This is a genomic window from Microbispora sp. CSR-4, assembly GCF_008033685.1.
Classification (GTDB): Bacteria; Actinomycetota; Actinomycetes; order Streptosporangiales; family Streptosporangiaceae; genus Microbispora.
Genome location: NZ_VJVX01000061.1, coordinates 1 through 48,658 on the forward strand (window position 1 = coordinate 1; position 48,658 = coordinate 48,658).

41 protein-coding genes and 1 rRNA gene are annotated in these 48,658 nt (G+C 71.8%); 10 read left to right on the top strand and 32 right to left on the bottom strand.

What is annotated here, in order from left to right:
- Positions 1-626: 626 nt before the first annotated feature.
- Complete coding sequence (locus tag FLV34_RS32790) at positions 627-1,511, bottom strand: hypothetical protein (RefSeq protein WP_147944940.1); 885 nt, start codon at positions 1,509-1,511, stop codon at positions 627-629.
- A gap of 47 nt (positions 1,512-1,558) precedes the next feature.
- On the opposite strand from FLV34_RS32790, the gene FLV34_RS32795 reads away from it, so the two are divergent.
- The gene (locus FLV34_RS32795) at positions 1,559-2,107 is read left to right on the top strand and encodes a YciI family protein (protein WP_142651817.1); all 549 of its coding nucleotides are present in this window, start codon (positions 1,559-1,561) and stop codon (positions 2,105-2,107) included.
- 68 nt (positions 2,108-2,175) lie between these two features.
- Here the strand turns inward: FLV34_RS32795 and FLV34_RS32800 are convergent, their stop codons facing one another.
- Positions 2,176-3,252, bottom strand: coding sequence for a GNAT family N-acetyltransferase (locus FLV34_RS32800; RefSeq protein WP_147944941.1), 1,077 nt, complete (start codon positions 3,250-3,252; stop codon positions 2,176-2,178).
- 197 nt (positions 3,253-3,449) lie between these two features.
- Between FLV34_RS32800 and FLV34_RS32805 the strand changes: the two genes are divergently transcribed.
- Both FLV34_RS32805 and FLV34_RS32810 read left to right on the top strand, forming a co-directional pair.
- Positions 3,450-4,847: an FAD-binding oxidoreductase gene (locus tag FLV34_RS32805; RefSeq protein ID WP_147944942.1), complete on the top strand. Its 1,398-nt coding sequence runs from the start codon at positions 3,450-3,452 to the stop codon at positions 4,845-4,847.
- A gap of 11 nt (positions 4,848-4,858) precedes the next feature.
- On the top strand, positions 4,859-6,466 hold the full coding sequence (locus FLV34_RS32810; protein ID WP_147944943.1) for an amidohydrolase: 1,608 nt from the start codon (positions 4,859-4,861) through the stop codon (positions 6,464-6,466).
- A gap of 183 nt (positions 6,467-6,649) precedes the next feature.
- Here the strand turns inward: FLV34_RS32810 and FLV34_RS32815 are convergent, their stop codons facing one another.
- From FLV34_RS32815 to FLV34_RS32860, 10 genes are all read right to left on the bottom strand, one after another.
- Positions 6,650-6,997: an RNA polymerase-binding protein RbpA gene (locus tag FLV34_RS32815; RefSeq protein ID WP_079319880.1), complete on the bottom strand. Its 348-nt coding sequence runs from the start codon at positions 6,995-6,997 to the stop codon at positions 6,650-6,652.
- Between the two features lie 75 nt (positions 6,998-7,072).
- Positions 7,073-7,303, bottom strand: a complete 231-nt coding sequence (gene secG, locus FLV34_RS32820) for a preprotein translocase subunit SecG (protein ID WP_076441471.1) — start codon at positions 7,301-7,303, stop codon at positions 7,073-7,075.
- Between the two features lie 149 nt (positions 7,304-7,452).
- Positions 7,453-8,232, bottom strand: coding sequence for a triose-phosphate isomerase (gene tpiA, locus FLV34_RS32825; protein WP_142651813.1), 780 nt, complete (start codon positions 8,230-8,232; stop codon positions 7,453-7,455).
- Complete coding sequence (pgk, locus tag FLV34_RS32830; RefSeq protein WP_142651812.1) at positions 8,233-9,420, bottom strand: phosphoglycerate kinase; 1,188 nt, start codon at positions 9,418-9,420, stop codon at positions 8,233-8,235.
- Positions 9,420-10,424: a type I glyceraldehyde-3-phosphate dehydrogenase gene (gap, locus tag FLV34_RS32835; RefSeq protein ID WP_142651811.1), complete on the bottom strand. Its 1,005-nt coding sequence runs from the start codon at positions 10,422-10,424 to the stop codon at positions 9,420-9,422. The genes pgk and gap overlap by 1 nt, the downstream gene beginning before the upstream one ends.
- Before the next feature lie 367 nt (positions 10,425-10,791).
- The gene (whiA, locus tag FLV34_RS32840; RefSeq protein ID WP_079319876.1) at positions 10,792-11,772 is read right to left on the bottom strand and encodes a DNA-binding protein WhiA; all 981 of its coding nucleotides are present in this window, start codon (positions 11,770-11,772) and stop codon (positions 10,792-10,794) included.
- A 63-nt stretch (positions 11,773-11,835) separates the two neighbouring features.
- The gene (gene yvcK / locus FLV34_RS32845) at positions 11,836-12,768 is read right to left on the bottom strand and encodes a uridine diphosphate-N-acetylglucosamine-binding protein YvcK (RefSeq protein WP_260617529.1); all 933 of its coding nucleotides are present in this window, start codon (positions 12,766-12,768) and stop codon (positions 11,836-11,838) included.
- Between the two features lie 273 nt (positions 12,769-13,041).
- Complete coding sequence (rapZ, locus tag FLV34_RS32850; protein WP_142651810.1) at positions 13,042-13,911, bottom strand: RNase adapter RapZ; 870 nt, start codon at positions 13,909-13,911, stop codon at positions 13,042-13,044.
- A gap of 429 nt (positions 13,912-14,340) precedes the next feature.
- Positions 14,341-16,479 (bottom strand): excinuclease ABC subunit UvrC, encoded by a 2,139-nt coding sequence (gene uvrC, locus FLV34_RS32855; RefSeq protein ID WP_147944944.1) that lies wholly within the window; start codon positions 16,477-16,479, stop codon positions 14,341-14,343.
- 166 nt (positions 16,480-16,645) lie between these two features.
- Positions 16,646-17,794 carry an NAD(P)/FAD-dependent oxidoreductase gene (locus FLV34_RS32860; protein ID WP_147944945.1) on the bottom strand — a complete coding sequence of 383 codons (1,149 nt, stop codon included), beginning with the start codon at positions 17,792-17,794 and terminating at the stop codon, positions 16,646-16,648.
- Between the two features lie 53 nt (positions 17,795-17,847).
- Between FLV34_RS32860 and FLV34_RS32865 the strand changes: the two genes are divergently transcribed.
- Positions 17,848-18,561: a TetR/AcrR family transcriptional regulator gene (locus FLV34_RS32865; RefSeq protein WP_142651807.1), complete on the top strand. Its 714-nt coding sequence runs from the start codon at positions 17,848-17,850 to the stop codon at positions 18,559-18,561.
- A gap of 249 nt (positions 18,562-18,810) precedes the next feature.
- On the opposite strand, the gene FLV34_RS32870 is transcribed toward FLV34_RS32865, so the two are convergent.
- A complete protein-coding gene (locus FLV34_RS32870) occupies positions 18,811-19,248 on the bottom strand; it encodes a Rieske (2Fe-2S) protein (protein WP_142651806.1) in 438 nt (145 codons plus the stop codon).
- Positions 19,249-19,413: 165 nt separating this feature from the next.
- Positions 19,414-22,254: an excinuclease ABC subunit UvrA gene (uvrA, locus tag FLV34_RS32875; protein ID WP_142651805.1), complete on the bottom strand. Its 2,841-nt coding sequence runs from the start codon at positions 22,252-22,254 to the stop codon at positions 19,414-19,416.
- A 272-nt stretch (positions 22,255-22,526) separates the two neighbouring features.
- Here uvrA and FLV34_RS32880 point away from each other — a divergent pair, with 272 nt between their 5' ends.
- The 3 genes from FLV34_RS32880 to menC all read left to right on the top strand — a co-directional run bounded on the left by FLV34_RS32880 (position 22,527) and on the right by menC (position 25,515).
- On the top strand, positions 22,527-23,441 hold the full coding sequence (locus FLV34_RS32880) for a maleylpyruvate isomerase family mycothiol-dependent enzyme (protein WP_147944946.1): 915 nt from the start codon (positions 22,527-22,529) through the stop codon (positions 23,439-23,441).
- A 12-nt stretch (positions 23,442-23,453) separates the two neighbouring features.
- Positions 23,454-24,098 (top strand): MBL fold metallo-hydrolase, encoded by a 645-nt coding sequence (locus FLV34_RS32885; protein WP_142651803.1) that lies wholly within the window; start codon positions 23,454-23,456, stop codon positions 24,096-24,098.
- 316 nt (positions 24,099-24,414) lie between these two features.
- Entirely contained in the window at positions 24,415-25,515 is a 1,101-nt protein-coding gene (menC, locus tag FLV34_RS32890; RefSeq protein WP_142651802.1) for an o-succinylbenzoate synthase, read from the top strand.
- A 131-nt stretch (positions 25,516-25,646) separates the two neighbouring features.
- On the opposite strand, the gene FLV34_RS32895 is transcribed toward menC, so the two are convergent.
- From FLV34_RS32895 to FLV34_RS32955, 13 genes are all read right to left on the bottom strand, one after another.
- On the bottom strand, positions 25,647-25,943 hold the full coding sequence (locus FLV34_RS32895) for a hypothetical protein (RefSeq protein ID WP_142621711.1): 297 nt from the start codon (positions 25,941-25,943) through the stop codon (positions 25,647-25,649).
- A gap of 101 nt (positions 25,944-26,044) precedes the next feature.
- The gene (pssA, locus tag FLV34_RS32900; RefSeq protein ID WP_142651801.1) at positions 26,045-26,884 is read right to left on the bottom strand and encodes a CDP-diacylglycerol--serine O-phosphatidyltransferase; all 840 of its coding nucleotides are present in this window, start codon (positions 26,882-26,884) and stop codon (positions 26,045-26,047) included.
- A complete protein-coding gene (locus FLV34_RS32905; RefSeq protein ID WP_142651824.1) occupies positions 26,871-27,530 on the bottom strand; it encodes a phosphatidylserine decarboxylase in 660 nt (219 codons plus the stop codon). Before FLV34_RS32905 ends, pssA begins: the two co-directional genes overlap by 14 nt.
- Positions 27,531-27,668: 138 nt before the next feature.
- The gene (locus FLV34_RS32910; protein ID WP_205831140.1) at positions 27,669-28,676 is read right to left on the bottom strand and encodes a TerC/Alx family metal homeostasis membrane protein; all 1,008 of its coding nucleotides are present in this window, start codon (positions 28,674-28,676) and stop codon (positions 27,669-27,671) included.
- Between the two features lie 357 nt (positions 28,677-29,033).
- A complete protein-coding gene (locus FLV34_RS32915; RefSeq protein ID WP_142651800.1) occupies positions 29,034-30,146 on the bottom strand; it encodes a glycosyltransferase family 4 protein in 1,113 nt (370 codons plus the stop codon).
- A gap of 25 nt (positions 30,147-30,171) precedes the next feature.
- On the bottom strand, positions 30,172-31,836 hold the full coding sequence (gene murJ / locus FLV34_RS32920; RefSeq protein WP_147944947.1) for a murein biosynthesis integral membrane protein MurJ: 1,665 nt from the start codon (positions 31,834-31,836) through the stop codon (positions 30,172-30,174).
- Between the two features lie 93 nt (positions 31,837-31,929).
- The gene (locus FLV34_RS32925) at positions 31,930-32,883 is read right to left on the bottom strand and encodes a hypothetical protein (protein ID WP_260617528.1); all 954 of its coding nucleotides are present in this window, start codon (positions 32,881-32,883) and stop codon (positions 31,930-31,932) included.
- A 52-nt stretch (positions 32,884-32,935) separates the two neighbouring features.
- Positions 32,936-33,913: a copper transporter gene (locus FLV34_RS32930; protein WP_142651798.1), complete on the bottom strand. Its 978-nt coding sequence runs from the start codon at positions 33,911-33,913 to the stop codon at positions 32,936-32,938.
- Positions 33,910-35,106: a putative cytokinetic ring protein SteA gene (gene steA, locus FLV34_RS32935; RefSeq protein ID WP_168066539.1), complete on the bottom strand. Its 1,197-nt coding sequence runs from the start codon at positions 35,104-35,106 to the stop codon at positions 33,910-33,912. Before steA ends, FLV34_RS32930 begins: the two co-directional genes overlap by 4 nt.
- Positions 35,107-35,667: 561 nt before the next feature.
- Positions 35,668-37,434: a DNA repair protein RecN gene (recN, locus tag FLV34_RS32940; protein ID WP_142651797.1), complete on the bottom strand. Its 1,767-nt coding sequence runs from the start codon at positions 37,432-37,434 to the stop codon at positions 35,668-35,670.
- 202 nt (positions 37,435-37,636) lie between these two features.
- A complete protein-coding gene (locus FLV34_RS32945; RefSeq protein ID WP_142651796.1) occupies positions 37,637-38,581 on the bottom strand; it encodes an NAD kinase in 945 nt (314 codons plus the stop codon).
- 25 nt (positions 38,582-38,606) lie between these two features.
- Entirely contained in the window at positions 38,607-39,416 is an 810-nt protein-coding gene (locus tag FLV34_RS32950) for a TlyA family RNA methyltransferase (RefSeq protein ID WP_147944948.1), read from the bottom strand.
- A 115-nt stretch (positions 39,417-39,531) separates the two neighbouring features.
- On the bottom strand, positions 39,532-39,753 hold the full coding sequence (locus FLV34_RS32955) for a hypothetical protein (protein ID WP_142651794.1): 222 nt from the start codon (positions 39,751-39,753) through the stop codon (positions 39,532-39,534).
- A 529-nt stretch (positions 39,754-40,282) separates the two neighbouring features.
- Between FLV34_RS32955 and FLV34_RS32960 the strand changes: the two genes are divergently transcribed.
- On the top strand, positions 40,283-40,630 hold the full coding sequence (locus FLV34_RS32960) for an SCP2 sterol-binding domain-containing protein (RefSeq protein WP_147944949.1): 348 nt from the start codon (positions 40,283-40,285) through the stop codon (positions 40,628-40,630).
- Positions 40,631-41,026: 396 nt separating this feature from the next.
- Here the strand turns inward: FLV34_RS32960 and FLV34_RS32965 are convergent, their stop codons facing one another.
- Complete coding sequence (locus FLV34_RS32965) at positions 41,027-42,031, bottom strand: HAD-IIA family hydrolase (RefSeq protein ID WP_147944950.1); 1,005 nt, start codon at positions 42,029-42,031, stop codon at positions 41,027-41,029.
- Between the two features lie 20 nt (positions 42,032-42,051).
- Positions 42,052-42,483 carry a M48 family metallopeptidase gene (locus tag FLV34_RS32970; protein WP_142651791.1) on the bottom strand — a complete coding sequence of 144 codons (432 nt, stop codon included), beginning with the start codon at positions 42,481-42,483 and terminating at the stop codon, positions 42,052-42,054.
- An 87-nt stretch (positions 42,484-42,570) separates the two neighbouring features.
- On the opposite strand from FLV34_RS32970, the gene FLV34_RS32975 reads away from it, so the two are divergent.
- Positions 42,571-43,797, top strand: a complete 1,227-nt coding sequence (locus FLV34_RS32975; protein WP_261985988.1) for a DUF1015 domain-containing protein — start codon at positions 42,571-42,573, stop codon at positions 43,795-43,797.
- Here FLV34_RS32975 and FLV34_RS32980 read toward each other — a convergent pair.
- Complete coding sequence (locus FLV34_RS32980) at positions 43,772-44,479, bottom strand: single-stranded DNA-binding protein (RefSeq protein ID WP_147944952.1); 708 nt, start codon at positions 44,477-44,479, stop codon at positions 43,772-43,774. The two genes, FLV34_RS32975 and FLV34_RS32980, sit on opposite strands and share 26 nt — an antisense overlap.
- A gap of 104 nt (positions 44,480-44,583) precedes the next feature.
- Here FLV34_RS32980 and FLV34_RS32985 point away from each other — a divergent pair, with 104 nt between their 5' ends.
- The gene (locus FLV34_RS32985; RefSeq protein WP_260617527.1) at positions 44,584-45,510 is read left to right on the top strand and encodes an MBL fold metallo-hydrolase; all 927 of its coding nucleotides are present in this window, start codon (positions 44,584-44,586) and stop codon (positions 45,508-45,510) included.
- A 91-nt stretch (positions 45,511-45,601) separates the two neighbouring features.
- On the opposite strand, the gene FLV34_RS42835 is transcribed toward FLV34_RS32985, so the two are convergent.
- Together FLV34_RS42835 and rrf are read right to left on the bottom strand one after the other, a co-directional pair.
- The gene (locus tag FLV34_RS42835) at positions 45,602-48,196 is read right to left on the bottom strand and encodes a hypothetical protein (protein WP_261985989.1); all 2,595 of its coding nucleotides are present in this window, start codon (positions 48,194-48,196) and stop codon (positions 45,602-45,604) included.
- A gap of 353 nt (positions 48,197-48,549) precedes the next feature.
- Positions 48,550-48,658, bottom strand: a 5S ribosomal RNA gene (gene rrf / locus FLV34_RS32995); the annotation flags it as partial.

The window sequence follows — 48,658 nt, forward strand, 5'->3', positions numbered from 1 at the left end:
GCCAGTTCCACAACCGCGACCGCTACCAGCACCCCGACCGCTACACCCGCCGCAACGTAGGCGAAGACCGCTGGGCCTTCACCTACCACCGCCTCGGACAAGCCCGACGACTACATGAATGAGGCCGGAGGTGCGGGGGTGAGCGCCGCGAACGACTGGGACGCGGCGGAGCTGTGGCGTGGGCCCGGTGGTGTGGCGGCGCGGTGGTGCGGCGGCGCGGTGGTGCGGCGGCGCGGCCGGTCACACCGTCTGCCGACGCCAGACGTAGCGTTGCGCTTGGCGAAACTCGGGAGCGTGGCCGGTCGCGTGCCGGTGATCCTAGTCGACGCGGCGCGGCGCGGGGCGGGGCGGGCGCGGCGCGGCGCGGCGCCGGGCGGGGCGAGCGCGGCGCGGCGCCGGGCGGGGCGCGGTGGTGCGGTGCGGCGCCGCCCGGCGGACACCGGCCCGTTCAACAGCCTCGCCCTGAGAGCGCAGCCTCGCCTTGAGGACACAGCACAAGAAAGCATCAGTAACCGCACCTCACATCGCACCAGCGGGAGAAGAGAGGCAGGGACGGATGTGTCGCTTGTGGACCAAAGCAGGGGCAGGTGTGGACAGATGGGCGACAAGAGGGCAGGGAGAACCCCCTACGGGGGGCCTGATCGGGCCTCGTCGAGGGCGGCACGGGCCTGGTCGGCGCGCTGGCGGGCGGACCGGGCGGCGCGTTCGGCCTTCGTCTCCTCGCGGCGGACGACTTCCAGCCGGTGTTCTGCCGACTTCAGCTTCTCCTTGGCCTTGGCCAGCTTGTCCGTGAGCGCCTCGACCTTGGCCGTACGCCGCTCGTGCTCGCGCTCGGCCTCCGTCCGTTCGGCCGCCCAGTCGGCGCGGCCCCGCTCCGCCTCCCGGGCGGCCCGCTCGGCCTCGGCGAGGGCGTCTTCCAGCTCCTTCACGCGGCGCTCGTGCTCGGCTTCCCGCCGTTCCCGCTCCGCTTCGTCGCCTCCGGCCTTAGGCGCCGCCTGCCTGCGCGCCGCCGGTTCGGGGGCGGGTCGCACGACAGGGGCGGGAGTGAAGCCGCTGTAGCTCAGAGGGCGGGTCAGCCGGCCCAGGCGCACCTGCTCGGCCGCGTCCTCGTCCACCACCGCGGCGTCGAGGGTCTGCTCGATCTCCAGGTCGGCCGCCGGAGCCAGCGGATGCCCGGCCGCCTCCGCCTCCTCTCGTACGGACCGGACGAGACGGGCGACGAGTGGGGTCCGTTCGCGACCGGCCTCGGCCAGGGCCTCGGCGTCCTGGGCGCGCCAGGCGTCCCGCAGCCGCCGTCCGAGGTCGAGCAGCCGCCCGAGCTCCCGGCTCCGTTCGCGGGCGGTCCGGTTGACGGCCCAGGCGACCACGGTGGGCTTGCGCAACGCCTTGATCCGCTTGGCCAGCGCGGCGTCCCCCGCCGCCTTCGCTTCCTTGGCCAGCGCGTCACGCGCCGAGGTGAACTCCTCGGGCACCATGCCGTAGAGCCGGTCGGCCGCCTCGTCGAAGTCCACAGACCACGTGTACCCCCTGACGTTCCCCTGTGATAGGCACTCGTCGCGTGGAGTTCTTCTGTTATCACCGTGATCGGCCCGGCTCGGACCCGCTGCGCGAGGAGCTGGTGGAGGCCCACTGGTCCTACATGGACCGGTTCGACGCGGAGTTGATCGCCCGTGGCCCGACTCTGGACCGCGCCGCGGGCATCGCCACCGGCAGCGTGCACATCGTCGACCTGCCCGATCCCGCCGCCGCGCGTGCGTTCGCCTTCGACGAGCCCAACTATCAGGCCGGGGTGTATCGGGACGTGATGATACGGCGGTGGCGCAACGCGCTCGGACGCACCATGTGGGACTTTCCCGGCGGCCGGGACGGCGGCAACCGATATCTGGTGCTGGGTCTGGGCTCCGGGGAGGCCGCCGACCTCGTTCCGCCGACCGATCGGGACGAACTGATCGCGTACGGGCCGCTGCTGTCCGACGACGGCGCCGCCTGGCTGGGTACGGCGGCGCTGGTCCGGGCACCGGACGCGGACGCGGCACGCGCCGTCCTGACCCGGGACCGGTACGCCGCCATCGAGGTGCACGACTGGGAGTTCGGCGGGCGGCGGTAGACCGGGGCGATCCGTCCTGGTCCGGCGCCCTGAGCTACGCCGGACCAGGAGGACCACCCGTGAGGGCGTCAGCTCGGGGACGCTGTCGCCATCACGCCCACGGCGATCCGCGTCTCCATCACACCAGGGTCCTCGGTGTGGGTGAGCGTCGCGCCGAGGGAGCTCAAGAGCCTGCGCATGCGCGTGTTGTCGTACAGGAGGGTCGCCCGCACTTCGGCGAAGCCGAGGTCCCTGGCCTGGGCGAGGAGCATGCGGGCCAGGCGGCCGCCGAGCCCGCGGCCCTGCCAGCGGTCCTCCACGAGGAAGGCGATCTCCGCGATGCCCGGGTCCGCGGTGAACATCAGCGACGCGAGCGCCACGACCTGGCCGTCGTGCCCCGCGACGAGCGACTGGCCGCGGGACCGGTCGCACAGCCGGTCGAACGTGCGGGGCGGAAGGGTGGGGTTGGCGGTGAAGTAGCGGAACCTGCGCGTCTCGGGCGAGCATCGCTCGTGCAGGTCGCGCAGCGCCTCGCGGTAGAGCGAGGTCAGCGGCTTGACCTGCACCTCCGCGCCGTCGGCGAGCCGCACCGGCCCCTCGGCCGCGGACGGTTCGGCCGGCGGCTGCGCCAGCCTCACCATCGCGGCGGCACGGGCCGCCTCGGTCAGGGTGAACGGGAGCCCGGAGCGGCGCAGCCGGATCGACCGCCGGGGCGCCACGGGCACCACGAGCAGGCCCGGGTCGGGCAGTTCGACAGCCTCCCCCTCGTCGCCGTCGCCGTCCTCGCTGCGCGCGAGCGCGGCGCTCGCGCCGTACACCCAGCGGGCGTCGTCGGCGCGCAGCAGCTCGCCCAGGATCTCCGGCAGGCGCCAGGGGGCCGTGCGCAGCCGGGCGGCGAGCAGCAGTGTGCGCGTCGGCTCGTCGGTCAGTTCGTGCGCGGTGGCGGGCACGATCCGCACCCGCCGCCCGCCCGCGGCCTCCAGCGCCTCGCGTACGGCCTCGGGGGAGGCGGGGATGTCCGTGACGAACTCGTCGACCGTGCCGTCCGTGTCGGGCTGCACCGAGAGGCCGAGGATGTTGCCGCCCTTGTCGGCCAGGGCGGTCGCCAGCGACGCCAGCCGCCCGGGCCGCTCGTCCACGGTCGTACGGATCCGGAAGAACCCCATCGCTACCCGCTCCCCTCCGTTGTGCTGGTCTTCAGGGTGCAGGAGCGCTGTTACACCTTTGCTACACGGCGGTGAGCCGGTCGTTTCCTGTCGGTGTGCCACGTTACAGCTACGGTTATCCGCATGTGTTCCGCTGGATCTCCACGGCATCCGTCGCCGAATAGCGAGATCAGCACGGATATAGCAGGATGTGCACCATGACAGCTCCCCTGTCCCCCGGCTTCGTCAACGGCGAGGTGTCCTTCTGGTATCGGTCGCCGGGAGTGCCCACCCCCGGAGAGCCCCTGGGCGGCGACCTGCAGGCCGACGTGGCCGTGATCGGCGCGGGCTACACGGGGCTGTGGACCGCCTACTACCTGAAGAAGGCCGACCCGTCGCTGCGGATCGTCGTGCTCGAGAAGGAGTTCGCCGGGTTCGGCGCGTCGGGACGCAACGGCGGCTGGCTGACCGGCGCGCTGGCCGGCTCCCCCGAGCGGTACGCGAAGACCCACGGACGGGACGGCGCCCGGCGGCTGCAGCGCGCGATGTTCGAGGCCATCGACGAGGTCATCCGTGTCGCCCGCGAGGAGGGCATCGACGCCGACATCGTCAAGGGCGGCCTGCTCACCGTCGCGCGCGGCCCGGCGCAGGACCTGCGGCTGCGCGAGGAGCTGACGAGCCAGCGCGCCTGGGGCTGGGACGCCGGCGACGTCCGGCTGCTGACCAGCGACGAGATGAACGACCGGCTGCGCATCGCGGGAGCCACCGGGGCCACCTGGAGCCCGCACTGCGCCAGGATCCAGCCGGCCAAGCTCGTCCGCGGCCTGGCGCGGGCCGTACGCGACCTGGGCGTCGAGATCTACGAACGGACCCCCGTCACCGAGATCGCGCCGGGCCGGGCGGTCACGCCGTACGGCACGGTGCGGGCGGACCACGTGCTGCGCTGCACCGAGGGGTTCACCGCCACCATCGCCGGTCATCGCCGCGACTGGCTGCCCATGAACAGCTCCATGATCGTCACCGAGCCGCTGCCCGAGGAGGTCTGGGCGGAGCTCGGCTGGCAGGGCCGCGAGCTGCTCGGCGACATGGCGCACTACTACATGTACGCCCAGCGGACGGCCGACGGCCGCATCGCCTTCGGCGGGCGCGGCAGGCCCTACCTGTACGGATCGAGGGTCGACGAGCGGGGGCACACGCACGACTGGACCGTGGACGCCCTGTGGGACCTGCTGGTCTCCTTCTTCCCGGCCGTCGCCGGGTCACGGGTGGAGCACGCCTGGTCGGGCGTGCTCGGCGTGCCGCGTGACTGGTGCTCGGCCGTGCACGTGGACCCGGCCACCGGCCTCGGCTGGGCGGGCGGCTACACGGGTCACGGCGTGACCACCACCAACCTCGCCGGGCGCACGCTGTGCGACCTGGTGCTGCGCCGCGACACCGACCTGACCCGGATGCCGTGGGTGGACCGGCGGGTGCGCGCCTGGGAGCCCGAGCCCCTGCGCTGGCTCGGCGTCCATTCGATGTACCGTCTCTACCGCCTGGCCGACGCCCGCGAACGCAGGGGCATGACCAGGACGTCCGTACTGGCCAGGATCGCCGACAAGATCACCGGGCACTGAAAGGCTGATTTGTGAGCTCCTCCCTCCTGTTCCGCGGCGGCCGTGTCTTCGTCCCCGGCGGTTTCGCCGAGGCGGTCCTCGTCCGCGACGGCGTCATCGCCGCCGTCGGCGCCGAGTCCGACCTCGTACGGCTCGCGCCGGACGCCGAGCCGGTGGACCTCGGCGGCGGCCTGCTGACGCCGGGGTTCACCGACGCTCACATCCACCCCGTGCAGGCCGGGCTCGAGCGGGCCAAGTGCGACCTGGCCGAGGTGTACGGACTCGACGCCTACACCGCGAAGATCGCCGACTATGCCACGAGAAATCCGGAGAAGGCGTGGATCGACGGCGGCGGCTGGGACATGTCGGCCTTCCCCGGCGGCCTCCCCCACCGGTCGCAGCTCGACTTCCTCGACCGCCCGGCGTACTTCGTGCAGCGCGACCACCACGCCGCCTGGGTCAACACGCGGGCCCTGGAGCTCGCCGGCATCACGAAGGACACCCCCGACCCCGCGGACGGCCGCATCGAGCGCGACCCGGACGGCACGCCGAGCGGCGTGCTGCACGAGGGCGCCATGGACCTCGTCGGCCTGCTCACGCCCCGCCCCACGCCGGCCGACGTCGACGCCGCCCTGATGGACGCGCAGGCCCACCTGTTCTCGCTGGGCATCACCGGCTGGCAGGACGCCATCGTCGGGTCGTACGCCGGGTCGGACGACCAGCTGCCCACCTACATCTCCGCGGCCTCCTCCGGGCGGCTGAAGGCGCGCGTGGTCGGCGCCCTGTGGTGGGACCGCGCGCAGGGCGCCGAGCAGATCCCGAGCCTGGTGGAGCGGCGCGCGTCCGCCGCGGGCCTGGACCGGTTCCGCGCGACCTCGGTCAAGATCATGCAGGACGGCATCCCGGAGAACTTCACCGCCGCCGTCATCGAGCCCTACTGCCGCTGCGGCGGCACCGGCCTGTCGTACATCGACCCGGCGCTGCTCGGCGGGTACGTCAAGGAGCTCGACTCCCTGGGCTTCCAGGTGCACTTCCACGCCATCGGTGAGCGGGCCGTACGCGAGGCGCTCGACGCGCTGACCGGCACCGACCCCGCCAACCGGCACCACGTCGCACACGTGCAGATCATCACGCCGCAGGACATGCCGCGCTTCGCCGAGCTCGGGGTGACGGCCAACCTCCAGGCGCTGTGGGCCACCCACCACCTGCAGATGGACGAGCTGTGCATCCCCTTCCTCGGCGAGGAGCGGTCCTCCTGGCAGTATCCCTTCGCCGACCTCGTACGGCACGGCACCCGGTTCGCCGGGGGCTCGGACTGGCCGGTCTCCTCGGCGAACCCCCTGGAGGCCATGCACGTGGCGGTCAACCGCACCGAGCCGGGCGGTTCCGTCCACGCGACCTACCCCACCGCCCAGACCCCGTTCCTCCCCGAGCAGAGCCTCGACCTGCGGACCATCATGACGGCCTATACCGAGGGATCGGCCTGGATCAACCGCTCGCCCGCCGGGGTGATCGAGGAGGGCCGCCCGGCCGACCTCGTCGTGCTCGACCGCGACCCGTTCGCCCTCGACCCGAAGGACATCTGGACCACCAAGGTCGTCATGACGTTCCTCGACGGCGAGCCCGTGCACGGCGGATGACCGGAACGAGCGGGCCGGCCTGGAACCACCGGCGACGCCGGCCCGCTCGACCACTCGTTCGCCCACATCCGCCCACATCCGCCCACATCGCCACGGCCGCTTACCGCGCCGCCGAGCGGGAGCCCGCGGACATGTGAAAGGCCCTCCCCGCCTGAGCGGAAAGGGCCTACACGGGTGTCCGGATCAGTAGATCGGGCGGGAGGAGGAGCGCAGCCGCTCCAGCGCCTCGGCGAGGATCTGCGCGCCGTCCTTGTCGCTGCGGCGCTCCTTCACGTACGCGAGGTGCGTCTTGTACGGCTCGTTCTTCGGCGGAGCAGGCGGGTTCGACTGGTCCTGCCCGGCCGGCAGGCCGCACCGCGGGCAGTCCCAGAACTCGGGAACGGCCGCGTCGCTGGCGAAGCTCGGGCGCGTCTCGTGCATGTTCGCGCACCAGAACGAGACCCGCACACGGGGGGCGGCCTCGCCGCGTTCGGCCTCTCCCATGGGGCCGGCGCCGACTCGGCTGCCACGGATCGCGTTGCCACTACCCACCGATGAACTCCTTGCTCGATCGCCCCGCGGACGGGGGGAGGTGAATCTCTGTCACGCGTGGCCGGAGGCCGTCCGCTACGGCTTGAGCAGCAGGCCCAGCGCGATGATGCAGACGAACCAGACGATGCCGGTGATGATGGTGAGACGGTCCAGGTTACGCTCCACCACCGACGAACCGCCGAAGGAGGACGAGAACCCGCCTCCGAACAGGTCGGACAGGCCGCCGCCCTTGCCCTTGTGGAGCAGGACGAGCAGCACCATCAGAGCGCTCGACAGGATGAGGGCGATGGAGATTCCGATTGTCACCGTAGACCTGTTCCTATGTCCGGGCGTGCACGACGCGTGTGCACGATGTCACCGACGTGCGGATGCACGATGTGCCATCGGCGTGACGATTCAATTGTGTTCTTCGAGGGTACGTCCTGATGTCAAGTCGCACCCCCCAAACGGCTCAGCTAACCGGCGGACTCGCCAAATCGGCAGATCTTGGCGAATTCTCCCGCGTCGAGGCTGGCCCCTCCCACGAGGGCGCCGTCGATGTCGGTCTCCGCCATGATGCCGGCGACGTTGTCCGACTTCACCGAGCCACCGTAAAGGATACGGACAACAGAGGCCACATCGTCACCGTAAAGCTCGGCGAGTCGCGTCCTGATGGCGCCGCACACCTCCTGGGCGTCCTTCGGCGTGGCGACCTCGCCGGTGCCGATCGCCCAGACCGGCTCATAGGCGATCACGATGGACTTCACCTGCTCGGCGGGCACGCCCTCCAGCGCACCGTCGAGCTGCGCCAGCGTGTGCTCGACGTGCCGGCCCTCCTGGCGCACCGGCAGCCCCTCGCCCACACACAGGATGGGCGTCAGCGAGTGCCGGTAGGCGGCCTTGACCTTGGCGTTGCACAGCGCCTCGTCCTCGCCGTGGTACTGCCGCCGCTCCGAGTGCCCCACAAGCACGTACGTGCAGCCGAGCTTGGCCAGCATGGCCCCGGAGATCTCCCCGGTGTACGCGCCGGAGTCGTGCGCCGACAGGTCCTGGGCGCCGTAGGCGATGCGGAGCTTGTCGGCGTCCACGAGCGTCTGCACGCTGCGCAGGGCGGTGAACGGCGGGATGACCGCGACGTCCGCCTTGTCGTAGTCGCGGTCGGTGAGCGTGAACGCCAGCTTCTGCACCAGGTTGATGGCCTCAAGGTGGTTGAGGTTCATCTTCCAGTTGCCGGCGAACAGCGGCTTGCGGGCCATCTACTCCTCCAGCGCCGCGAGTCCGGGCAGCGTCTTGCCTTCGAGATACTCGAGGCTCGCGCCGCCACCGGTGGAAATGTGCGAGAAGCCGTCCTCGGGCAGGCCGAGCCTGCGCACGGCCGCCGCCGAGTCGCCGCCGCCGACCACGGTGAACGCCTTGGAGTTCACCAGCGCCTCGGCCACCGCGCGGGTGCCGCCGGAGAACGCGTCGAACTCGAACACGCCCATCGGGCCGTTCCAGAACACGGTCTGCGCGTCGGCCAGTTTGGAGGCGAACAGCTCACGGGTGCGGGGGCCGATGTCCAGGCCCTCGCGGTCGGCCGGGATCGCGGTGGCGTCCACGACCTCGTACGGCGCGTCGGGGCCGAACTCCGTGGCGGCCAGCACGTCCACCGGCAGCACCAGCTCGACCCCGCGCGAGGCCGCCTCTTCGAGGAAGCCCTTGACCTGGTCGATCTGGTCCTCCTGCAGCAGCGACTTGCCCACCTCGTGTCCCTGGGACTTCAGGAACGTGTAGGCCATGCCGCCGCCGATGAGCAGGCGGTCGACCTTGGACAGCAGGTTCGCGATGACGCCGAGCTTGTCGGAGACCTTCGCGCCGCCCAGCACGACGACGTACGGCCTGGCCGGGTCCTCGGTGAGCTTGCGCAGCACCTCGACCTCGGCGAGGATCAGGTCGCCCGCCGCGTGCGGCAGCCGCTTGGGCAGGTCGTAGACGCTGGCGTGCTTGCGGTGCACCGCGCCGAAGCCGTCGCCGACGTACAGCTCGGCGAGGGCGGCCAGCTTGTCGGCGAACTCGCCCCTGACCGCGTCGTCCTTGGACTCCTCACCCGGCTCGAAGCGCAGGTTCTCCAGGAGGGCGACCTGCCCGTCCTGCAGACCCGCCACCACGCTCTGCGCGGACTCGCCGACCACGTCGGTGGCGAACGCCACGTCCTGGCCGAGCAGCTCGGCCAGCCGCCGGGAGACCGGGGCGAGCGAGTACTTCGGCGTGACGGAGCCCTTGGGGCGGCCGAGGTGGGCGGCGACGATGACCTTCGCGCCGCGCTCGACCAGCTTCTTGATCGTCGGCACCGACGCCCGGATGCGACCGTCGTCGGTGATCGTCTCCCCGTCGAGGGGGACGTTGAGGTCGGCGCGCACGAACACGCGCCGGCCCTTCACGTCGAGCTCGTCGATTCCGATCATCAGAGGGAGGCGCCCACGTACTCGATGAGGTCCACGAGGCGGTTGGAGTAGCCCCACTCGTTGTCGTACCAGCCGACGACCTTGACCTGGTTGCCGATGACCTTGGTGAGGCCGGCGTCGAAGATGCAGGACGACGGGTCGGTGACGATGTCGCTGGAGACGATCTCGTCCTCGGTGTAGCTGAGGTAGCCCTTGAGCGAGCCCTCGGCGGCGGCCTTGAGCGCGGCGTTGACCTCCTCGACGGTGGTCTCGCGGCCGACCTCGACCGTGAGGTCGGTGGCCGAGCCCGTCGGGATCGGCACGCGCAGCGCGTAACCGTCGAGCTTGCCCTTCAGCTCCGGCAGGACCAGGCCGATGGCCTTGGCGGCGCCGGTGGAGGTCGGGACGATGTTCAGCGCGGCGGCGCGGGCGCGGCGCAGGTCCTTGTGCGGGCCGTCCTGCAGGTTCTGGTCCTGCGTGTAGGCGTGGATGGTGGTCATCAGACCCTTCTCGATGCCGAAGGTGTCGTTGATGACCTTGGCCATCGGGGCCAGGCAGTTGGTGGTGCAGGAGGCGTTGGAGATGATCGTGTGAGCGGCCGCGTCGTACTTCTCGTGGTTGACGCCCATGACGATCGTCACGTCTTCGTTCTTCGCCGGAGCGGAGATGATGACCTTCTTCGCGCCGTTGTCGGCGTGCACCTTGGCCTTGGTGGCGTCGGTGAACAGACCGGTCGACTCGACGACGACGTCCACGCCCAGGTCGCCCCAGGGCAGCTTGGCAGGGTCGCGCTCGGCGAACGCCTTGATCGCCTTGCCGTCAACGGTGATCTCGTCCGCCGAGGCCTTCACCTCGTACGGCAGGCGGCCCAGGATGCTGTCGTACTTCAGCAGGTGGGCCAGCGTGGCGTTGTCGGTGAGGTCGTTGACGGCGACGACCTCGATGTCCTTGCCGCTGGCCGCCACAGCGCGCCAGAAGTTACGGCCGATACGGCCGAAGCCGTTGACGCCTACGCGGATGCTCACGGATCCGATCTCCTCGTACGTCGTGCGCCGGCGTACCGGCGCCAGGGCTGTGTTAAACCTCAATGACAGACCTTATCGGACCCAAATTGGTGTAGACCACCGGGCCGCTCTTTGACGGCGTGTCAGGCAGGACGAGCCGGTGAACGGGCCCTTCCCGCGCCGCGGCGGCCCCGCCACACCCCCTCGGCGCCCCCTCCCCGGGGCCCATGAGCGGGCACACGAACAGGGCACACGAACGGGGCACACGAACAGGGCACACGAACAGGGCACGCGAACAGGGCTCACAACCAGGCGTGGGGCGGTGCGACGGGAAGGGCGGGACGGCGCACCGGCCCGGCCGCCCGGGCCTGCTCACGCCCTCCGCGGGCTACTGCGCCAGCATGTCGGCGGTGAGGTTCGCCTCGGTGTTGGCGATGCCGAGGTCCTGGGCTCGCTTGTCGGCCATCGCGAGCAGCCGCCGGATGCGCCCGGCGATGGCGTCCTTGGTCAGCGGCGGGTCGGCGATCTGGCCGAGCTCCTCCAGCGACGCCTGCTTGTGCTCCACCCGCAGCCGCCCGGCGATCACCAGGTGCTCGGGGGCGTCGTCGCCGAGGATCTCCAGCGCCCGCTGCACCCTCGCGCCGGCGGCGACGGCCGCCCTGGCCGACCTGCGCAGGTTGGCGTCGTCGAAGTTGGCCAGGCGGTTGGCGGTGGCCCGCACCTCGCGGCGCATCCGCCGCTCCTCCCAGGCCAGCACGCTGTCGTGGGCGCCGAGCCGGGTCAGCAGCGCGCTGATCGCGTCGCCGTCGCGCACGACCACGCGGTCGACGCCGCGCACCTCGCGGGCCTTGGCGTGGATCTTCAGCCGCCGGGCCGAGCCGACCAGGGCCAGCGCCGCCTCCGGCCCGGGGCAGGTCACCTCCAGCGACATCGACCGGCCGGGCTCGGTCAGCGAGCCGTGCGCGAGGAACGCGCCCCGCCACGCCGCCTCCGCGTCGCAGGTGGCCCCGGACACGACCTGCCGGGGCAGACCGCGTACGGGCCGGCCGTGGTTGTCGATGAGGCCGGTCTGCCGGGCCAGCGCCTCGCCGTCCTTGTAGACGCGCACGACGTAGCGCGAGCCCTTGCGGAGACCGGCGGGGGCCAGGACCAGCACCTCGGCCTTGTGCCCGAAGACCTCGCCGATGTCCTTGATCAGCCTGCGGGCGGTGGCGTTGGTGTCGAGCTCGGCCTCGATCACGATGCGCCCGCCCACCAGGTGCAGCCCGCTGGCGAACCGCAGCAGGGTCGAAACCTCCGCCTTGCGGCAGCAGGGCTTGAGCACCGGAAGGCGGCTCAGCTCGTCTTTCACCACACCCGTCATGGCCATCAGCTCGTGTCCTCCCCCAGACAGACTCTGCCCGTCAGTCTCTCGCACCTGACGAGCACGCAATCACCGCTTCTCACGGAAAATCTCATCCAGGACAGCGGCAAGACGTGGTCCGTCGTGCCGCGCAGATCCGTCATGGGCGGCCACATCGGCCAAAACGACACGCCCGCCCATCGACCCCGCCGCCTTCTCCAGCGCGCCCGGGTCGGCGACCACATCGTCGTCGGCGATCACCGCGTCGACCACCAGTGCGGGGGCGTGCTCCCTGAGCACCTCCAGGTGCCGTTCCGGAGAGAAGCCGTCGGTCTCCCCCGCCTGCGGCGCGAGGTTGAGGATCACCAGCCGCCTGGCGCTCGTCTCGTGCAGCGCCCGGGCGAGCTCGGGCACCTTCAGGTGCGGCAGCACGCTGGTGAACCATGAGCCCGGCCCGAACACCACCCAGTCGGCCGCCTCGATCGCCTCGATCGCCTGGGGGCAGGCGGGCGGGTCGGACGGCAGCAGCGAGATCGAGCGCACCCGCCCGGGCGTCAGCGCGCAGGCGACCTGCCCGCGCACCGTCGTGATCGTGCCGTCCAGCTCGACCTCCGCCTGGATGTCGAGCGGCACGGACGCCATGGGCAGCACCCGGCCGTGCGCGCCGAGCAGCCGGCCCACCCATTCCAGGCCCACGACAGGGTCTTCGAGCAGCTCCCAGAGCGCGACGATGAGGAGGTTGCCGACGGCGTGCCCGTGCAGCTCCCCCTCGCTCCTGAAACGGTGCTGGACGACCTCGCTCCAGGTCTGGCCCCACTCGTCGTCGCCGCACAGGGCCGCGAGCGCCATCCGCAGGTCACCGGGCGGCAGGACCCCCAGCTCGCGCCGGAGACGGCCGCTGGAGCCGCCGTCGTCGGCGACCGTCACCACCGCCGTCAGGTCGTCCGTGACGGTCCTGAGGGCCGACAGGGAGGCGTACAGGCCATGGCCGCCGCCGAGCGCGACGACTTTGGGGCCCCTCACGGCGGTTGCGGGGTTCGGGGGAAACATCGGCCTGCCGGGGGTGGGGATGGATGTGGGGGATTTCCCTGGCTGATCGGGGACGGAGGGGTCCGCGGGTTCTTCCGGGGCGGAATCCTTCATCGTCCTCCTCGCCTCGCCACGAGCACCGCCCTGCGGAGCCGTGGCGCTCATGTCGTGCTGATCGGCCCGGCCCCGGCGCCGGCCGGAGCTTGCCGTACGCGGTCGCGCCCCCGGACCGGCGGAAGGCCCGGCCGGCGGCCCGGGCGGGGGCCGTCACTCGCGGCCCGTGTCCCGGTGGCTGACCTGGACGTCCATGCCGCGCTCACGCAGACGGGCGCCGAGCTGCTCGGCCATCGCGACGCTGCGGTGCTTGCCTCCGGTGCAGCCCACCGCGAGAGTGGCGTACCCCTTGCCCTCACGCGCATACCCGGCGGCGACGATGCCGAAGACCTCCTCGTATCCGTCGAGGAACTCCTTGGCCCCGGGCTGACCGAGCACATAATCGCGCACGGGGGCGTCGAGCCCGGTCATGTGCCGCAGTTCCGGCACCCAGTGGGGATTGGGCAGGAACCGGCAGTCCACGACGAGATCGGCGTCGACCGGCAGGCCGTACTTGTAGCCGAAGGACACCACGTTCACCTTCAGCCCCGGGCGGTCCTCGCCGCCGAAGAACGACACGATCTTCTTGCGGAGCTCGTGGACGTTCAGCAGGGACGTGTCGATGACGAGGTCGGCGTTGGCGCGGACCTCGCGCAGGATGCCGCGCTCGCGGTCGATGCCGTCGACCAGCCGCCCGTCGCCCTGGAGGGGGTGGGGACGCCGCACGTTCTCGAACCTGCGGACCAGCTCCTCGTCGCTGGCCTCGAGGAACACCACGCGGACGCCGACACCGCGCCCGTCGAGCTCCTCGATCGCCGCGTTCAGGTCGGTGGTGAAGGCGAGGCTGCGCACGTCGACCACGGCGGCGACGCGGTCGGTCGCCATGTTCACCCGGCCCGCCTCCTCGGCGAGCGAGGACAGCAGCCCCGGCGGCAGGTTGTCGATCACGAACCAGCCGAGGTCCTCCAGGGCCTTCGCAGCGGTGCTGCGCCCCGCCCCCGACATTCCGGTGATCACCACGAATGCCGGCTCAGTCGTGCTCATCGCCCGCTCACCGCCTTGCCGCCCATGTCAGCCCACTCATGTCAGCCCGCCCAACGTCAGCCCCGTCCGCCGCCCGGCCGGCCCCGTCCGTCGTCCGCCGCCCACGCCGGAATGGCCGGCCCGTACGCCGGGGACCGGGCCCGCTCCCCGGGGGAGGGACCTCTGGTGCCGGAGCATGACACCTCTTCACCTGATCGCGCCACCGCCACGCCGGGCGACTCCGACGCGCCCTGCCTGCCGCATCCCGCCCTCTGCCCGGCCTGGCCCGCTGCGCCCTGCCATCTTCCCGGGCCTGCCGGCCCTGCCGTCTGCCCCGGCCTGGCCCGGCCTGGCCCGGCCTGCCGCGCCTCCTGCATTCCGCCCCGGCTTTCCGCCGTGGCCTTCTGCTCAGGCTTGCGCGGGACACGCCGGGGTGCTCGCGCGAGCACCTCAGGACCCCTGCCCCGCGGGGGACGGGCTCTCACCGCGCAGCGCCGCGACGATGGCCTCGGCGGTCGCACGGCCGATGCCGGGGACCTCGCGAATCTCCTCCGCGCTCGCCTCCCGCAGCCGCTTCACCGAGCCGAAGTGCCGCAACAGTGCCTGACGGCGTGCCGGGCCGAGACCCGGCACGTGGTCGAGCGCGCTCTCCTTGAGCGATTTCGACCTCTTCGTCCGATGGTAGGTGATAGCGAACCTGTGTGCTTCGTCACGGACGCGTTGTAACAGGTAAAGACCCTCGCTGCTGCGCGGAAGGATCACCGGCTGGTCGTCACCGGGCAGCCAGACCTCCTCCAGCCGCTTGGCCAGCCCGCACACGGCGATGTCGTCGATCCCGAGCTCGTCCAGAGCACGCTGGGCCGCCGCCGCCTGCGCGGGGCCGCCGTCCACCACAACGAGGTTGGGCGGGTAGGCGAACTTGCGGGGCCGGCCGGTCTCCGGGTCGATCGGCGTCGCCGCGCCACCGCGCCCGGCCGATCCGTATCCGTTCGCGTCGGGCTCGCCCGCGTCGTCCTCGTCCTCGCCGCCCCCTGCTTCATCGCGCGCTGCCGCGGCGGGCCCTGCTCCATCGCGCGCCGCCGCGGCGGGCCCTGCTCCATCGCGCACCGCGCCATTCGCGGCCACGCCGTTCACCGCCGCGCCGGGCCGTGCCACGTCGCGCCCTGCCTCGTCGTCCGTCTCGGCGTCCAGCTCGCCGGTCGCCGCCCGCTCCTCCAGGTAGCGCTTGAAGCGCCGGCAGATGACCTCGTAGATCGAGGCCACATCGCCTTCCGTGCTCCTGATGGAGAAGCGGCGGTATTCGCTCTTGCGGGCCAGGCCGTCCTCGAAGACCACCATCGAGGCCACGACGTTCTCGCCCTGGATGTGCGACACGTCGTAACACTCGATGCGCAGCGGCGCCTGGTCGAGGTCGAGGGCGTCGGCGATCTCCTGCAGGGCCCGGCTGCGCGTGGTCAGGTCGCTCGCGCGGCGCAGCTTGTGCTGGGCGAGTGACTCCTTGGCGTTGCGCTCCACCGTCTCCATGAGGCTCTTCTTGTCGCCGCGCTGGGGAACTCGCAGGTCGACGCGGGAGCCCCGCTGCTCGCTCAGCAGCTCGATCAGCGCGGCCTCGTCCGGGGGCCGCGCGGGCACGAGGATCTCGCGGGGAATCGTCGCCTCGCCGTACATCTGCAGCAGGAACTGCTCCACCAGCTCGCCGGGGGTGGCCTCCTCGACCTTGTCGACCACCCAGCCGCGCTGCCCGCGGATCCGGCCGCCACGCACGTAGAAGACCTGGACCGCCGCCTCAAGCGGGTCCTCGGCCAGGGCGATCACGTCGCAGTCGGTGTCGTCGCCGAGCACGACGGTCTGCTTCTCCAGGGCCCGTTGCAGCGCCTGGATGTCGTCGCGCAGCCGCGCGGCCCGCTCGTACTCCTCCACGGCCGCCGCCTCGCGCATCTCGCGCTCCAGCCGCTTGATGAAGCGGCCGGTGTTGCCGGCCATGAAGTCGCAGAAGTCCTCGGCGAGGGCCCGATGCTCCTCGGGGGTGACCCGGCCGACGCAGGGCGCGGAGCACTTGTCGATGTATCCCAGCAGGCAGGGTCGCCCGATCTGCCCCGCCCGCTTGAAGACTCCCGCCGAGCAGGTCCGTACGGGGAAGACGCGCAGCAGCAGGTCGACGGTCTCCCGGATGGCCCAGGCGTGCGAGTAGGGCCCGAAATATCGGGCGCCCTTCCGCTTGGCCCCGCGCATCACCTGCACCCGGGGGAAGTCCTCCCCCATCGTCACGGCCAGGTACGGGTACGACTTGTCGTCGCGATACTTGACGTTGAACCGGGGGTCGAACTCCTTGATCCAGGAGTATTCGAGCTGGAGCGCCTCGACCTCGGTGCCGACCACCGTCCAGTCCACGGACGCCGCGGTCGTCAGCATGGTCTGCGTCCGCGGGTGCAGGCCGGCGAAGTCCGCGAAGTAGGAGTTGAGCCGTTGCCGCAGGCTCTTCGCCTTGCCTACGTAGATCACCCGGCCGCCCGGGTCGCGGAAGCGATAGACGCCTGGCGACTCAGGGATCGATCCGGGCGCCGGTCGATAAGTTGCCGGATCCGCCACACCCAAAGACTACTGGTCCACGCCGACAATCCCGCCGTCCCCGGCGGAGCCGGGCCACGGCCTTTACGCCGTAGATCACGGATGTCACGTCAGCCGGCTCCGGCTGCGGGGCACCTGTGCAGCCGTGCGCGGTGCCGGCGCGCCTCCGCCCGCGATCGACCGGCGGTCAGGACGCGTTGACCTCGTCGAAGAGGGCGATGGCGTCGGCAGGATCCGGGCTCACGAGGCGTTCCAGACCGGCCGTCGCGAACTTCGCCCACCTGCCGGCCCGCGCCCACATCTGCTCCTCGAAGGCGCGCACGACCCTGTCGAGATCGTCGTGGCCGGAGGCGGTGGCGACGGCCTCGGCGAGTTCGGCGCCCTCCAGCATCGCGAGGTTCGCGCCCACACCCAGCGGGGGCATCAGATGGGCGGCATCGCCCAGCAGCGTCACCCCGCGGACGTGGGCCCAGGTGTGCCCCACGGGCAGGACGTACAGAGGTCGGTGGACGAACGCGGTGCCGTGACGGAGAAGGTCGAGGACGGGAGCGGACCAGCCGTCGAACAGCGCCAGCACGCGCGAACGCAGGGTCTCGGCGCCGGCCTGGTCCGGCCCCGCGTCCGGGTTCGCGTCCGGGTTCGCGTGCCAGTCCAGCGGCGCACGGAACTGGGCGTACACCTTGACGTGGCCGCCGCTGTTGCGCTGGGCGACGACGCCGCGGTTCACGCCGTACACGGCGACCGAACCGTCGCCGATCAGCCGCGCGAGGCCGGGGTGGCGGACGTCGACGTCGTCGATCGAGGTCTCGACGGTGGTGACGCCGGTGTAATGCGGCGTCACGGACGAGACCGCCGGGCGGACCCGAGACCAGGCGCCGTCCGCGCCGGCCACGAGGTCGAACGTCTCCTGCCGCCCGTCCGCGAAACGGACCAGCACGCCGTCCGGGGTGCCCGGCACCACCTCCGTCACGCCCCGTCCCCACTGGACGTCCAGGGAACCGAGCAGCAGGTCGCGGAGCCGCCCGCGGTCGATCTCGGGATTGGCGTCGTCATCCGGATTGTGCGGCCAGTCACGCAGGACGGTCCCGTCCGTGTCCAGGATGCGCATGGCCTGCCCCTCGGGACGGGACAGCGCCTGGAACTCCTCCAGCAGTCCCGCCTTGCTCATCGCGAGCTGGCCGAGATTTCTGTGCAGGTCGAGCGTGCCGCCCTGGGGGCGGGCGTCGGGGGCGGGATCGCGTTCGAAGACGGTGACGGGGTGATCATGACGGTGCAGGACGCGGGCGAAGGTGAGGCCGGCGGGACCGGCGCCGATAACGGCGATACGTTGTCTCATGTCGATACACTGTATTTTGACGAGACGGCGTATCGCAACAGTACGATGTACGCATGACTGTGTGGGACCGGCCGGAGCCGCCGACTCGGCCCGCGCCGCTCGACCGGGGGCGGATCGTCGCCGCCGCCATCGCGCTGGCCGACGAGGGCGGGCTGGAGGCAGTGTCGTTGCGCAAGGTCGCCGCCCGGCTGGACGTCGGCCCGATGCGGCTGTACGGATACATCTCCACCAAGGAGGAGCTGTTCGACCTCATGGTGGACGAGGTGTACGCCGAGATCCTCCCCGGGGAGCGGCCCGGCGACTGGCGGGAGGCGCTGCACGGCCTCGCCCACCGCACCCGTCAGGCCGGCCTCCGTCACGAATGGCTGGCCGACCTGCTCGGCGGGCGCCCGTCCCTGGGCCCGAACGCCCTCGCGGTGACCGAGGCCACGCTGGCCGCCTTCGACGGCCTCACCGACCTCGACACCGTCATACGCGCCGTGGAAGTCGTCAACGCCTACGTCATCGGCGCGATCAGGCGCGAGATCGCGAACCTGCGGGCCGAGCGCGCCACGGGCCTGTCCGACCGGGAGTGGCAGCACGCCTCCGGCCCGCACGTGACGCGGATGCTGGCCACGGGCCGCTTCCCGGCGCTGACCAAGTTCGTGCACGACGGCACGGAGGTGGAGCCCGAGGCGTCCTTCGCGACCGGCCTCGACTGGGTTCTCGACGCCGTGGCCGCCAAACTCACCCGACCGGTCGGCGAGCCGTTCACAATCGCCCCCTGACGCCTTGCATGACGTGCCGCCCGCCATCGCACCGGCTTCCGCGCGATGACGGGCGGCGGTGTCCCTTGGCACCCTCAGACGAGTGAGTGCTCTCGCCGTCGGCCGCGAGGCACGAGGCCGACCAGTCGGTCCCGACATCGGGCCCGAACGGCAGGCCCGGACATCGAGCCCGGACATCGAGCCCGGACATCGAGCGTGAGCACCGAGCCCAGACAGGCGAACCCGGACGAGCGGGTCCGGCAGCCCTTGTCAGGCGAGGGTGATGCTGTCGCCGCTCACCGTGATCTTCCGCTCGGCGAGCGGCCTGGCCGCCGGGCCGTTCGTCACGGAGCCGTCCTTGGCGCTGAACCTGCTGCCGTGGCACGGGCAGACGATCTCGTTGTTCGAGACGCTGGCGACCGGGCAGCCCTGATGGGTGCAGGTCGCGCTGAACGCCTTGAACTCGCCGGCCGCAGGCTGCGTGACCACGACGTCCTGGTCCTTGAAGACCTTGCCGCCCCCCTCGGGGATGTCGGAGGTCTTCGCGAGCTCGCCCCCGCCCTGCGCCGCCTGGTCCTGGCCGTCCTGCGCACCGCCCTGGTCCGCCGACGCCGTCGTGTCACCGGAGGCGCCGCACGCGCTCAGCGCCACGGCCAGCCCGGCGCCTCCGGCACCGAAGATCACGGCCCGGCGTGTCGTATCCGTCATGCTCATCCTTCCCTGATGCGGCGGCCCGGGACGCACACGGCCCCGGGTCCTTCCCCTGTGCGACGCGTCACCCTGTGTGTCCTCAGGTACGGCCATCACCCCGTGGCCGGTTCAGAGTGACGCGGTCGAAAGGAGAAGAGTAGGGAGAAATAATGAGACGAATACTCATACGCCCAAGATCTTGCGCAGGAACGCGCCGGTGTGGCTCTCCTCGACCCGGGCGACGTCCTCGGGCGTGCCTGCGGCGATGACCCTGCCACCGCCCGACCCGCCCTCGGGTCCCATGTCGATGATCCAGTCGGCGGTCTTGATGACGTCGAGGTTGTGCTCGATGACGATCACGGTGTTGCCGGCGTCCACGAGGCGGTTGAGCACGCCGAGCAGCCGCCTGATGTCCTCGAAGTGCAGGCCGGTGGTGGGCTCGTCCAGCACGTAGACCGTGCGGCCGGTCGAGCGCCGCTGCAGCTCGGAGGCGAGCTTCACCCGCTGCGCCTCGCCGCCGGACAGCGTGGTCGCGGGCTGGCCCAGCCGTACGTAACCGAGACCGACGTCGTTGAGCGTCTGCAGGTGACGGCGGATGGCGGGGATCGCCTCGAAGAACTCCAGCGCCTCCTCGATCGGCATGTCGAGGACCTCGGAGATCGTCTTGCCCTTGTAGTGGACCTCAAGCGTCTCCCGGTTGTACCGGGCGCCGTGACAGACCTCACAGGGGACGTAGACGTCCGGCAGGAAGTTCATCTCGATCTTGATGGTGCCGTCGCCGGCGCACGCCTCGCAGCGCCCGCCCTTGACGTTGAAGCTGAACCGGCCCTGCAGATAACCACGGACCTTCGCCTCGGTCGTGGCCGCGAACAGCTTGCGCACGTGGTCGAACACTCCGGTGTACGTCGCCGGGTTGGACCTCGGCGTACGGCCGATCGGCGACTGGTCGACGTGGACGACCTTGTCGACCAGGTCGGTGCCGACGACCCGGGAGTGCCGTCCGGGCACGGTCTTCGCGCCGTTCAGCTCCTTGGCCAGCGCGGCGTACAGGATGTCGTTGACCAGCGTGGACTTGCCGGACCCCGAGACGCCGGTGACCGCGGTGAAGACGCCGAGCGGGAACTCGACGTCCACGCCCTTCAGATTGTGCTCACGGGCGCCCTTCACGACGAGCTGCCGCTTCTTATCCCGCGGACGCCGGATCTCCGGCACGGTGATCGCCTTGCGGCCCGACAGGTAGGCGCCGGTCAGCGACTCCTCGCTGGCGAGCAGGTCCTGCACGGTGCCGGACACGACGACCTGGCCGCCGTGCTCGCCCGCGCCGGGGCCGATGTCGACAACCCAGTCGGCGGCGGCGATCGTGTCCTCGTCGTGCTCGACCACGATCAGCGTGTTGCCCATGTCGCGCAGCCGGATCAGCGTCTCCAGCAGGCGCTGGTTGTCCCGCTGGTGCAGGCCGATGGACGGCTCGTCGAGCACGTACAGCACGCCGACCAGGCCGGAGCCGATCTGGGTGGCCAGCCGGATCCGCTGCGCCTCGCCGCCCGCCAGCGTGCCGGCGGCCCGGTCGAGCGTGAGGTAGTCGAGGCCGACGTCGAGCAGGAAGCCCAGCCGTGCGTTGATCTCCTTGACCACCCGCTCGGCGATCTGCATGTCCCGCTCCGACAGCCGCAGGCCGGACAGGAACTTCGAGCAGTCGGCGATCGACATGCCCGAGACCTCGGCGATCGAGGCGTCCCCCACGGTCACGGCCAGCGAGACCGGCTTGAGGCGGCGGCCCTTGCACGCCGGGCAGGGCACCTCGCGCATGAAGCCCTCGAACCGCTCCCGGCTGGCGTCGCTCTCCGACTCGGCGTGCCGGCGCTGGACCCAGGGGATCACGCCCTCGAAATCGGTGTAGTAGGACCGCTGCCTGCCATAACGGTTGCTGTAGCGGATGTGGACCTGCTCGTCGTGGCCGTGCAGGATCGCCTTCTGCGCCTTCTTCGACAGCCGCTCCCACGGGGTGTCGAGGTCGAAGCCGAGCGCGTTGCCCAGCGCCTCCAGCAGCCGCACGAAGTAGTCGCTCGTGTGGCCGTTCGCCCACGGGCTGATCGCGCCGTCGCCGAGCGTGCGCTCGGGATCGGGCACGAGGAGGTCGGGATCGACCTCCATGCGCGTGCCGAGGCCGGTGCACTCGGGGCAGGCGCCGAAGGGCGAGTTGAACGAGAACGACCGGGGCTCCAGCTCCTCGAACGACAGGTCGTCGTACGGGCAGTAGAGGTGCTCGGAGTAGAAGCGCTCACGGTTGGGGTCGTCGTCGGGAAGGTCGACGAAGTCGAGCGTGATCGTGCCGCCGGACAGCTGCAGCGCGGTCTCCACCGAGTCGGTGAGCCTGCGCCGCGCGCTCTCCTTGACCGACAGCCGGTCGACGATCACTTCGATGTCGTGCTTCTCGTACTTCTTGAGGGTGGGCGGCTCCTCCAGGCGCACGATCGTGCCGTCCACGCGGGCACGGGCGTAGCCCTTGGTCTGCAGCTCGCGGAACAGCTCGGCGTACTCGCCCTTGCGGCCGCGGATGATCGGGGCGAGGACCTGGAAGCGGGTGCCCTCCTCCAGTTCGAGCACACGGTCGACGATCTGCTGCGGCGTCTGCCGGGCGATCGGGCGCCCGCACTGCGGGCAGTGGGGCTTGCCGATGCGCGCCCAGAGCAGCCGCAGGTAGTCGTAGACCTCGGTGATCGTGCCGACGGTCGAGCGAGGGTTGCGGCTGGTGGACTTCTGGTCGATGGAGACGGCCGGGGAAAGGCCCTCGATGAAGTCCACGTCGGGCTTGTCCATCTGACCCAGGAACTGCCGGGCGTACGCGGACAGGGACTCCACGTACCGGCGCTGTCCCTCGGCGAAGATCGTGTCGAAGGCCAGGCTGGACTTGCCGGAGCCCGAAAGCCCCGTGAAGACGATCAGAGCGTCTCGCGGGAGGTCGAGCGAGACGTCCTTGAGGTTGTGTTCGCGTGCGCCACGCACGATCAGGCGGTCAGCCACGGTGGTCCCGATAGGTCGATGAGGTGAATGGAGGTGCACGGGCAGGCTATCCAGAGCCACCGACAATTTCGGGGGGCATCGTCCGGCGGCCGGAGGGGGCGGCCCCGCGTGCTTCCGTGGGACACGCTCCGCGAACCAGGGTATGAGCTTCGTCAAACCCGCGCCCGGCATCCGCGCGAAACCCCTGCTCATACAACCGCCCGCCGCGCCGTCCTCTTCCCCTGCGGTCATGGGCACGGCGGACCGGGACTCCAGGGTCCATGATTCTTCTCATGTCCGTCATCCACGAGATCGAGCGGGAGCTGGCCGAGGCGACCGAGCGCCTGCTGGCGACCGCCGCCCGCCTCACCGACGAGGATCTCCGTGCGCCGTCCCTGCTGCCCGGCTGGACGAGGGGACACGTGCTCACCCACGTCGCCCGCAACGCCGACGGCTGCGTCAACCTGCTGACCTGGGCACGGACGGGGGTGCGCACCCCCCAGTACGCCTCGCTGCGGGCCCGCGAGGCCGGCATCGCGGCAGGCGCCGGCCGCCCGGCCGCCGAGCAGCTCGCCGACCTGCGCGACAGCGCGGAGCGGTTCGCCACGGCGGTCGCGCGGATGCCCGCCGAGGCGTGGACCACGCCGGGCTCGGGGATGTTCCCGCCCGACCACCCCGCCTGGTACGTCCCGATCCGCCGGCTCAGGGAGATCGAGGTGCACCACGCCGACCTCGGGGCAGGCTACGGATGGGCCGACTGGCCCGAGACGTTCGTGAGACGAGAGCTGTACGACACGATGCTCTGGCTCGGCGACGAGAGCCCGGTGAGCGAAGTGGTCGCCCTCGCCCCGGGCACCGGTGAGGTGTTGAGGACGTGGACCGGCCTCGGCGACGGCCCGGCCGTGGAGGGCACCCCGCGCGAGCTGCTCGCCTGGCTCGCGGGCAGGACCGACGGCACGGGCCTGCGACTCGCCCCGCCGCGGCGCCCCACCCGGCCCGATGACGCCGATGCGCGCCTTCCGCTCGACGCAGCCGATGCACGCCTCCGGCACGACACCTCCAACGCGCGCCTCCGGCACGACGCCTCGAACGCGCGCCTCCGGCACGACCCCGCGGGGAAACCGCCGTCCCCGCCTCGCTGGCCGAAGCCGTCCCCGGCGGGACTGCCCGCCGAACCACCGTCGTCCTGGCCGCCCGCCGGGAACTAGAGAGGAACGATCATGACCTATACCGGAAACGTCACCAAAGGCGGACCCGCCGACGTACGCGAGGTGCCCGGGCTGACGATCTCGAAGATCGAGGTCGGCGACTTCGGCAACAACGCCTACCTGCTCCGGTGCACCGAGACCGGCGACGGGCTGCTGATCGACGCGGCGGCCGAGCCCGACCGGCTGCTCGAGCTGATCGGCGACATGCCGATCAGCTCGATCGTGACCACCCATCGGCACCCCGACCACTGGGGAGCCCTGAAGGAGGTCGCCCGCGCCACCGGCGCGCAGACGATCGCCCACCCTCTCGACGCCCCCGAACTGCCGGTGAAGGTCACCAGGGAGGTCGAGCACGGCGACCGGGTGACGGTCGGCGTGGTGACGCTGGACGTCATCCACCTGCGCGGCCACACCCCCGGCTCGATCGCGCTGCTCTACCAGGACCGCCACCTGTTCACCGGCGACTCCCTGTTCCCCGGCGGCGTCGGCAACACGCAGAAGGACCCGGCGCGGTTCGAGCAGCTGTTCACGGACGTCGTGGAACGGATCTTCGACCGCCTCCCCGACGAGACCTGGGTCTACCCCGGCCACGGCAGGGACACCACGCTCGGCGCGGAGCGGCCGCACCTGCCCGAGTGGAAGGCCCGCGGCTGGTGACGTACGCCTGACGCGCACCCGGACGGCCGGTGTCCCAGCGCGGGGGCGCCGGCTCGTCCCAGCACAGCGCCGCCCGAGCGCCTCGTATGTAAGCAGACCCGTACACGAGCAGACCAGTACGCGAACAGACCCGGCACTTGAGCGGATCAGGGCGGCCGGGGAGACGGAGCCGGGAAACGGAGACCACCCCGGCCGCGATCCTGCCGCCGGTCGTGCCGATGGGTGCTCCCGCCCGGCCGGTGATCTCAGAACCGTATGAGGGCGTCCGTATAGTGGTCGGCGCACACCGTCCCACCCCCTGGAGCCCGAGCACCTCATGGAGATCACTGGAATCGAACTGCGCCGGATCGCGATGCCGCTCGTCGCGCCGTTCCGGACGTCGTTCGGCACCGAGACCAGCCGCGACGTCCTGCTGGTGCGGGTGGTGACGCCGGAGGCCGAGGGCTGGGGCGAGTGCGTGGCGATGTCCGAGCCGCTGTACTCCTCGGAGTACGTGGACGCGGCGGCCGACGTGCTGCGGCGTTTCCTGATCCCCGCGCTGCCCCGCGAGCTGGACCCCCAGGCCGTCGGTCCCGCGCTCGCGCCGTTCAAGGGCCACCGCATGGCCAAGGCGGCGCTGGAGGCCGCGGTGCTCGACGCGTCGCTCCGGATCACCGGCGAGTCGTTCGCCCGCTACCTGGGCGCCACCCGCGACCGCGTCCCCTGCGGCGTCTCCGTCGGCATCATGGGGTCGGTGGCCGAGCTGCTCGACACCGTCGAGGCGTACGTCGAAGAGGGATACGTACGGATCAAGCTGAAGATCGGTCCGGGCTGGGACGTGGCGCCGGTCCGCGCGGTGCGGGAGCGGTTCGGGGAGGAGTTGCTGCTCCAGGTGGACGCCAACGCGGCCTACACGCTCGCGGACGCCCGGCATCTGGCCCGGTTGGACGACTTCGACCTCCTGCTGATCGAGCAGCCGCTGGCCGACGACGACCTCGTGCAGCACGCGCGGCTCGCGCAGTCGATCCGCACCCCGATCTGCCTGGACGAGTCCATCGAGTCGGCCGCCCACGCCGCGGCGGCCATCAGCCTCGGCTCGTGCTCGGTGGTCAACATCAAGCCGGGGCGGGTCGGCGGTTATCTGGAGGCCCGGCGCATCCACGACCTGTGCCGCGCCCACGGCGTCGCGGTCTGGTGCGGCGGCATGCTGGAGACCGGGATCGGCCGGGCGGCCAACGTCGCGCTGGCCGCGCTGCCCGGCTTCACGCTGCCGGGCGACACCTCCGCCTCGCGGCGCTACTTCCACACGGACGTGACCGCGCCGTTCGAGCTGAACGGCGGGCATCTCGACGTGCCGGACGGCCCGGGGCTGGGCGTGGACCCGATTCCGGACGTCCTGGACGAGGTCACCACGGCGACGGAGTGGATCCGGCTGTGACGCTCCGAACCGGCCAGGCGGCGCCGGGGACACGGTAGACCGGCCGATGCCGAGGGCGGGGGCGGCCCGTCCGGCGTGGCCAAGGGCAGGACGCGACGCGTCCGGCGTCGCCGAAGGCAGGGCGCGACCCGTCAGGCGTCGCCGAGTGCAGGATGCGGCCGGGGCTCGCCGGTGGTGAAGACCTTCACGATGCGGTCGGCGGCGAGAGCGGGCTCTTCCGCGCTCTCCACCACGTCGCCCCAGGACCAGCGGTAGAACCAGCCCTCGGACATCGCGACGCAGTCCACCGTCTCGGTGAACAGCGCCGCGTCCGGGTCGCGGACCTTGAGCGACGGCGGGTCGGGGCGCAGGGACGCCTCAAGCCCGCGCAGCTCGAGCTCCCGGGCCAGTTTGCCGAGGAAGTACGTCCGGGTGTGCTCACGAGGCATGGCGACCAGGGCTCCATCTGGACTAGGCGTTTTCTCCACGTGATGGCCCGGGCCCGAAATGGAGGGCCCCAGCCGACCGGGGCCCTGTCCGTGCGACGACGTCAGCCCGCGTTCTCCGAGCGTCGTTCCCTGCGCTGCTGCTGTTTGAACATGAGAACGCGAAGCGGAATGGCGGACACGATCGCGATCTGCATGGTCGCGCCTACCTTGATGAGGTGGTCGCCGCCCGCGAGACCGGCCGCCCAGATCGTCAGGCAGGCCACGTTGATCAGCATCCAGGCCAGCACGACGACGGCCAGATTGCCCTTCGGCTTGGGGTACTCGATGCGGCTGACCATGAGCCAGGCCACGCCGAAGATGGCGGCGAGCGTGACGTAGTTCGGCTGGAAGAGCAGCACGATCGACACCACGGTCATCGCGCCCATCGGGATCGGCAGGCCCATGAAGTCGCCGCTCTTCGTCTTCACGCAGGCGAAGCGGGCCAGCCGTACGACGCCGGCGAGCAGCACGGACCCGGCCGCGCACAGCACCAGCCACAGCGGCAGCTTTCCGGAGAAGCCGGCCCAGATCATCACCATGAAGGCGGGCGCGAAGCCGAAGCTGATCACGTCGGCGAGGTTGTCCAGCTCGGCGCCCATCGCGGACGCACGGAACCTCCTGGCCACCAGGCCGTCGAACAGGTCACAGGTCGCGCCGATCAACAGCAGCACCACGGCCATGCCGAAGAAGCGCGGGTCGGGAACGAACTTGACACCGGCCTGCAGGTTGCTGATCGCCGACCAGGCGAGCACGCAGACGGCGAGGAATCCGCTCAGGGCGTTGCCGAGCGAGAGGGAGTCGGCGGCCGACAGGCGGAAGGCCTTGCCAACGGGCCCGCGCGGCTCCTCATCCACCTCCTCGACCGGCCAGGAGGCCTCGGCTCCGAGGTCAGACGTGGTCAAGGCGCGTCACCCCCGCGACGGTCCGGGTGCCGACGGTGACCGCCGGCCTGATGCCCTCGGGCAGGTAGAGGTCCACCCGGGAGCCGAAACGGATCAGCCCGACCCGCTCGCCCTGGGCGACCTTCGCCCCCGCGAACAGGTACGGCACGATGCGGCGCGCGACGGCGCCGGCGATCTGCACCATCTCGATGTCCCCGAGCGCGGTGTCGAAATGCCAGACGACACGCTCGTTCTTGTCGCTGTCCTTGTTGAACGCGGGCACGAAGCCGCCGGGCACATGCTCGACCGAGGTGACGGTGCCGGCGGCGGGCGCGCGGTTGACGTGTACGTTGAGCGGGCTCATGAAGATCGCGACCCGGGTGCGGCCGTCCGGCCACGGGTCGATGCTCTGCACGACGCCGTCAGCGGGCGAGATGAGCCTGCCCTCGCCGAGCGTGCGCTCGGGGTCGCGGAAGAACCACAGCATCCCGCCGGTGAGGGCGGCGAGCGGCGCCGCGGCCAGCGCCCACCGGGGCGACCTGCGGGTGAGAACGGCGGTGACGGCTGCCGCCGCGGCGGTCGGAGCGAGCCACGGGGACACCCCGCGTGCGAGCCTGACCCGGCCACGGGCAGTTCCCGCGGTCCCGGCTTCAGGGCCGTGGGGCAACGATTCGTTGGACACAGATGACCTTTGTACTCTTCTGGCGACTATGGACCGGCATGCGAGCTGGCGATCGATATTACCGATCCGGCAGTCAATGCGTGGCCCAACCAGAACAAGCAAACAGGGTCAGTGCCCGTTTTGCTAGCCCTGCGGGGCTTCCGCCTGAGATGCCTCCGTCTGGGCAGCTTCAGCCTGCGAGGCTTCCGCGATGGCTCTGTCGTCGCGGCGGGCCTTGATGAGACTGGCGACGGTCGTCACGGCCATGGTCACGCCGATGACCGCCAGCGACACCCAAATAGGGATCTGCGGGGCCCACGAGACGTCATTCTCGTGAAGTGCTTCGAGAATCAGCTTAACCCCGATGAAACCGAGAATGAACGCCAAGCCATAGCTGATGTAGACCAGCCGCTGCAACAGTCCGCCGAGCAGGAAGTAGAGCTGACGCAGGCCCATCAGGGCGAACGCGTTCGCGGAGAACACGATGAAGGCCGCCTTCGTGAGCCCGAAGATGGCCGGAATCGAGTCGAGGGCGAACAGCAGGTCCGTGGTGCCGATGGCGATCATCACGATCAGCATGGGCGTGACCATGCGCCTGCCGTCCACCCGCACGGTCACCCGCGAGCCGACGTAATCGGGAGTGGTCGGGAAGACCCGCCGGGCCCAGCGGAGGAGGATGTTCTCGTTGAACTCCTCTTCCTCCTTGTTGTGGTCCCGGACCAGCGTGTACGCCGTGTAGATGAGGAAGGCCCCGAACGCGTACAGCAGCCAGCCGAAGCGGCTCAGCGCGGCGGCGCCGATGGCGATGAAGATCCCGCGCATGACGAGCGCCAGGACGATGCCCACCAGCAACACCTTGTGCTGGTAGATCCGGGGCACCCCGAAGCGGGTCATGATGATGTAGAAGATGAACAGGTTGTCGACGCTGAGGCTGTATTCCGTCAGATAGCCCGCGAAGAACTCGCCACCCGTCCCGGCCCCGGCCCACAGCGTTAACCCGATGCCGAACAAAACGGCCAGGCAGACATAGAAGCCGACCCAGATGCCCGCTTGTCGCATCGAGAACTCACGTGGTTCACCACGATCGACGATCCACAGATCAACGGCGACCACGAGGACAAGACCCACGATGACCAGGGCCCACAACCACAGGGGCGCATGTACCACGACTACCTCCGGCGCGCGCTGAACACACTGCCGGAGGTCTCTCCCGCCCGAACGCGCACGGCGGACCGACGGCCCCGGGTGCTGACACCGTGATGACGAGACCGCCGCGAAGGGATACTCCCCCCCAACCCGTCCAGTATATGGATCAGACTTAGCCTCACCTAATCCTTGCCGGAACCCCTGCGCTCCTCGGCGAGGACAGGCGACGGCTCACTTGCCCTGCAGTCGTGTGTCACCGGCACGAGAGGGTGGTCGCACCCTCCCGCCACTGTGGTCACCGCTCCTGCGCCGGCCCGTAGGCCGCAAGCCTTACTGCGCCGGCCCGTACAGCCGCGAGCCCGGCTACAGCGCCAGCCCGTACGCCGCGAGCACCGCGCGCAGCGCCGCGTCCTCGTCGGGCAGCTCCCGGCCACGCCGTACGGACGCCTCCGCGAGGCGTGCGGCCACGGCGGGATCGCCGAGCAGACGGCCGATCTCCCGGCTCAGCGCGCCGGGGTCCTGCGGCGGCACCAGCAGGGCCGCCTCGCCCACCATCCGGGGCACGCCGCCCACGCGGGTCGCGATGATCGGTTTGCCCGCCTTCAGCGCCTCCTGGACGCTCAGCGGCTGTCCCTCCCACCTGCTGGGCACGATCACCGCCGTCGCGACCTGGAGCAGGTCGGCCGGCTCGGCCCAGCCGTACAGGACCACGGGCAGTTCCTCGGCGTCGACGCGGGCCTGAAGCTCCGCGCGCAGCGGCCCGTCGCCCGCGATCACGAAGACCGGATCCCCCTTGTACGGCCCGGCCGCCGCGTCGAGCAGCGTCTCCAGGCCCTTCTGCTGGGCCAGCCGGGCGACCGTGAGCAGGATCGGCCGCTCCCCCACGGCCTGCGGCGCGTCCGCGGCGCCGGGCAGCCGGGCGGCGATCTCGGCACGCACGTCCTCGGCCGGGCGGGCGGGTTCGGCGAGCGGCGGCGCGGGCACCACCGCGAGGTCCACTCCCCGGGCGCCCCTGGCCCGCATGCGCTCCGCGACGTCCGGCGAGATCGCCAGGACGCGGTCCGCACGCCGGGCGACGATCCGTTCCAGCAGCCGGTAGACCGCGCCGATCGCGCCGCCCGCCGTGACCGCGTTGTGCAGGGTGACCACGAGGCGCGGCCATCCCCGCGCCCCGGCGAGGGCGAGCGCGGCAAGCGCGCCGGCCCGCAGGCCGTGGGCGTGGACGACGTCCGCGCCGCGGGCGAGCCCGCGCAGGCGCAGGGCGGTCCGCAGGTCGTGCGCGGGGTGCGGCCTGTCGGCGATGTCGACTTCGGCGAAGCCCGCGCCTGTGGTGGTGAAGGAGAACGCCTCCTGGGTGCTGCCGGGGCCCGCGACCAGCACCCGGTGCCCCCGCGTGACGAGCCCGCCGGCGAGCATCCGCACGTGCCGGGCCACGCCGCCCACGCTCGATCCCAGCACGAGAACTACGCGACTCATGCCCTCTCCTCACCACCGGCGGCTCTCATACGGCCTTCTCCGCGGGCTGGTCCGCGGGGCTCGCGCCTCTGCCGCGTCGCAGCCCGGACAGGGCGCCGGTCAGGTCCCGGCGGTCCACGAGCGCGGCGACGATGACCCCCGCGACCACGGCCGCCGCACCGGCGATGGCGGCCGTCAGGAGACCACCCCACGGGCCCTCGCCCGACAGGGGAAGCCGGGCGGCCGCCGCGCCCGCGAGGAAACCCGCTCCCCCGCCCAGCAGCGCGGCCAGACCGGCCCGCGCGACGCCCTGGGCGGCCCGCGTCCCTCGCGCCCGTACGACGGAGGCCAGCAGCAGCCCGGCCCCCACCGTCATGCCGGCCGCCTGGCCGAGCGCGAGCCCGCCCAGCCCCCAGCCACCGGGCAGCACGAGGACGAACGCCACCTGGGCCACGGCCACGACCAGCCACCCGGCGACCTGTCCCCGGGCCGCCGCCCTGCCCTGTCCCGTGGCGTACAGCACCCGGCTGAGGTGGGCCACCAGGCCATATCCGACGAGCCCCGGCGCGAACAGCGCGATCCCCCGGGCGAACTCCGCCGCGGCGACCTCGGTGTCGGCCTGGGCGAGGAAGACGTGCGCGACCGGCGCCGCGACCGCGGCGAGCGCCCCCGCCGCCAGGCCGCAGACCAGCACGACCGCGCGGGTCGTCCGCGCCGCCAGCGCCGCGAAGCCCTCGCCCCCGTCCGCACCCGTGGCCTGCGCCCGCGCGGCGAGCGCGGGGAACGCACTGGTCGCGATGGGCACCGCGAGCACGGCGTACGGCACCTGGTAGATCGCCCACGCGTAGTTGTAGGCGGGCAGCGCGCCCCCGCCGACGCGGTTGGCGATGGGGATCAGGATCGCCGCGGCGGCCTGCTGGGCGACCAGCGCGCTCAGCCCGGCCAGCGCGAGCCGCCGCACCTGTACGGCGACGCCCTCGGGAAAGCGGAGCGTGGGCCGCCACCGCAGGCCGAGCCGCCATGTGGGCCCGATCACGGTGACGACCAGGGCCAGCACGCCGAGCGTCGTCCCCGCCGACAGCGCGATCTCGGCCGGCGCGGGCACGGTGGCGGGGTCCTTGTGGCCGTCGCTGAGCGGCCCGAAGACCAGGTAGGCGACGATGACCACGACGCTCGACACCAGCGGCGCCAGCGCCGGGCCCGAGAACCGGCGATGGGCCTGCAACACGCCGTAGAGCACCACGGCCATGCCGTACAACGGGATCTGCGGCGCGAAGACGACCAGCATGCGCGCGGCCACGGCGGCGACCTGGCCCGCGTCGCAGTGGTCGATCTCGGAGCCCGCCAGCAGCCGCACCACCGGCGCCGCGACCAGCGCGGTCAGCGCCGCGAGCGGCACCAGCAGCACGACCACCCAGGTCAGCAGCGCGGAGGCGATCCGGCCGACCTCCGCGCGCGCCTCGCCGTCCGATCTGGCGGCGGCGCCGGCGAGCACCGGGACGACCATCCCGGCGAGCGCGCCGCCGACCACGACCTCGAACACGATGTTCGGCACGTTGTTGGCCGTGTAGTAGGCGGTGGCCAGGCAGTTCGTGCCGACGGTGCGGGCGAACGCCAGCTGCTTGGCGAAGCCGGTCACCCGCGCCAGGACCGTGATGATCCCGATGAGGACCGCCGCCCCCGCGATCCCCGCCCCGAGCCGTCTAGCCATGCCGCTCAACCATGCCGCTCAACCATGCCGCTCAACCATGCGATCAGCCATGCCGGTGCCGTACGGCTCCGCGGACGGCTCTGGTCGTCCAGGTCACCCGCGCGACCCCGGCGTGCCGGAGGTGGTCTGCGGGGCGCGGCGGCCGAGCATGTCCAGGCGGTTGAGCACCCGGTTGCCGGCGATGACCTTGGTGAAGCTGACCTTCTCCGAGGCGGCGGTGAGGGCGGCGACGACGCCGAGTGCGGCGATCCGGCCGGGCCTGCCCAGCCGGGCCGTGGCCGCCAGGCCGAGCAGCGCGCCCAGGGCGTTCGCCCCGGCGTCGCCGAGCATCGCCCGCTCGCCCAGGTCCTCGGGCAGCAGCGCCGCCGCCGCGCCCAGCGGGACGGCGGTCAGCGCGGCGGCCTGACGGGAGCGCGGGCCGTACGGCGCGGCGATCGAGGCGGCCAGCAGCGGAGCCCCGGCGAGCAGCCCCACCTTGATCGCACGGCCGGGCCGCAGGTCGAACAGGTTGGCCAGGTTGGCGCTGCCGGCGATCAGCGCCCCGTCGACGAGCGTGTCGAGGGACCGAGCCAGCACGCCCCCGCTTCGGGCGTCACGCGGGGAGAGCGCCGCCGCGGCGAGCCCGGTCGCGCCGATGCCGAGGATCTTGACCGCTCCGCTGGTCACCTCGCCGCGCGCGAGCGCCGCCAGGTGGCCCTTGAACCCCTTCGACGAGGTCGTGCCGAACAGGTCGTCGTACGCGCCGAGGACGCCGCTGCCCGCTCCGGCGAGCACGGCGGCCGCACGGGCCCGTACGGGCAGGCCGGGGGCGAGGGCCGAGGCGGCGACGGCGCCCGCGGCGAACGCGGGGCCCTCCAGCAGCGTGACCGGCTCGCCCCGGTGGTTGACCCGGGTCCAGTATTCGTCTGCGGTCTTCTCGTCGCCGATCGGCGGGCGGCGCCGGAAGGCGGCGAAGGCGGCGCGCGCGGCGACCGCACCGAGCGCGGCGCCGACGGCGGCTCCGAGCACCGCGGCGGCGCGGGTGCCGGCCTGGGGACGTCTGGCCACGGCTGTTGCCCTTCTCTACGTGTTCGTCAGGCGTGATGCGCCGACCGGCGGCTCACCCCCGGCTCGCCGCCGGGGTGGGGGTCTGGCTGGGCGCGGTCACCGCGGGCTCGAACGCCGTCGCGCCGCTGCCGACTCCGTAGGAGCCCGAACGGCCGGCCAGTTGCTCCCGCAGAGCGTAGACCACCACGACACGGCCCGCGGCGAAATCGACGGTGTCGACGGTGGAGACCGCCGAGGCCACGCCGCCGGTGTCGTGCAGCGCCGCGATGACGCCGCCGTTGGCGGAGGCGGTGACGGTGCCCGCAAGGACCGTGCCGAGAGCGCCGCCGTCGAGGCCGGCCGCGACCGAGACCAGCGCGTTCGTCTGCCGGTCGGCGTCCTCCCCTTCGTACGGCTGGGCCGGCGCGAGCACGATGGCCAGCGTCGCCCGCTGCTCGGGGTTGCCGTTCATGGTGAGGAAGTCGCCCGCCTGGAACGCCTCCAGCACGCCGGTCGCCGCGGGGTTGGCCCGGCCCGCCTGCGTGTGGTCGTTGGTGACGATGGCGCCGGCGAGCATCGTGGCGGCCTTGTCGTACGGCGTGGCACCGTCGGGGAAGGTCGTGCCCGCCGGGGCCAGGTTGGTGGCGAGCCCGTCGATCACGCTCGCCTGCTCCGCGTCGATGAACTTGTCGGTCAGGCTGACCCGGCCGGAGTAGGAGGCGCCCGCGCTCGTGACGAGCTTCTCGATCGGGTCGCGCAGCGCGGCCGACGCGCCGGGGGCCTCGACGAGCACGACGCGCTCTCCCGCGAGCTGGCCGCGCACGAGGTCGGGCAGGTGGGTCGTGACCAGTGAGTCGCCGCCCTCCTCACGCGTCTGCAGCTCCGAGATCTGCGTCAGGTACTTCTCGTTGGCCTGCCGCAGCGACGCGGTCATCTCCTCGGCCGACTTGAAGAACGTGGGCTCCAGCACGGTGCTGCCCAGCACGATGCCGACCGTGAGCGCGAGGAAGATCGCCACGATCGAGACGAGGTGATAACGGAAATCGATCACGAGAAGAGTCCGACCAACCAGAAGATGAAGCCGTTCCAGGCCACGCGCAGGCCGTTCAGCCACACCTGGCCGATCGGCGATACCGAGAGCACCACGCCGATCGTGACCAGCGTGGTGGCGACGAGCAGCAGCAGGGAGGGCGTGGAGATCCGGCTGCGGTAGAGCCTGCTCACGCCCTTGGCGTCCACGAGCTTGCTGCCGACGCGCAGGCGGGTGAGGAACGTGCTCGCCGCCCCCGACCTGCCCTTGTCGAGGAACTCGTCGAGCGTCCAGTGGGTGCCGACCGCGACGATCAGCGTGGCGCCCTTGTCGTCGGCCAGGAGCATGGCGATGTCCTCGCTCGTCCCGGTCGCGGGGAACACGACCGCCTCCTGGCCCAGCTTGCGCACCCGCTCCAGCCCCGGCGCCCGGCCGTCGCGGTAGGCGTGGACGACCAGTTCGGCGCCGCAGCACAGCGCCTTCTCCGAGACGGAGTCGAAGTCGCCCACGATGATGTCGGGCACATACCCGGCGTCGAGAAGCGCGTCCGCCCCGCCGTCCACGCCGATCAGCACCGGGCGGTACTCCCGGATGTACGGCCGGAGCGTGGCGATGTCCTCCTTGTAGTGGTAACCCCGCACCACGATGAGGGCGTGGCGGTTCTCCAGGGAGGTGCGGATGTCGGGCACGCCGACGCCGTCGATCAGAAGGTCGCGCTCGCGCCGGACGTACTCCATCGTGTTGGCGGCGAACGCCTCGATCTGGACGGCGAGGCCCGCGCGGGCCTCGGTCATGGCCGCCTCGACGGTCTCGGCGGTCTGCGCCTGTCCCTTTCCGACGAGTTCCTCGCCGAGGTAGACCATGCCGTCGTGGACGCGGATCACGTCGCCGTCGGCGATCCGCTCGAACAGTTCCGGCGACGCGTTGTCGATCAGGGGAATGCCCGCGTCGATCAGGATCTGAGGCCCGAGGTTGGGGTAACGTCCGCTGATGCTCGCGGCGACGTTGACCACGGCCGCCACACCGCACGCGACGAGAGCCTCCCCGCTGACCCGGTCGATGTCGACGTGATCGATAATCGCGATTTCTCCGGGCTTGAGGCGCTTGGTCAGCCTCTTCGTCCGTCTGTCGATTCTCGCCACTGCCGTCACCCCGGGAAGGCCGTCAGCCTTCCTGCGGCGGAGGCCCGGAACATTCAAGCTCGGGACCTTCATCATGACCATCCTGCCAGAGGCGGCGACCGCCACGCTTCCACACCTTACGGCTCGTCTGAATTGTCACTGCAAGTCAGGGATGTTGCCGAGGTGCGCCGACCAGGGACACCCCAGGTCAACGCCCTGCTTCCGCGACGCCGTCGCCCCCTGTTCCTCCGCCCCCTCGTTTCCGGGGCTTGACTGCTTCCCGGCGCGCCCCGCTCCAAACGTCACCCCCGTGCGCGCCCCGCCGAGTGTACGCGCTGACCAGGCGAACACCGCGAAAGTCAGCAACCCCGGCCCGATGGCGGAACCCTCCGCCATCGGAACCTCGGCCGGCGGAACCCTCGGCCGGCGGCACGAGAGAAGACCGGCACCCGGCGTCTGCAGCCGCAGTGCGCGGCCGTGAACCGGCACGGGCGGGCCCGAGCCCCCCAGCCCGCCGCAGAGCCGCATCCCCGCCCGGGACAGGGCCGAGCGGGACCGAGACGCGGCGGACCCGAGCCCCTCAGCCCGCCGCAGAGCCGCATCCCCGCCCGGGACAAGGCCGAGCGGGCCCGAGACGCGGCGGACCCGAAGCTCTCAGCCGGCGCGGCGGCCCGAGGGCTTGGCCGTTCCCGACGACGCCTTCTCCCAGGCGGCCTTGTCGGCGGCGGCGATGGACAGCAGCTCCGCGGCGTGCGCCCGGCCGAGCTCGGAGTCCTCCAGCCCGGCGAGCATGCGCGACAGCTCCCGCTCGCGTCCCTCCTGGTCGAGCGTCACGACGCCGCTGCGGACGACCCGGCCGTCGCTCGCCTTCTCGACCACGAGGTGCTGGTCGGCGAAGGCCGCGACCTGCGGCAGGTGGGTGACCACGATGACCTGCGCCGTCCTGGCGAGCTTGGCCAGCCGCCTGCCGATCTCCACGGCCGCCTTGCCGCCCACGCCCGCGTCGACCTCGTCGAACACGAACGTCGGAACGGGGTCGGCGCCGGCGAAGACCACTTCGATGGCGAGCATCACCCGGCTCAGCTCACCGCCGGAGGCGCCCTTGGTCAGCGGCAGCGGCGGCGCGCCGGGATGGGAGGCCAGCCGGAGCTCCACCTCGTCCACGCCGTGCGGGCCGAAACCCTCGGTGGCGGTGATCGCCACGCTCACCCGGGCGTGCGGCATGGCGAGCGCGGTCAGCTCCTCGGTCACCGCCTGGCCGAACCGCTCGGCGGCGGCGGTGCGGATGGCCGTCAGCTCGGCGGCCAGCTCGCCCAGCCGCTCGGTGAGCTCGCCGTGCTCCCGCGTCAGCTCCTCGATGCGCTCGTCGTCGCCATCGAGCTCCGTCAGCCTCTCGGCGGCCCGCTGGGCCCACGCGAGCACGGCCGATACGTCCTCGCCGTACTTGCGCATGAGCCCGTTCAGCGCCGCCCTGCGCTCCTGCACCGCGGCGAGCCGGGCCGGGTCGGCCTCGACCGACTCGGCGTACGCGGCCAGCTCGGTCGCCACGTCGGAGACCAGATAACCGGCCTCGGCCAGGCGGTCGGCGAGCCCGGCGAGCGCGGGATCGAAGTCGCGTACGGACTCCACGGCCGCCTTCGCGTGACCGAGCAGCGACACGGCGTCCTGCACGTCCTGCGCGCCCGACATCGGATCGCCGAGCAGCGCCGTGTGCGCGGTCGTGGCGGCGGTGCGCAGCGCGTCGGCGTGGGAGAGCCGCTCGGCCTCCTCCTTCAGCTCGGCGTCCTCCCCCGCCCTGGGCTCGACCTTCTCGATCTCCTCCAGGCCGAACCGCAGCACGTCGGCCTCCTGCGCCCGCTCCCTGGCCTTGACGGTCAGCTCGTGGAGCAGCTCCCCCACCTGCTTGTGCCGCTTGTATGCCTGCTCGTAGGCCCGAAGGGGTTTGACCAGCTCGTCGCCGGCGTAGCGGTCGAGCGCCGCGCGCTGCCTGCCGGGCTGGAGCAGCCGCTGCTGGTCCATCTGCCCGTGCACGGCGACGAGGTCGTCGGCGATGTACGTCAACGTGCCCACCGGCACGGCACGGCCACCCAGCCAGGCGCGGGAGCGGCCCTCCGCGGAGACCGACCGGGCGATGATGAGCTGCCCGTCTTCGACCTCGCCGCCGACGTCGGCGACCTGCTGCGCCACGCGGCCCCCGGGCTCGATCACGAGCGTGCCCTCGATCAGCGCCTTGTCGGCGCCCGGCCTGACCCGGGCGGGGTCGGCCCGCCCTCCGAACAGCAGGCCGAGACCGGTGACGACCATCGTCTTGCCGGCCCCGGTCTCACCCGTGACGACGGTGAATCCCGGTGACAGCTCCAGAACGGCTTCGTCGATCACGCCGAGCCCCTGGATGCGGACCTCCTCGACCCGTGGCCGCACTGGTCCCTCCCGTTTTGCCGACCGAACTCGCCAGAGATCCTACGCGTAACTCGTCAAGATTTTCGAGGACAGCGTGACCCGGCCGCGACCCGAACGAGAATCTGTGGATACGAAAGTCCTGCTCATCCGGCATATCACCACCAACCGCCACAACCCGCTGTGGATCGCGGCTTCTCGCGGGGTCTCGGGGGATCTCGGGGGGTCAGCCGGAGCGTACGCGGCCTCGCCAGCCCTGCACCGGCAGGCCGAACTTCGCGACCAGGCGGTCGGTGAACGGCGCCCCGGTGGTCTCCACACCGAGCAGGCGGGCCAGCCTCACGGGCACCTCGCCCCTGCGTACCTCCACGCGGGCGCCGGGCGGGATGTCGAAGCGGCGGCGGCCGTCGCACCACAGCACACCGGCACTGGTGTCGGGGAGGATCTCCAGCGCGAGCGTGGACTTCGGCGACACCACCATCGGCCGGGCGAACAGGGCGTGGGCGCTGTTGGGCACCAGGAGCAGCGCCTCCACCTCGGGCCAGACGACGGGCCCACCGGCCGAGAAGGCGTACGCGGTAGACCCGGTGGGGGTCGCGCAGATCACGCCGTCGCACCCCCAGCGCGACAGCGGGCGGCCGTCTATCTCGGCGACGACCTCCAGCATGCGGTCCTTCTTCTCGACCGACGCCTCGTTGAGCGCCCAGGTCCGCGCGAGAACCGACCCGTTCAGGCGCACGACGACGTCGATCGTCATGCGCTCCTCGACCTCGTAGCGGCCCTCGACCACCAGGTCCACCACGGACGCCAGGTCCTCCACCTCGGCCTCGGCGAGGAAGCCCACGTGCCCCAGGTTCACGCCGAGCAGCGGCACCGCGGCCGGGCGGGCCAGCTCGGCGGCGCGCAGCAGCGTGCCGTCACCGCCCAGGACGATGATCAGCTCGGCCCCTTCCAGGGCCGCGTCGTTCTCCGGGACCACCTCGACGTGGGCGCAGCCCAGCTCCTCGGCCTCCTCGTCGAGCACCCGCACGTTGATGCCCGCCTCGATCAGCCGTTCCATGACGAGGCGGGCGCTGCGCACGGCCGCCTCCCGGCCCGTGTGCGCCGTCACCAGGACGGTCCTCTTGGCATCCGCCCGGTCCGCCGCGCCGCCCGTGCTCATCGTGCTCATCGTCTCCACGCCTCGCCGCCCGCTCTCACTGCGGTCCCTCCGCCACCGCCGTGTCGATGGCGGCGTCCACATCGGGAACGGGATCGTGCCCCGGCCCCTTCCCGAGCCACAGAACGTATTCCACGTTTCCCGACGGCCCCGGCAACGGACTCGCCGTCACGCCCTTCACCGTCAGGCCGAGCGATCCCGCCGCCGCCGCGACGTCCCGCACCGCCTGCGCCCGCAGAGCCGGGTCGCGTACGACGCCTCCCGAGCCCACGCGCTCCTTGCCCACCTCGAACTGCGGTTTGACCAGCATCGCGAACTCCGCCACCTCGGCCGCACAGCGCACCAGGGCCGGGAGGACGAGCCGGAGGGAGATGAACGACAGGTCCCCGACGATCAGCGTCGGCGACTCGCCCACCATCTCCGGGGTCAGGTCGCGGACGTTGACCCGCTCCATCACCGTGACCCGCTCGTCCGTACGCAGCGACCAGGCGAGCTGGCCATACCCCACGTCGACCGCGAGCACATGGGCGGCGCCGTGCCTGAGCAGCACGTCGGTGAAGCCGCCGGTCGAGGCGCCCGCGTCGAGGCACCGGCGTCCCTCGACGCGCAGCCCTTCGAACGCGCTCAGCGCGCCGAGCAGCTTGTGGGCGCCCCTGGACACGTAATCGGGGCCCTCGGCGGTCTCGGCGACCACGATGGGGGCGGCGGTGTCCACCTGGGTGGCCGCCTTGCCCGCCACCCGGCCTCCGACGCTGACCCGGCCCGCCTCGATGAGCTGGACCGCCTGCTCCCTGGACCGGGCGAGCCCGCGGCGTACGAGCTCGCTGTCCAGCCGGACGCGCTTCACCGGGCCCGCCCGGCGGCGCCGTCCCCTGTCGTACGGACCCACGTCCGGCCCACGCCGTCCTGTGCGCTACGGATCCGCGCCCGGCGCGCGGCGGCCCCCGCTACCGCCGTGGGGCTCACTGATCGCTCCCCCGGTCGCCGTGTGCTTCGGCCTGCCGCTCGCCGGTGTCCTCCACGGACGCGAGCACCGCCTCGAGGCCGCCGAGGACCTGTTCGAAGACGCCCACGTGCTCGGACACCGGCGCGTGAGCCAACCGTCCGAGAGGCGACAACGCGGCCTGCACGCCGTCGGCGCCCGAGGCGTGATGCTCCCCGGCCGCGATCCCGCTGTCCGTCATGGTCCCTTCCCGCTCCGATCAGCTGCCCCGTCAGGCTTTCCTGTCACGCTTTCCCGTGCACCCCCGGCCCGCGTCCGGGCGTCGGCCCGGCTCGCACCGGACCAAACCCCGGACGTCGCAGGAGGGCGCACGCGGCCACGCCGCGCGGCTCCACCCGTATGAGCCCCTGCGGCACTGGTCGCCTCGACGCTATCGGACGCCACCGACGGTCGTGCGCCGTCCGGCCGTTCCGCAGGGGGCCACAGGGTGCCGCGGGAGGGGCGCGGGCCTTCCCACCACATGATCTCGCCGCACGCGGCCTGCGAACGGCGCGCTCAGCCCCCCTTGATCGTGCAATCTACGGCGCGCGGACCACCGCACTCGCACCGTTGCGTTTCCATGACCCGACGCGGATTTCGCGCAGGCGGTCCGTGGAAAGCTACTGTCGGTAGGTAGAGGGGAATCACATCGCCGACCGATGATCCGTGCGCGGTTCACGAGGAGACCCGGTCCGCGAGACGACACGGTCCGTGAGAAGAAAGGCAGGCGCATGGCGACCGTCGAGGAATGCCGGGCGGCGCTGGACAAGCTCGTCGAGCAGTTCGACGAGATAAGCGAGGAGGACCGTGCCAAGCACGTGGTCGAACGCCGGCTGGCCTGCCGGATCTCCGATCTCGGCGTGACCTTCTACGGCCGCATTCACCGGGGCGGGCTCGACGCCTTCAAGGAAGTGCCCCCGGAGGATGGTCGGCCCGCCGAGGTCAAGCTGACGCTCAAGAGCGAGGACCTGGTCTCGATGGTCAACGGCGAGCTGGACATGGGCCGCGCGCTGCTGGGCGGCCGGGTCAAGATCGACGCGAGCCTCGGCGACCTGCTGCGCCTTCGCAAACTCCTCTGACCCGTCCAGTCGGCCGCTCCTCCATTCCGGCCGCTCCTCCATTCCGGCCGCTCCCGGCTGGCCGCTTCCGCCACACTGGCAACGCACCCCGGCGCGGACCCGTGCCACGCGCCGGGCTGGGCCATCGCCACACGCGACCCACCGGTCTCACCACGAGCCACGCGGGGGCCTCACGCACGGATCTCGCAACACACCCACCAGGACCCTCACGCCGCATGCCGGGTAAGAGCCCTGGCCCCGCGCGACGCCGGGCCCTCGACCGAGGCGCATGGCATGAGACGTGCTGCCTGAGGCGGGGCGCCTGAGACCGGCGGGCATGAGGGCCAGGAGCTCCGGGGGCGTGGGACGGGCTGCCTGAGGCGGCGGGATGCGGGAGGCGACGCCGCCGACGCGTGGTCAGCGGCCGAGTGCCGTCAGGGCGGCCTTCACCGCGCCCTCGTCCGCCTGGCCGTCCCCCACCGCCTCCCAGGTGGCGGCGCACGCCGCACGCAGCCCCTCGACGGGGTCGCCCTCACCTGCGAGCGCGAGCTCGCCGTCCTGCCACACGGCCGTCCACCCGCCGCAGGTCCAGCCGCCCGAGCCATGCCGTACGGGGACCACAGGCGTGTGCAGACCGGACAGGTCGGCGGCGATGTGGGTGGGACGGTGATGGGGCGCGGCGGTGAGCACATCCAGAGGAGTGGCGACACCGGTCAGCACGAGCAGGCTGTCGACCCCGGCCCGGGTCGCGCCCTCGATGTCGGTGTCGAGCCGGTCGCCGACGATCAGCGGCCTCTCGGCGCGGGTGCGGATCATCGACTCGCGGTGCAACGGCGGCTCGGGCTTGCCCGCGACCACGGGCTCGACGCCGGCCGCGGTGGCGATCACGCGGCTCATCGCACCGTTGCCGGGCTGCTTGCCCCGGCCCGTCGGCATGGTCGTGTCACCGTTGGCCGCGACGAACCACGCTCCCTGACGTACGGCGAGCGCCCCTTCGGAGAGCAGCCCGTAGGACAGGTTGTCGGCGATGCCCTGCACGACGGCGGCGGGCGCGTCCAGGGCGGTGGTCACCGGGCGCAGGCCGTGCTCGCGCAGGGCCATCCGCAGTCCCATGCCGCCCACCACCAGGACGGCGGAGCCGGCCGGGACGTGCTCGGCGATCAGCCGGGCCGCCGCCTGCGCGGAGGTCACCACGTCCTGCGGGGCCGCCGGAATGCCCAGGTTGGTGAGGTGCTGGGCGATCGCCCCCGGCGTGCGGGACGCGTTGTTCGTCACGAACGCGAGCCGCACGCCCCGGTCCTGGGCCTTGACCAGCGCCTCCGGCGCGCCGGGGACCGCCTGTCTGCCGAGGTAGACGACGCCGTCGAGGTCGAGCAGCAACGTGTCGTAGGCGTCCACGAGCACGCCGGTGGTTTCTTGCATGGCGGAAGTATGGCCTACGGTCACGCCTGCCTCGCCCGCAGCGTGGCCCTGACCTGCTTCAGCGCGGACACGTAGTGACGAAGATCGGGGCGCATCGCCACCGCCACCGCGAGGGGCTCCTGAGCCGCCTCGATGTCTCCGCTGCGCCACAGTGACAAGCCGAGACCGAAGTAGGCGTAATCCTCGGCGGGGTTGGCGTCGACGATCCACCGGAAACTGCCGGCGGCCTCGTCGTACCGCTTCGAGTTGAACTGGGCCCGGGCGAGGGCCTCGCGGATGCTGCGCGAATCGGGCTCGGCCCGCACGGCGTGCTCCAGGATCGCCGCCGCGGCGGCCGGGCTGCCCTCTTCGAGCAGCTTCATGCCACGCTTGAACCACTCGTAGACACCGCCGGAAGGCGTACCGCCCGGATCATTGGAAGAAGCAGAGGCCTCGTTTCGTCCTTCGAACATGGGGTAAGCCCTCCTGCACTCCGATTTCACAAGCAACCGGGCACCGCAGCGTCGGGGAGTCCGGGCACTTATGGCAACATGCCCGGTATGGAGAGTTCTGAACGGGCGGGACTGGTGCTACGTCCGTTCCGCGGCGTGCGTTACGCGGTGGACGATCTGGCCGCTGTCACCTCACCGCCGTACGATCTCATCTCCCCTGAAGAGCTGCGAGATTTGCTCAGTCGTCATCCGAACAACGTAGTGCGCCTGATCCTTCCCGGAATCAGCCACTACGGTGAGGCGAGCGAGGCGTTGAGCGAGTGGCTCGCCGCTGGAGTGCTGACGGTCGACTCCCTGCCCGGCCTCTACGTGTACGAGCAGAGCGGGGTCGGTTTCCTGCAGCGGGGCCTGATCGGAGGCGTCGGCGTCGGGTCGACCGCGATCCTTCCGCATGAGAACGTCCTGCCGGAGCCCGTCGCCGACCGGCTCGCCCTGATGCGGGCGACACAGGCCAACTTCGAGCCGATCTTCCTGCTGTACGAAGGCGGCGGCACCGCCTCCCGGCTCGTCGACGACGTGGCCGCCCAGCGTTTCCCCCTCATGGACGTCCGGACGCGCGAGGGCGTGCACCACCGGCTCTGGGCGGTGACCGACCCCCACGAGATCGAAGCCGTCGCGGAGGACCTGCACGATCGCCAGGCGCTGATCGCCGACGGTCACCACCGCTACGCCACATATCAGGCGCTGCAGAAGGACCACATCGGGCCCGGGCCCTGGGACTACGGCCTGGCCTACCTGGTCGATTCCACGGCATACCCGCCCGAGCTCCGGGCCATCCACCGGGTCATTCCGGGACTGCCCCTGCAGGAGGCCGCCGCCCGGGCCAAGGGCGCGTGGCAGGTGCAGGAGTTCCCCCTGGTCGAGGACGCCCTCGCGGGGCTCGCCACCGCGACCGGCCCCGCCTTCGTGCTCGCCGGTGACGGACCCGCCCATCTGCTGACAGACCCTGACCCGCTGCAGGTCGAGCACGCCATGCCGCCCGGGCAGTCCCCGCGGTGGCGGATGCTCGACACCTCGGTCCTCACGACGTTCCTCCTGCCGAAGGTGTGGGGGATCACCGACAGCGAACAGTCGGTGATGGTCGTGCACCACGACCCGCTCGACGCGGTGGAGAGGGCGCGCCGGCTCGGCGGGACGGCGGTGCTACTGAATCCGCTGTCCACGGAGGACGTCCTCACGGTCGCGGCGCAGGGCGAGCGGGTGCCGCGCAAGTCGACCTCGTTCGGCCCCAAGCCCCGCACGGGCCTGGTCATGCGGACCTTCGCGACTGACTGACCACCTCGCCGGCGAACTCCGCCGAGACGGCCTCGTCCTGGTGATGGCAGGATGACGCCGCCGGAGAGGCGCCGGAGACATCGCCACTGGGTGCCGCCTGGGACATGGCGGCATCGGGCACACCATGGCCATCACCGGCCTGCCCAACCCGCGCTGCAGGGCCGTCGCCCCAGGGCCCCGCCTCGGGCGTGACCGTATCGGGCGCGTCTGGGGCGGCACCGGCCCTCCCGATCCCGGCCCCGGCATCATCACCGCAGGATGCCGCTTCAGGCATGACAAGATCGGGCGCCTCGGCTACCTCGGCGGCCCGCCCGTTCCGGGTGGCCGCCCTCTCGTCGTCGGCCTGGGGCGTTCTTCTGCGTGGCCTGATGCGGGGCGCGGCCGTCTCGACGCGGCGTGCCGTACGGACCTCGATCTCGTAGCGACTGCCGCCACGCCACCAGCGGCGGCGCAGCGCGCCCTCCACCTCGACCAGATCATCGCGTTGCCAGCCGGCCAGCATGGCCCGCACGCCGTCGTCGATCGTCGCGCACTCGATCGCGTCCGACCGCTGACGCCCCGAGCGGCTTCCCGGTCTGCGGACCGCGAGGCGCCACTGCGTCAGCAGGGCTCCGCCCGGCAGTTCCCTGTGTGCCGGCTCCATGGACAGCCGCCCGGCCAGCACCACCTCGTTGCGGTGCATGTGAACTCCTCTCTACCGTGGAGATCACTATGCGTGACCAGGTTGGGCCGGTGCGGTCCTGAATGCCATTCTGTGAATACCGGTTCTAGTTTCGGGAGTGGCCTGTGGACAACGTGACTCCGCTCGGCGGCGACGTCTACGAGATCGACACGCGGATGGCGGGTTACTCCGGCATCACCGCGGGCTATCTGATCCTCGGCGACCGCCCCTGCCTCGTCGAGACGGGCACCTCGACCTCGGCTCCCGTGGTCAGGGACGCCCTGTCCTCCCTCGGCGTGGGACCGGACGACCTCGCGACCGTCGTTGTCACCCACATCCATCTGGATCACGCCGGCGGCGTGGGCGACATCGCGAACTACTACCCGTCCGCCGAGATCGTCGTACACGAGAAGGGCGCCCGCCATCTCGCCGATCCCTCCCGGCTCATGGCGAGCGCCAAGATGGTCTGGGGCGACAAGCTCGACGTACTGTTCGGCACTCTGGCGCCGACCGACGCGGCCCGCATCAGGGCCCTGGGCGACACCGGGACGATCGATCTGGGCAACGGCCGCACCCTGGCGAGTCACTACTCCCCCGGCCACGCCAAACACCACGTGGGCCTGCTCGACTCGCTCACCGGTGACCTGTACGTGGGGGACGCCGCCGGTGTGTATCTGCCCGAGACCGGGGACCTGCGGCCCGCCACACCGCCGCCGGATTTCGACCTCGACGTCGCCCTCGGCTCGATCGCGCTGTTCACGGCCCTGAAGCCGCAGCGGCTGCTGTTCAGTCATTACGGACCGGTGGAGGACGTGCCCTCGACCCTCGAACGCTCGGCCGAGGAGCTCCGGATCTGGGTGGACCTCACCAGACGGGCCAGGGCCGAGGGGCTCGATCTCGATCACGCCGTCGCCATGGTCCGCGACCGCACGCGGGAGCGGTACGCCGCGCTGCGCGCCGACGAGGCCACCGCCGAGCAGTTCGAGCTGTTGAGCGGCGCGCCGTCGAACGTCGCGGGGATCATGCACTGGCTGGATCGCACCCCGCGCTGACCGTCAGCCCGTAGTCACGGCCCGGCTCTCCCGGAGCGAGCTTCCCCGGAAAGACGAACGGGCGCCGCCAAGGCGGCGCCCGTTCGGAACATCAAGGCTGGCGCTTCGTCCGATCCTCGGGGTCCTCGGCGTCCTCGGAGTCGTCGAGCACGTCGCCGAAGTTCGGCTCTATGAACGCGGGGCCGTAGGACGGCGCGCTCGTGGCGGAAGGCCGCTCGGCCGCCTCGTCAGCGTCGCGCGTCTCCTCGCCGACCGGTGCCGGCATCGCCGCGGGAGCAACAGGAGCCACCGACGCCACCGGTGCCGGTGCCTCGTCGGCCGCGGCCACCTCGGCGACGACCTCGCCCGAGGAGCCGTCGTCCGCCTGTTCGCCGGTCGGCTCGTCCTCGTCGGACTGGTCGTCGTCACGGGAACCGACGGGGAGGTCCTCCTCGTCTTCGTCCTCGTCCTTGACCGCTTCCTGGATTTCCTCGTCGCCGACCTCGTCTTCGTCGTCGGCGAGGTCGTCCGGGATGTCGTCCGGGAGGTCACCGGGCTCTTCGCCGGACTCGTCGTAATCCTCTTCCAGGTCCTCGATCAGGCCGCCGGTCAGCTCGGCATAGCGTTCGGCCGCATCGGTCTCGCCGTCCTCGTCGAACCCCATGGCACGGGCGAACCAGTCGGTCGCCGCCTCTTCGTGTCCCGCGTCGGCCAAGGCGTCCGCGTACGCGAAGGCGAGGCGTGCGGACCACGGCTTCGGCTGGGGATCGCGCAGCTCCGGCACCTTCTGCAGCGTGATCACAGCAGCGTCGTGCTGCCCGAGGTCACGACGGGCCCCGGACTCCACGATCGCCAGCTCGATCCGGCCCGCGCGGTCCAGCCGCTCGGCCTCACGCGACCGGACGAGGTCGAGCGCCCGCTCGGGCCGCCCGAGCCCACGCTCGCAGTCCGCCATGATCGGCAGGTACTCGTCGGAGCCGGTGATCCGCCTGGCCGCCCGCAGGTCGCCCAGCGCCTCGGCGTACTGCCCCGCGTGATAGGCGGCGATCCCGGTGGCCTCGCGCACTACGCCGATCCTGCCCGCGAAGCGGCGCGCCACCTTGGCGTGCTCATACGCCTTCTCCGGATCCTCGGCACTCAGCGCACGGGCGGCCGCCACGAGGTGGCTGGCCACGAGGTCCGCCAGGTCGTTCGGCAGCGAGCGAAGCTCCGCACGCGCCTCCCGGTCCAGCTCGTCCGGCGTGATGTCGGGGTCGAGCGGAGGCATCTCCTCGCGAACCCTCGGCCTGCTCTGCTCGTCCGGCCTGCCGTACCGGGTGCGGCTGCCGCCCCGCTCGTCGCGGCTGAAGGGACGCGCCGCACCTCGGTCGCCGCTGAACGGCCTGGACTCGTCACGGTCCCTGCCGAACGGGCGGGCACCGCGATCGCCGCCGAACTGCCGCCGCGGCCGGTCGCCGGAGCCCGACTCACGCCCACGGAACGTCCGAGGCCCTTCCTCACGGTCGCGGCCCGGACGCCTGTCGTCGCGGTCGCGGAAGGACCCGCCAGGCCGGTCCCCCGGCGTACGGCGCGGCCCGTCCCGGAACGAGTCCCGATCGCGGTAGCGGTCGCCGCCGGTGTCCTGCCGGTCGCCGTAGGGGCGCCTGGGCCTGTCCTCGCCGCCTCTGCTGTCGCGGTCACCGAACGGACGCCGCGGCCGGTCCTGGCCGCCAAAGCCCCGATCGCCGCCTCGATCGCCGTACGGACGCCGGGGACGATCCTGCTGCCCGAACCCACTGCCGCCTCTGTCGTCACGGCCGTAGCCGCGCTCCTGGTCCGTACGCCGCGGCGGACGGCTGCCGAAGCCACCGCGGTCGTCACGGTCGTTCCGGGGCGTGTACGAGCGGCTGTCCCGGCCCTCCCGGTTCTCCCGGCCCTCGCGACCATCGCGGGCGTCGCGTTCCCGGAAGCCGTAGCGCCCGCCGAAACCGCCGCCCTGACGCTGCGGGCGGTCTCCGTCCCCGCCGCCGCCTTCCCGCCGCTCCGGGCGGCGCTCGCCGTACGGCCGGCTGCCGCGGTCGTCGGAGCGGAACGGGCGTCCGCCGCGGTCGTCGGAGCGGAACGGGCGTCCGCCGCGGTCGTCGCGATCCCGGGGGCCCTGTCCGCCCCGGAAGCCGTCGCGGTCACCGTAGGGGCGGCGCGGCCGATCGGTGCGGAAGGAGTCACGGTCCTGGTAGACGCGATCCCCGCGTCCTTCGCCGCCTCCGGCGTCCCTGCGCCCGTCGGAGCCGCGCGGCCGGTCACCACCGCGGTCGAAGCTTCGTCCCCCGTCGCGGTCACGGTATCCGCCGCGATCGTCGGTGCGGCCACCGGCACGGTCCCCGGTGCCGAAGGGACGGCGACCGCGGTCATCCCTGCCGCCATAGCCGCCGCGCCTGTCACGATCCCCGTAGGAGCCGCCCGGCCTGTCGTCACGATCACGCGAACCGAAGCGTCCCCCGGACGCTCCGCCCTGATCGCGGTAGCCGCGCCTGTCGGACTGGAACGGGCGCTCGCCGCGCTCGCCGCGGTCGCTCCGGAAGCCTTCTCGCCGCTCTCCATAACGACCGCCGAAGCCGCCGCTTCCTCCATTACCGCGGTATCCCCCGGAGCGTTCGCCCCGGTTTCTGCTCTCGTCGCGGTTGTCTCCGCCACGGCCCGCGCCGTCGCGCCCGTCTTCTCTGTTCACTTCTGTCCTCTGTTGCTTGCTCACCGCGTCCGGTTCGCCGGCCGCAGGGCTCCGTCTTCCCGCTGTCCTGACTGTTGGGGATCTGCCCCTGCCCGATGAGTTCCAGGGAAGACATGTTGTTTGCGCCGCAGGTCCGCTGCAATCGCGTCCACCGCGGCCTTCGCTTCTCGTCCGATGCGACGAAGGCCCCCCGTGGGGTGGCCCGGCACTGCCAGCCTAGCGCGCCATCACCACCGCCCGAGCCTCGACCGGAGCTTTCGTTCCCCGTCGATGCCGGTTACGGCGTGGTGATGACACGACCCCGTAAACACAGAAGGGCCACCCTCTACGGGTGGCCCCTCCATATAAAGATTGTCCGGCGGCGTCCTACTCTCCCACACCGTCCCCGGTGCAGTACCATCGGCGCTGACAGGCTTAACTTCCGGGTTCGGAATGTAACCGGGTGTTTCCCTGCCGCTATGA

Excerpts from the sequence above, each read along its gene's own strand:
- FLV34_RS32970 (WP_142651791.1), bottom strand. The coding sequence starts at position 42,483 with ATGTTCGAAGGACGAAACGAGGCCTCTGCTTCTTCCAATGATCCGGGC.
- FLV34_RS32885 (WP_142651803.1), top strand. The coding sequence starts at position 23,454 with ATGACCTATACCGGAAACGTCACCAAAGGCGGACCCGCCGACGTACGC.
- FLV34_RS32960 (WP_147944949.1), top strand. The coding sequence starts at position 40,283 with ATGGCGACCGTCGAGGAATGCCGGGCGGCGCTGGACAAGCTCGTCGAG.
- pgk (WP_142651812.1), bottom strand. The coding sequence starts at position 9,420 with ATGATCGGAATCGACGAGCTCGACGTGAAGGGCCGGCGCGTGTTCGTG.
- FLV34_RS32800 (WP_147944941.1), bottom strand. The coding sequence starts at position 3,252 with ATGGGGTTCTTCCGGATCCGTACGACCGTGGACGAGCGGCCCGGGCGG.
- menC (WP_142651802.1), top strand. The coding sequence starts at position 24,415 with ATGGAGATCACTGGAATCGAACTGCGCCGGATCGCGATGCCGCTCGTC.
- FLV34_RS32865 (WP_142651807.1), top strand. The coding sequence starts at position 17,848 with ATGACTGTGTGGGACCGGCCGGAGCCGCCGACTCGGCCCGCGCCGCTC.
- FLV34_RS32870 (WP_142651806.1), bottom strand. The coding sequence starts at position 19,248 with ATGACGGATACGACACGCCGGGCCGTGATCTTCGGTGCCGGAGGCGCC.
- murJ (WP_147944947.1), bottom strand. The coding sequence starts at position 31,836 with ATGGCTAGACGGCTCGGGGCGGGGATCGCGGGGGCGGCGGTCCTCATC.
- tpiA (WP_142651813.1), bottom strand. The coding sequence starts at position 8,232 with ATGGCCCGCAAGCCGCTGTTCGCCGGCAACTGGAAGATGAACCTCAAC.
- FLV34_RS32895 (WP_142621711.1), bottom strand. The coding sequence starts at position 25,943 with ATGCCTCGTGAGCACACCCGGACGTACTTCCTCGGCAAACTGGCCCGG.
- FLV34_RS32915 (WP_142651800.1), bottom strand. The coding sequence starts at position 30,146 with ATGAGTCGCGTAGTTCTCGTGCTGGGATCGAGCGTGGGCGGCGTGGCC.
- FLV34_RS32880 (WP_147944946.1), top strand. The coding sequence starts at position 22,527 with ATGTCCGTCATCCACGAGATCGAGCGGGAGCTGGCCGAGGCGACCGAG.
- FLV34_RS32860 (WP_147944945.1), bottom strand. The coding sequence starts at position 17,794 with ATGAGACAACGTATCGCCGTTATCGGCGCCGGTCCCGCCGGCCTCACC.
- FLV34_RS32945 (WP_142651796.1), bottom strand. The coding sequence starts at position 38,581 with ATGAGCACGATGAGCACGGGCGGCGCGGCGGACCGGGCGGATGCCAAG.
- whiA (WP_079319876.1), bottom strand. The coding sequence starts at position 11,772 with ATGGCCATGACGGGTGTGGTGAAAGACGAGCTGAGCCGCCTTCCGGTG.
- FLV34_RS32955 (WP_142651794.1), bottom strand. The coding sequence starts at position 39,753 with ATGACGGACAGCGGGATCGCGGCCGGGGAGCATCACGCCTCGGGCGCC.
- FLV34_RS32805 (WP_147944942.1), top strand. The coding sequence starts at position 3,450 with ATGACAGCTCCCCTGTCCCCCGGCTTCGTCAACGGCGAGGTGTCCTTC.
- FLV34_RS32975 (WP_261985988.1), top strand. The coding sequence starts at position 42,571 with ATGGAGAGTTCTGAACGGGCGGGACTGGTGCTACGTCCGTTCCGCGGC.
- rapZ (WP_142651810.1), bottom strand. The coding sequence starts at position 13,911 with ATGAGCACGACTGAGCCGGCATTCGTGGTGATCACCGGAATGTCGGGG.
- FLV34_RS32965 (WP_147944950.1), bottom strand. The coding sequence starts at position 42,031 with ATGCAAGAAACCACCGGCGTGCTCGTGGACGCCTACGACACGTTGCTG.
- steA (WP_168066539.1), bottom strand. The coding sequence starts at position 35,106 with ATGAAGGTCCCGAGCTTGAATGTTCCGGGCCTCCGCCGCAGGAAGGCT.
- FLV34_RS32980 (WP_147944952.1), bottom strand. The coding sequence starts at position 44,479 with ATGCACCGCAACGAGGTGGTGCTGGCCGGGCGGCTGTCCATGGAGCCG.